This is a genomic window from Streptomyces sp. NPDC037271, assembly GCF_055603605.1.
In genome coordinates, this window is the sequence record NZ_JBVJVN010000018.1 from 1 (window position 1) to 57,671 (window position 57,671).

Consider the following 57,671-nt stretch of genomic DNA (forward strand, 5'->3'; position numbering starts at 1 on the left):
CCGGGCCCTGCAACCGCCCCACTCAACACGCGCACCAACCGCGCCCCGAACAACTCCACCGTGCCCGCGTCATACAGGTCCGTCGCGTACTCGATGAACCCGGACATCCCCGCCGGGCGGCCGTTCTCGTCGAAGGCTTCCGACAGACTCACGGTCACGTCGAACTTCGCCGTACCCGTGCCCACCGACTCCGTCCGCACACCGAGCCCCGGCAGCTCGAACCGGCCCTCCTCATTGTTCTGCAGCACCAACGCCACCTGGAACAACGGATGCCGGCCACCCGAGCGCACCGGATTCAACCGCTCCACCACCAGCTCGAACGGCACATCCTGATGCGCGAACGCCTCCAGACACCCCTCACGCACCCGCCCCAACAACTCACCGAACGACGGATCACCCGACACATCCGTCCGCACCACCAACGTGTTGACGAAGAAGCCGATGAGGTCGTCCAGCCCCTCGTCCATCCGTCCCGCCACCGGCGAACCGACGACGATGTCCGATCCCGCACCCAGCCGCGACAGCAGGCTCGCGAGTCCGGCGTGCAGCACCATGAACAGGGTGACGTCAGCGGACCGCGCGAGGTCCCGCAGCCCGGCGTGCAGGTCGGCGCCGATCTCGAAGCCGATCACTTCGCCCTCGTACGACGCCGAAGCGGGACGCGGCCGGTCCCCCGGCACCGTCACCTCCTCCGGCGCGCCCTCCAACTGGCGGGCCCAGTAAGCGAACTGGCCGCCCACCACGCTCGACGGGTCGTCCACGTCCCCCAGTACCTCGTGCTGCCACACGGTGTAGTCCCCGTACTGCACCGGCAGCGCCGGCCATGCCGGGGCCTCGCCGCCCGAGCGGGCCGCGTACGCCGCCACCAGGTCCCGTGCCAGCGGGCCCGCCGACCACCCGTCCCCCGCGATGTGATGGAGCACCAGCACCAGGACCGCGTCGTCGCTCCCGGTGATGTCGAGCAGGTGGGCGTGGACGGGGACGTCGCGGTCGAGGCGGAAGCCGTGCCGGATGGTCGCGGCGATACGAGGGGTGACGGCCGGCTCCGTGACCGGCTCGACGGTGAGGGGCACCCGGGCCTCGTCCTCCGGCAGCACGCACTGGTACGGCCTGCCCTCCCTCTCGGGAAAGACCGTGCGCAGGGACTCGTGGCGCGCCACGACGTCGTTGATGGCGGCCTCCAGCGCGTCGTGGTCGACGTCGCCGGTGAGGCGGAGGGCGAAGGGCATGTTGTAGGTCGCCGAGGGGCCTTCGAGTTTGTGCAGGAACCACAGCCGCTGCTGGGCGTACGACAACGGCAGCGACTCCGGACGCGGACGTGCCTCCAGCGCCGGACGCACCTGTCCCGAATCCAGATGGCGTACCAGCCTCGCGACGGTCGGCGCCTCGAACAGCACCCTCAGCGGCAGTTCGACACCCATGACACGACGGATCCTGCTCACCAGACGCGTCGCCAGCAGCGAGTGACCACCCAGGTCGAAGAAGCTGTCGTCCACCCCGACCGACGGCACCCCCAGGATGTCCCCGAACAGGCCGCACAGGATCTCCTCCTGCGGTGTGCGGGGCGCTGTCGCGGTGTTCCCGGCGTATTGCGGTGTGGGGAGTGCTGCCCGGTCGATCTTTCCGTTCGGTGTCAGCGGCAGCGCGTCCAGCAGAATGACCGTGGACGGCACGAGGTAGCCCGGCAGTACGCCCTGAAGGTCCGCGCGCAGTGACGCGGGGGTCACCTCGGCGTCCGGCACGGGTACGGGGACCGCGTATGCCGCGAGCCGCAACTCGCCCCCGTGCACGAACGGTGCCACGACCGCCTGGCCCACCGCGGGCAGCCGCCGCAGGGCCTCCTCCACCTCGCCCGGCTCCACCCGGAACCCGCGGATCTTCACCTGGTCGTCCACCCGGCCCAGGTACTCGAGTTGACCGTCCGTGTTCCAGCGGACGACGTCGCCGGTGCGGTACATCCGGCCGCCCGGCGCGTCGAACGGGCACGCCACGAACCGCTCCGCCGTCAGACCCGGCCGGCGGACGTATCCGCGCGCGAGGCCGGGGCCCGCCAGGTACAGCTCGCCGGGTACGCCCGGTGGCACGGGGGCCAGGCCGCCGTCCAGGACGAACACGCGGGCACCGACGACCGGTGTGCCGATGGGGGCGTTCGCCCCGGTGAGCGGCGGGCTGGTGGTGGCGTAGACGGTGGCCTCGGTCGGGCCGTAGGCATTGATCATCAGGCGTCCTGCGGACCAGCGTGCGGCCAGGGCGGGCGGGCAGGCCTCGCCCGCGACCACCAGGGACCTCAGGTCGGGCAGGGCGGACTCGGCGGAGGCCGGGAGGGTGGCCAGGACGGACGGCGGGATGAAGAGGTGGCTGGCCCGGTGGGTGGCGAGCGCGGCGGCGAGCTCGTCGCCGACCAGGTGCTCGGTGCCGGTCTGTAGGAGCGCGGCGCCGACGGTGAAGCCCGTCAGGAGTTCCATCACGGACACGTCGAAGTTGGACGAGGTGAACTGAAGGGTGCGGCTGCCCTCGCCGAGGCCGAAGCGCTCGGCGGTGGCGGTCAGGCCGGCGAAGCCCGCGTGGGTGACGGTCACGCCCTTCGGGGTGCCGGTGGAGCCCGAGGTGTAGATGACGTACGCGGCGTTGGACGGGCACAGGGGTGCCGTGCGGTCACTGTCCCGGGGCGCCCGCGTCGGCTGCCGGTCCCACGCGGCGGCGGTAGCGGGGTCGTCGGTGAGGGAGAGCGGCACCCGCACGTCCACGGGCCGGGTGGCCAGCACCAGTGCGGGCCGGGCGTCGGAGATCAGGTACGCGATCCGCTCGGCGGGATGTCCGGGGTCGATCGGCAGGTAGGCCGCTCCGGCCTTGAGGACGCCGAGGACGACGGCGATCTGGTTTCGGGAGCGGTCGACGGCGACGCCGACCGGTGACTCGGGGCCCGCGCCCCGGGTGATGAGCCAGTGGGCGATCTGGTTGGCGCGCGCGTCGAGCTCGGCGTACGAGACCGTGCCGTCGGCGTCGATCAGCGCGGGTGCGTGCGGGGTGGCGCGCACCTGCCTCTCGAAGAGTTCGGGGAGGGTCGCCTCCGGCTCGGTGCGGGGCGATGTGCTCCACGTGTCCAGGGTGCGCCGTTCGTCGGGGTCGAGGATGTCCAGTGCGCCGACGCGGCGGTGCGGGTCCTCGGCGGCGGCGGCCAGCAGGCGGGTCCAGCGGGCCGCGAATGCGTCCACGGTGGCGGCGTCGTAGAGGTCGGTGGCGTATTCGATCATGCCGGTCAGCCCGGCGGGCCCGCCGTCCTCGTCGAAGCCTTCGACCAGGTTGAGGGTGAGGTCGAACTGTGAGCCGCCGGGGGCCGGGGCGAGGAGCTGGGTGTGCAGGCCGGGCAGGTCGAAGCGCAGGTCCGCGTTGTTCTGGAGGGCCAGCATGACCTGGATGAGGGGGTGGTGGGCGGTGGAGCGCTGCGGGTTGAGCTTCTCCACCAGGTACTCGAAGGGGATGTCCTGGTGGGTGTAGGCGGCCAGGCTGGTCTCCCTGACCTGCGCCAGCAGATCGGCGAACGCGGGGTCGCCGGAGGTGTCGGTGCGCAGGATCAGGGTGTTGACGAAGAAGCCGACCAGCTCGTCCAGGTTCTCGTCGGTGCGTCCGGCGATGGGCGAGCCGACCGCGATGTCCGTGCCGGCGCCCAGCCGTGAGAGCAGGGCCGCGAGGCCGGTGTGCAGGACCATGAACAGGGTGGCGTCCGCCGAGCGGGCCAACTCCCGCAGCGCGGCGTGTGTGGGGGCGTCGAGCGTGAATCGGACCTCGGCGCCGCGCTTGGACGCGACGGGGGGCCGCGGCCGGTCCGTGGGGAGGCTCACGACCTCGGGCAGGCCCGCCAAGTGCTCGGCCCAATAGGCCGCCTGGCCGGCGAAGAGGGCGTCGGGGTCGGTGTCGTCACCGAGCAGTTCCTGTTGCCAGAGGCTGTAGTCGGCGTACTGCACCGGCAGTGCGGACCACCTCGGCCGCCCACCCTCGCGGCGGGCGGTGTAGGCGCTCTTGAGGTCGTCGGCGAGCGGGCCGAGCGACCAGCCGTCGCCGGCGATGTGATGGATGGTCAGCACGAGGATGTGGGCGTCCGGGCCGGTGCTGAGCAGCCTGGGCCGGACGGGGACCTCGCGGTCGAGTTCGAAGCGGTGGCGGACGCACTCCTCCACCCGTGCGTCGAGCCCGTCTCCGGGGACCGGCTCCGGCGTCAGTCGCAGGCGCACGTCCGCGGCGTCCAGTACCCGCTGGTGGGGCTGTCCGTCGGTGTCGGGGAAGATCGTGCGCAGCGGCTCGTGCCGCGCGATGACATCGTTGAGCGCGGCCTCCAGAGCGCCGATGTCCAGCTTCCCGGTGAGCCTGAGGACGAGCGGCATGTTGTACGTCGCCGACGCGCCCTCGAACTTGTACAGGAACCACAGCCTGCGCTGCGCGAACGACAACGGCAGCACCTCCGGCCGCTCCCGCCGCTCCAGCACCGGACGCGAACCCGCGTCAGACAACCGACCCGCGAGCCCCGCCACCGTCGGCGCGTCGAACAACGCCCGCAACGGCAACTCCACCCCCAGCACCGCACGCACCCGACTCACCAACCGGGTCGCCAACAACGAATGACCACCCAGACCGAAGAAGTCGTCGTCCACGCCCACCACCGGAACACCCAGGACGTCCGCGAAGAGGGTGGCGAGGATCTGTTCCTGGGGTGTGCGGGCCGCCCGCCTGGAGGTGCTCGTGAAGTCGGGGGCGGGCAGCGCGGCCCGGTCGAGCTTGCCGCTCGGCGTGCGCGGCACGGCGTCGAGCACGACGAAGGCCGAGGGCACCATGTAGTCGGGCAGCCGGTGGCGCGCCGCGTCCCGTACCGCCGGCACCGACAGTTCGCGCCCCTCCTCCGGCACGAGATAGGCGACGAGCCGGCTCACGCCGTCCTGCTGTTCGTGGGCGGTCACGGCGGCCTGGGCGACGTCCGGGCGGCCGCGCAGCACGGCCTCGATCTCGCCGGGTTCGATCCGGAAGCCGCGGATCTTCACCTGGTCGTCGGCACGGCCGAGGTATTCCAGCCGGCCGTCGGCGTTCCAGCGAGCGAGGTCGCCCGTGCGGTACATCCGCGCGCCGGGGCCGGTGAAGGGGCAGGCGACGAACCGTTCGGCCGTCAGGCCGGGGCGGCCGACATAGCCACGCGCCAGGCCCGCCCCCGACACGTACAGCTCTCCCCACACACCCGCCGGGGCCAGTTCGAGCCGCTCGTCGAGCACCAGCCCGGCCAGTCCGGGCAGGGGCCGCCCGATCGGCACCACTCCGGTCTCCCGGCCGGCCGGCAGCGGGCTCATCGCGGCGCCCACGGTGGACTCGGTGGGCCCGTACGCGTTGATCATCCGGCGTCCCGGGGCCCACCGCGCGGCCACGTCGGGCGGGCATGCCTCGCCCGCGACAGCCAGCGTGGTCAGTCCGGTGAGCCGGTCCGGCCCATGGGTGTCCTCCAGGGTGACCAGGACGGACGGTGGGAGGGTCGCGTTGGTGATCCGCTCGCGGTGGAGCAGCTCGGCGAGCTCCCCTCCGGCGATGCCGGTCTCCTCGGGCACCACCAGGGTCGCCGCGGCGCTGAAGGTGGTCACCATCTCGGAGACCATGGCGTCGAAGCTGGACGGTGAGAACTGGAGCACCCTGTCGCCGGGGCGCAGCGCGAAGGCGGCCCGCTTGGCCGCCGCGAGCCCGGCGATCCCGGCGTGGGTGACCTCGACGCCCTTGGGGCGGCCGGTGGAACCGGACGTGTAGATCACGTACGCGGTGTACGCCGGGTCGACGGTGTTGCCGAGGCCCGTGTCGGGCCAGTCCGTGAGGTCCTGTCGGACCCACTCGTCGTCGAGCACCACCGCCGGTTCCGCGTCGCCGAGCATGTACGCCCGCCGGTCCGCCGGGTAGTCCGGGTCCACGGGCACGTAGGCCGCGCCGGTCTTCAGCACGCCCAGCAGGGCGGCGAGGAGGCCGGGTCCGCGTCGCATCAGCAGCGCCGCCCGCCGGCCCGGACCGAGGCCGCGGTCGGCCAGCAGCCGCGCGATCCGGTTCGACCATGCGTCCAGTTCGGCGTACGTCAGTTCCTCGCCGCCGCGTACGACGGCCGGGGACGTCGGGGCGCGCCGCACGGCCTCGGCGAACAGGCCGGGCAGGGTGAGCGGTTCGGGCCGGGCCGAGCCGTGCGCGCCCGACCAGCCGAGCAGTTGCCGGCGTTCTTCCGGGGCGAGCAGGTCGAGGGTGTCGATCGGCAGGTCCGCGGCGGCCGCGGCGGTGTTCAGGAGCCGTACGTACCGGGCCCCGAACGCCGCGACGGTGTCGGGGTCGTAGATGTCGGTGGCGTACTCGACGAAGCCGGTGATGCCCGCCGGACCGCCGTTCTCGTCGAAGGTCTCGCCGATGTTCAGCAGCAGGTCGAACTGCGAGCTGCCCTGCCCGGGGTTCTCCAGCCGTGCCTGGAGTCCGGGCAGGTCGAAGCGCACCTCCGCGGTGTTCTGGAGGGTGAGCATGACCTGGACGAGCGGGTGGTGGGCGGTGGAGCGCTGCGGGTTGAGCTTCTCCACCAGGTACTCGAAGGGAATGTCCTGGTGGGTGTAGGCGGCCAGGCTGGTCTCCCTGACCTGCGCCAGCAGATCGGCGAAGGACGGCCGCCCCGAGGTGTCGGTCCGCATGACGAGGGTGTTGACGAAGAAGCCCACCAGGTCGTCGAGGCCCTCGTCGGTGCGGCCGGCGATGGGCGAGCCCACCGCGATGTCCGTGCCGGCACCGAGCCGCGACATCAACCCGGCGAGGCCCGCGTGGAGCACCATGAACAGCGTCGCCCCGTGGGCCCGCGCCAGCTCCCGCAGGATGGCATGGGTCGAGGCGTCGATCTCGAACGGCAGCATCTCACTGTTGTGCGACGCCTCGGACGGCCGCGGCCGGTCGGTGGGCGGGCACACGACGTCGGGCAGGCCGCGCAGGTGGTCGGTCCAGTACGCGGCCTGGCGGCGCAGCAGACTGTCGGGGTCGGTGTCCTCGCCGAGCAGTTCGTGCTGCCAGAGGCCGTAGTCGGCGTACTGCACCGGCATCGCGGACCATTGCGGCGACCGGCCGTCACGCCGGGCCGCGTAGGCGGTCACCAGGTCCTCGGCCAGGGGTGCCATCGACCAGCCGTCACCGGCGATGTGATGCAACGCCAGCATCAGCATGGCCTCGCCGGGCTCCGTCGTCAGCAGCATCGCGCGCAACGGCATTTCCCGGTCCAGCTCGAATCCGTGCCGTGCCATGTCGTGCACCAGCCGATCCCGCCGCTCCACCGACCGCGCGTCCTCCACGGTGAGGGTGAGGTGGGCTTCGGTGGGGGTGAGGATGTGCTGGTGGGGCTCACCGTCGAGGTCGGGGAAGACGGTCCGCAACGGCTCGTGCCGCGCGATCACGTCGTTGAGGGCCGCTTCCATGGCGGGCACGTCCAGCTCACCGGTGAGACGCAGCACGAGCGGGATGTTGTACGTCGCCGAAGCACCCTCGAACTTGTACAGGAACCACATGCGGCGCTGCGCGAACGACAACGGCAGGCGCTGCGGCCGCTCACGCCGTTCCAGCACCGGACGCGACCCGGTCGCCGACAGATGCCGCACGACACCGGCCACCGTCGGCCGGTCGAACAACGCGCGCAAGGCCAGATCCACACCCAGCACGGCCCGGATCCGGTTCACCAGCCGCGTCGCCAGCAGCGAATGCCCACCCAGCTCGAAGAAGTCGTCCTCCACCCCGACCGCCGGCAGACCCAACACCTCGGCGAACAGAGCACACACGATCTCTTCCTGCGGCGTCCGTGCCGCCCGCGACGCGGTGAAGGCGTACTCAGGAGCGGGCAACGCGCCCCGGTCCACCTTCCCGCTCACCGTCAACGGCAGAGCCTCCAGCACCACGAACGCAGCCGGCACCAGATGCGACGGAAGCCGCTCCGCCAGACCACGACGCAGCGCGGACACCAGCTCACCCGCCACCCGCGTCCGCACCGGATCACTCGCCAACCCCGCAAGCGACCCCACACCCACCGGAACGAAAACGTCCGACACCACACCCGTACCTCCGGGAACGAACACCACATCCATGGTGTCCGCGCCGTCGGAACCGACGGTGACCACGGCGTCCCAGCCCCGTGCCCGAGCCCAGAGGCACACCTCTTCCGGATCCAGCCCGCTCTCCCCGTCCAGAAGCTCACGGACACGCTCGATGGGCTCGTCGGCGGCCATCGCGCGGGCCGCCGCGACCTCCCCGGTCAGCCGGGCATTCGGCACCCCGGACACTCGAACCGGCAACGAGACGTCACCCAGTGCCTCCCATGTCTCGATGTCCCGGCCCCAGGTGAGGACCGGCACACCGGCCAGCGGGAGCGGGTGGGCAGGGGTTTTGTGCAGGACCACGTCGTAGCGGTGCCGCGTCAGCTCGTTGTGGGCCGCGCCCCGCTTCCACCGCACATCCACGCCCACCGCTTCCGGCCGCCCGGCCGCCCAGGCGGCGAAGAAACCGGGATCCAGCAGCAACTCCTTCTCCGTCACCACGGCCTGTTCCACCGCCGCACGCAACCGGGCCGTGTCCCCGACACCCGGCTGACGAGCCTGCACCGCCGTCTGGAACGCCCGCAACAGACCCCGGTGCCGCACGTCTCCGACGATCAGCCGGCCACCCTCGGCCAGCAGCCCGAACGCCTGGTCCAGCACCCGCTCCAGATACTCCCAACCCGGGAAGTACTGCACCACGGAGTTGATGACAACCGTGTCGAACTCCCCGACAGGAAGCCCGGAAACATCATCGGCGGCCTGACAGCGCACCACCACGTGATCCCAGCCCAGCCCCGCCACCTGACCACGCAACCGCTCCACCACCGACGACGAGAAGTCCGTCGCCCAGTACGACTCCACCCCCGCCGCCACATGCCCCATCAACAAACCGGAACCGACACCGATCTCCAACACCCGGCGGGGTCCGAAGCTACGGATGCGTTCCACGACCGCATGGCGCCATTCCCGCATCTCCGGCAACGGGATCGGCTCACCCGAGTACGAGCTGTTCCACCCCTCGAACCCCTCCCCCAACGCATCCGACTCGGCCTCGCCGTACACCGAGTCATAGATCTCACGCCACTCCTCCACCTGCTCGCCGGTCGCACCGTCCGCCCCTGCCGACGAAGGAACGACATAGGCGACGAGGCGGGTGTCGTCGTGGTGCGGGCGGGCGACGACCACGGCCCGGGAGACACCCGGCTCGGCCTCCAACGCCGCCTGAACCTCGCCCGGCTCGATACGGAAACCACGGATCTTCACCTGGTCATCGGCACGACCCAGGTACTGGAGCTGGCCGTCGGCGTTCCAGCGCACCAGGTCACCCGTGCGGTACATCCGCTCGCCGGGGCCACCGAAAGGACTGGCCACGAAACGGTCGGCGGTCAGACCCGGGCGACCCGCATACCCGCGCGCCAACCCCGCACCCGAGACATACAACTCGCCCGGCACACCCGCCGGGACAAGCCCGAGGCGCTCGTCCAGCACGAACAGACCCGCACCCGGCACCGCACGCCCGATCGGGACGCCCCCACCGGCGGTCAACGGATCACTGATTGCCGCGGCCACGGTGATCTCCGTCGGACCATAGGCATTGACCAGCCGGCGACCGGGTGCCCAGCGGGATACCAGCTCCGGCGGACACGCCTCCGCGCCCACCGCCAGAGCCACCAGACCCTCCAGCCGCTCCCACGCCCCTTCCGGCAGCGTCGCCACCACCGACGGCGGCAAGAACGCATGCGTCACCCGTCCGACGGACAGCGCCGCTTCCAGTTCCTCGCCCGCCAGACCGGACCCGGCCTCCGGGATGACCAGCGCAGACCCGGAACCCCACGCCAGAACCAACTCCAGCACGGACGCGTCGAAACTCAACGACGCCGTACGCAACACACGGCCACCGGCACCGATACCCATCCGACCCACCAGGCCCGCCGCGAACCCCGCCACACCCGCGTGGGTGACCTCCACACCCTTCGGACGCCCCGTCGAACCCGAGGTGTAAATGACATACACCGGGTGCGAGAGCAGCAACGGCACCACCCGCTCGGCATCGGTGATCTCCTCACCCGACAGACCTTCGGTGCCGACCTCGTCCAGCAGTACGACATCCACCGGCAGGTTCTCCGGCAGACTGGCCGCTGCCGCCTGCGTGGTCAGCACCAGTCCGGGCCGCGCGTCCTCCAGCAACCAGCCGATCCGCGCGCCCGGGTACTCCACGTCCACCGGCACATACGCCGCCCCGGCCGACACCACACCCAGCACCGAAACAAGCTGCTCCACACCCGCAGGGACGGCGACCGCCACCACATCCCCGGGACCCACCCCACGGTCGATCAACCACCGGGCCAGCCGGTTCGCACGCTCGGCCAACTCGCCATAGGACCAGGCCTCTTCACCGCACACCACGGCCACCGCGTCCGGACACTCCCGCACCCGCCCGGCAAACAACCCCGGCAACGTCACCGGTACCGGCGTGCCGCCCGTCGCCGACCACCCCAGCAACCGCTCCCGCTCACCACCACCCAGCACATCAAGCTCACCCACCCGCGAGCCGGGCCCGGCGACCGCCCCGCTCAGCACCCGCACCAACCGCGCCCCGAACAGCTCCGCGGTGTCCTGGTCGTACAGGTCCGTCGCGTACTCGATGAACCCGACCATCCCCGCCGGCCGGCCGTCCTCGTCGAAGGTTTCCGACAGGCTCACCGTCACGTCGAACTTCGCCGTGCCCGTCCCCACCGACTCCGAACGCACGCCGAGCCCCGGCAACTCGAAGAGAGCCTCCTCGTTGTTCTGCAGCACCAACGCCACCTGGAACAACGGATGCCGGCCACCCGAACGCGCCGGGTTCAGCCGCTCCACCACCAGCTCGAACGGCACATCCTGATGCGCGAACGCCTCCAGGCACCCCTCACGCACCCGCCCCAACAACTCACCGAACGACGGATCACCCGAGACATCCGTCCGCACCACCAACGTATTGACGAACAGGCCGACCAGGTCGTCCAGCCCCTCGTCCATCCGTCCCGCGACCGGCGAACCGACGACGATGTCCGATCCCGCACCCAGCCGCGACAGCAACGCCGCCAGCGCGGCCTGCAACACCATGAACGGTGTCACGTCCGCCGACCGGGCCAGGCCTCGCAGCCCGGCATGCAGGTCGGCGCCGATCTCCAGGGACACCAGTCCGCCCTCGTACGACGCCGAAGCGGGACGCGGCCGGTCCCCCGGCACCGTCACCTCCTCCGGAGCATCCTCCAACTGGCCTGCCCAGTAAGACAGCTGGCTGACCACCTCGCTGTCGGGGTCGTCCACGTCCCCCAGCACCTCGTGCTGCCACACGGTGTAGTCCCCGTACTGCACCGGCAGCGCCGGCCATGCCGGGGCCTCGCCGCCCGAGCGGGCCGCGTACGCCGCCACCAGGTCCCGTGCCAGCGGGCCCGCCGACCACCCGTCCCCCGCGATGTGATGGAGCACGAGAAGCAGGACGGCGGCGTTCGGGTCGTCCTCGGTCCGGAAGAGCCACACCTGGGCCGGGATGTCGGCGGCGAGGTCGAAGGGGTGACGGGCCGCGGCGCGGATCTCCGCTTCGAGGCGGTCCTGGTCGACGGTGGCGGTGCGCAGCGTCAGGTGTGCCCGGTCCGCGGGCAGGACGCGCTGGACGGGCCGGTCGGTGGTTTCGGAGAAGACGGTGCGCAGCGGTTCGTGCCGTACGACCAGATCGTTGATGGCGGCCTCCAGCGCGTCGTGGTCGACGTCGCCGGTGAGGCGGAGGGCGAGCGGCATGTTGTAGGTCGCCGAGGGGCCTTCGAGTTTGTGCAGGAACCACAGCCGCTGCTGGGCGTACGACAACGGCAGCGACTCCGGACGCGGACGCGCCTCCAGCGCCGGACGCACCTGTCCCGAATCCAGATGACGTACCAGCCTCGCGACGGTCGGCGCCTCGAACAGCACCCTCAGCGGCAGTTCGACACCCATGACACGACGGATCCTGCTCACCAGACGCGTCGCCAGCAGCGAGTGACCACCCAGGTCGAAGAAGCTGTCGTCCACCCCGACCGACGGCACCCCCAGAATGTCCCCGAACAGGCCGCACAGCACGGCTTCGGTCTCGGTGCGGGGTGCGCGGGACACGCCGGTGCCGTCGTACTCGGGGGCGGGGAGCGCGGTGCGGTCGATCTTTCCGTTCGGTGTCAGCGGCAGCGTGTCCAGCATGACGGCGGCGGACGGCACGAGGTGGTCGGGGAGCACCTCCTGGAGGTCGGCGCGCAGTGACGCGGGGGTCACCTCGGCGCCGGGGGCGGGGACGGCGTAGGCGACGAGCCGCGTATCGCCCGTGGTGTGCGTGAGGGGCAGCACGACGGCCTGTGCCACCGCGGGGTGCCGCCGCAGCGCTTCCTCCGCCTCGCCCGGTTCCACCCGGAACCCGCGGATCTTCACCTGGTCGTCCACCCGGTGCAGGAACTCGAGTTGACCGTCCGTGTTCCAGCGGACGACGTCGCCGGTGCGGTACATCCGGCCGCCCGGCGCGTCGAACGGGCACGCCACGAACCGCTCCGCCGTGAGGCCCGGCAGCTCCACGTATCCGCGTGCGAGGCCGGGGCCGGTCACGTACAGCTCCCCTGCCGTGCCGGCGGGCACCGGGGCCAGCACGTCGTCCAGGACGAACGCCCGGACCTCCGCCACCGGTGTCCCGATCGGGACCTGTGCGGGGCCGTCGTCGAGGGCGGTGAGCGGTTCGGTCAGGGTGGTGGCGACCGAGCACTCGGTGGTGCCGTAGCCGTTGACCAGCTCGTGGTCGGCGGACCACCGGCGCACGAGGTCGGGCGGGCAGCTCTCGCCGCCGATGTGCACCCGGCGCAGGTCGGGCAGCGTGGACTCGGTGCCGACGGGGAGGGTGGCGAGCACCGGGACCGGCAGGGTGACGTGGGTGATCTGTTCGTCGGCCAGCACGTCGGCGAGTTCCTCGCCGAGCAGACGGCTGTGTTCGGGGACGACGAGGGTGCCGCTTTGGGCGAAGGTGGTGAGCAGCTCCCAGATCGCCACGTCGAAGGTGGGGGGCGCCAGTTGGAGCACGCGGGAGCCGGTGTCGGTGGTCTGGTGCCGGGCGGCCGTGGCGACGAGGGCGGCGAAGCCCGTGTGCGGGACGCCGACCGGTTTCGGGGTGCCGGTGGAGCCCGAGGTGTGGATGACGTAGGCGAGGTCCGTCGGGAGCAGTGGCCGGGTCCGGTCGCCGTCGTGGGGCGTGGTGGCGGGACAGGCGGCGAGCGCGGCGCCGGTGGCGGGGGCGTCGAGCAGGAGCGGCCGGGCGTCACCGGGCGGCAGGCGGCGGGCGAGGTCGGCGTGGAGCAGGACGGCTTCGGGTCCGCTGTCCCGCAGGAGGCGGGCGAGGCGTTCGGTGGGCTGCTCAGGGTCCAGCGGGAGGTAGGCGGCGCCGGCCTTCGTGACGCCGAGGAGAGCGGCGATGTGTTCGGCGCCGCGCGGCAGGGCGACGGCGACCCGGTCGTCGGGTCCCAGGCCCTGGCCGATGAGCCACCAGGCGATGCGGTTGGCGCGCGCGTCGAGTTCGGCGTACGTCCAGGTGGTCGTGCCCGCGCTGACGGCCAGGGCCCGCGGGGTCAGCGCCGCGCGGGCCCCGAAGATGTCCGGCAGCGTGGTGGGGCCGGGTGCCGCCCCCTGGTGCCCGCTTCCGTCCGTGGACCGTCCGCTCGTGTTCGGCTCGTCAACGTATCGCATGATGAATTCTTCTGCCCCTGGGGTCCGAGTGGTGCGCGACGCGGCGGAGTTGTGGTGGCTGTGGATGTGGCGGCGGGCGGGGATGTGGGAGGCGTCGGCGGCGGTGGCCGTCAGCCTCGCGCGACGGCGACGGGGAAGGACCTGAGACCGGCGATGCTCGGGTTCCGGTAGTACTGGAGGGGGCCGTCGGTCCTCTCCAGGACGGGGAACCGCCGCAGCAGCGCCGTCAGCGCGATCCGGATCTCGGTGCGGGCCAGTGGCGCGCCCAGGCAGTAGTGGACGCCTTGTCCGAAGCCGACGTGCTGGTTGTGCTGCCGGTGGATGTCGAAGCGCTCGGGGTCCTCGAACTGCCGCTCGTCGTGGTTGGCCGACAGTGCGGAGAGCGACACGAACTGCCCGGCGGGGATGGCGACTCCGCCGAGTTCGGTGTCACGTGTGGTCAGTCGCAGGCTGTTCGGCACCGCGGGGCGGTAGCGGACCGACTCCTCGACGGCGGCCGGTATCAGGCCCGCGTCCTGTCGTACGGCGGTCAGCGCGTCGGGGTGGCGCAGCAGCTCGAAGACGAGGCTGGCGAGTGAGCAGGCGGTGGTGACGTGCCCGCCGATGAGCAGCAGTTTGCCGATGTTGACCACCTCCTCCTCGGTGAGCCGTTCGCCGTCCACCTCGGCCTGCGCGAGCCTGCTGAAGAGGTCGTCCTCGGGGGCTCCGCGCCGTAGCCGGTAGTGCTCGCGCAGGTAGGCGAGCAGTTCGGCACCCGCCGCGTCGATCGCCTTGACGAGTTCCTCGCCGGCCAGGTCGCCCGCCTCGAAGGAGAGCAGCCGGTCCGCCCAGCCCCGCAGCAACTCCCGGTCCTCGAAGGGGAGACCGATCAGTTCGGCGATCACCATGACCGGCAGGGGGTCGGCCAGATCGCGGGCCACGTCGATCTCGGGGTTGCCGTCCACGGCGTCCAGCAGGCGTTCCACGGTGGCCTCGATCTCCGGGGCGAGGCCGGCGACCGTCCGTTGGTTGAACGCCTTGCCGATCAGTGCTCGCAGCAGCCGGTGCCTCGGCGGGTCCATCTCGGTGAGTCGGCCCTGGCCCCAGGCGTCTCCCTTGCCCCACTCGGCCGGGTAGGCCCGCCACAGTTCGGAGGAGTACGTGGCGTGGTCCAGGCTGGCGGTGACGACGTCGGCGTACCGGAGCACCATCCAGGCGCCGGTCGCGGGGTCCTGGTGGACGGGATGCTCGTCCCGCATGGCGCGGAACCAGTCCTGGAGCGCTTTTCCGTCGTCCTCGGAATAGGGCGGGGCAGGTGTCGCATTCCCCACGGTGGTTTCGGCGTTTGCTTGCTCTGGGCGCACGAAAGACTCCTTCTCCCGGCACGATGAAGGAAACAAGGCAAGTGACATTCGTCCCGAGACTCGATCACGGGCCTCACCGGTGTCAAGATTGCAGAATTTGAACAGCTGCCGCCGGAATACCGGTCGTGGACGTAAAAGCGCGTTCGTTTTCGGATTCCAGCTCCGCTGCTAACGTCGCCCCATGACTCTTCCCGAGAATCGTCCGTTCCGTTTCGGCGTCAATCTCGTCACGCCCGCGCCGCGGCGTGAATGGGCAGAAAAGTCCCGCAAGGTCGAGGACCTGGGATTCGATGTGCTGGGCGTGCCGGACCACCTGGGCGCGCCCGCCCCGTTCCCCGCCCTGGTGGCGGCGGCCGAGGCCACCGAGCGGATCCGGGTGACCACCTTCGTCCTCAACGCCGCGTTCCACAACCCGGTGCTGCTGGCCCGGGAGGCGGCCACGGCCGACCTGCTGACCGACGGCCGCCTGGAGGTGGGGCTGGCGGCCGGCTCCATCCGGCAGGGTACCGGTTCCGACGGGGTGCCCTTCCCGTCCGCCGGTGAGCGCGTCAGCCAACTGGAACGCACGGTCAAGGAGTTGCGCGGGCTGATGGTGAACCCCGATCACACACCGCGGCCGGTGCGGCCCGGCGGCCCGCCGCTGCTGGTGGCCGGTAACGGCGACCGGGTGCTGCGGCTGGCCGCCGAGCACGCCGACATCATCGGCTTCACCGGGATCTTCGCGGGGCGCGGGGAGTTCCCACAGCTGGCGAGCCCGGAAGAGCTGGGCGAGCGGGTGGCCCTGGTCCGCGAGCAGTTGGGCGCCCGGGTCGCGGAGGTGGAACTGAACCTGCTGGTGCAGCAGGTGATCGTCACGGACGATCCGCGGGGCACCGCCGAGGAGTGGGCGCGGCATCCGCTGGCCCACTTCACCCCCGAGCAGCTGCTCGCGACGCCGGCCTGGCTGATCGGGTCGCAGCGGGAGATCGCCGATCGGCTGACGGAGTACCGGGAGCGGTTCGGCCTCAGCTACATCGTGGTCCTGGAACCGTGGTTGGAGGCGTTCGCACCGGTCGTGGAGATGCTGAAGTGACGGTTCGGTCCAGGTGCCGGGCGGGCGGTCTCACCCGCCCGCCCGGCCGTGCTTCACCGCCCGTCCGGCTCCGTACCGTCCGGCTCCGTGCCGTCGCCGCCCGCCGCGAGCGCGTCCGCGGCGCGGCTGATCTTCTCCAGGGCCTCGTCGCGGAGCTCGAGGCCGTGCCGGTAGTAGGCGCCCTGGCTCTCCGGGTGCTCGTGGAGGACGTCGCGGACGGCGAGGAGACCGGCCGGCCGGACCGGTTCGAGACATGGCAGAGGGCCGCCGACGGTGCCGTTCAGCAGGTCGACGGTACGCCAGCCGAAGAAGTAGAAGGCGTCGGTGTACACCGACGCCCAGTCCCATCGCCGAAGGAAATCCTGACGTTCGTCGGCGGCGGTCTGCCGTTCGTCCGCCGATGTCCACGACGGATCCAGAACCGTCACGATGGATTCCATCAGCATGTCAAGCTGCCCGAAACGGGTATGGATTTCCGCCAGCACCCCCGACGGAACACGCCAGGGGCTGCCCGGCCTGTCCACCATTCCCGAATACCGCTTCCACGCGTCGACCACAGGCTCATACACGAGGCCCGATTATGGCACGCTGTCAGCGACGGGCGGCAGTCCTTTCGACGGTCATTCCCGCCCGTCGAGGGCGTACCGCGCCGTCGGGTCCGTGTGCCGCAGTTCGGGCGAGAAGTACGCCTTGAGCCGGGGGCGGCCGGGACCCGGCCGCCAGGCCACGTAATTGTGGATGCCCCGGCCCGCGGCGGGCGGGCGGGACGCCACCTCGCGCAGCGCCCGTTCGTAGAGGCCGGAGGACCGGTCGCAGGCGGCCAGCGCCGCCTTCATCCGGCGGCGCACCGCCTCGTCGTCCGGGGCGTAGGTCCACATGGGGAGGTAGACGGTCGCCCCGCCGACCGTGGCGGGGCGCGCCCCGGTGAACGACAGGCACGTGACCGGGGGCTGGGCGGAGAGGTCGGCGGCCGCCTCGGGCAGCATCGTCTCGCAGAACCGCCGCACGGGGGCGGCCGCGAAGCCCGGGTACGGCGCCATGAGTTCGGCCAGGCCGTCGGCATCGGTGGCGTAGTGCCGGAAGTACAGCTTGACCCGCGCCGCGGGGTCCGCGGAGAGGTCGAGCGAGAACATCACCGGCCGGTCAAGACGCTCGCCCCGCGCCATGTGCGCGGTCACCGCGGGCCAGGCCGCGCCGAGCCCGACGGCGGCAAGACCCCGTTCGCACAGCTCCGCGGCCCGCTCGGGCCCGCCGACGGCCGGGTAGAACCAGACCTTGAACTGGGCGTCCCCCTGCCGTCGCACCTCTGCGCCGAACATCGCGACGTGCTCGGTGGCCGGCTTCTCGGGCAGATACAGGTCGGCGACCTGCGCCCACCGCCGCTCGTCCGTTCCGTACCGGCGGACCAGGCCGGCCATCGTGGCGCGGGCGGAGACGACCCGGTCCACCGGGCAGTCCCCGGGGCGCAGGGCCTCCACCGCGAACTGCAGCGCGGGGTCGTCGTCGAGGCCGATCGCGAACTCCATCGGCGACCCGTCGGACGACACGTCGGACTCGGCCAGTTGCGCGGCCGTGGCCGCGCCCCAGGAGCCCGTCATCGCGCCGAAGGCCTCCACGCACACGCCGCTTCGGTCACCCAGGCCGAGGCCGGACGCCAGTCGGGCCAGGCGTGCCTCGCCCGCGGCCCTGGCCGAGGGGGCCGGCCGGGTGTCCGCCCCGCTGCTCCCGCTCACCATCTCCATCGCCGCCGATACTCCTTCGGGTCAGCCGAGTGCGAGCGGTAGCCGGGAGAGGCCGCGCAGCGTGCCGTTCGGCCGCACCACCGGTTCGCCCGCCGCGTGGACACCGGGGTGCCGCAGCAGGGCCCCGAGCGTCACATGCGCCTCGATCCGGGCGAGGTTGAGGCCGAGACAGGAGTGCGCGCCTCGGCCGAAGCCCAGGTGGTTGTTGGGCTTGCGGTCCAGCCTCAGCGTGTCCGGGTCGGGGAACTGCGCGGGGTCCCGGTTGGCCGCGCCGATCAGCGCGGTCACCACCTGGCCGCTCTTGACGGTGACCCCGCCCAGCTCGGTGTCCTCGGTGCAGGCGCGGGCCAGTGCCTGCACCGGACCGACGTACCGGATCAGTTCCTCGACGGCGGTGTCGAGGCCCACGTCACCGCGCACCAGGGACTCCCACGCGCCGGGCGTGGCCAGCAGGGCCGCCAGGGCGTTGCCGAGGAAGCGGCTGGGCACCTCGAACCCCGCGTGGAAGAAGGCGCGTACGGAATTGACCAGTACGTCGTCGGCCTCGACGCCGGAACCGGGCAGGCGGCGCACCACCTCGGACAGGACACCGTGCGGGCCGGGGTCGGCGAGCCAGGTGCGGACCAGGTCGTTGAAGTGGGCGCGGGCGCGCAGTCCGGGTTCCTCCGCGTCGGGGTCGAGCTGCGCGTCCATGCTGTGGTCGAGGTCGTCGTTGAAGCGGGCGAACGCCTCGTCGGTCTCGGGCGGTTCGACGCCGATGAACCGGGTGATGGCCCGCAGGGTGAACACGTCCGCGTAGTCGTGGATGAAGTCGAAGGACGGCCGGCCTGCCAGCTCGTCGAGCAGCTGGTCGGCGAACGCGCCGAGTTCCTCGCGCAGCGCGTCGAGGTCCTGTGCGCGGACCGCGTCGAGCGCGAGGTGGCGCAGCGGGGTCTGGTCGGGCGGGTCGAGGGTCTGCAGGCTGAGCAGGGTCGGCGGGGTCGGGATGCCGATCTTCCGGAAGTCGGTGCTGAACCGGGCGGAGTCGCGCAGGATCGCCGTGCAGTCGGCGTGCCGGGTCATCAGCCAGGAGTCGATGCCCGCGTGCCAGTAGACCGGCTGGGCTTCGCGCAGCCGCCGGTAGACCGGGTAGGGGTCGGCGAGCACCGCGGGGTCGAGGGGGCTGAACAGGGGGTCGGTGGCCTCAGGGGCGGACGATACGGTCACGGCTGTCTCCGGTGTCGGCGCCGACGCTGACGGGCGGCTGTGGGTCCGGTCCGTGGGCCTCGCCGGCGGTCGTCGGAGCGTGTCCGGTGACCGGGCAGCGGCCGGGGGCCGGTGCTTGCAGGAACGCGGGCGACGACTCGTGGTCGTCGTAGTAGCGGTGGAAGACGGGGGTCACTCCGCCCGAGAGCGGGGGCACGATCCAGGACCAGTCGGCGGGCACGCTGCGGCCGGCCTTCTCCTCGCGGCGCAGGTGGCGCAGGAACCGCTCCGACTCGGTGTGGTGGTCGGTGATGGTGATGCCGTCCCGCTCGAACGACCAGAGCACCGCCACGTTCAGCTCGACCAGCGCCCGGTCCTTCCACAGGGTCCTGTCACTGGTGCGGTCCAGGCCCAGCCGGTCGGCGATCTCGGGCAGCAGGTCGTAGCGCTGGGTGTCGACGAGGTTGCGGGCGCCGATCTCCGTGCCCATGTACCAGCCGTTGAAGGGGGCGGCGCCGTACCGTACGCCGCCGATCTCCAGCACCATGTCGGAGATGACGGGCAGCGCGTGCCAGCGCAGATCGAGGTCGGCGAACCAGTCGTGGTCGGGGTGGCGCAGCGGGACCTCCCGCACGGCGTCGGGCGGGAGGTCGAAGAGCCGGGCCGCCTTGCCCGGCTCCTCGACGAGCAGCGGCAGGACGTCGAAGCGGGTACCCGGGCCGCCGGGCCAGCCGAGGGCGCGGACGCGGTCGGTGAGGTCGGCGGACGCGGGGTCGCCGGCGACGCGGCCGCCGGGGCCGCGGTAGCCGGCGTAGCGGATGAGCTGGGGGTTGTGGATGCGCGGTCCCGTGCCGTCGGGTCCGTCGGCCGCGAAGACGCTGATCGTGGGGCGGATCCGGCCGCCGTTGAAGGCCAGCCGCAGGTGTGCGACGCACTCGCGGTGGATGTCCTCGGCCGTCCGCAGGTGTCGCAGGTCGCGTACGACGAGGCCGGGCCAGTACAGGCGGCCGATGCAGCGCCTGCTGTTGCGCCAGGCGATCTTGGCGCCGAAGGCCAGTTCGCCGGCGGTGTGCACGTAGGTGCCGCTCTGGCGGATCTCGCGGCGGATCTCGGCCATGCGGTCGGCCGGCGGGCGGTCGACGGCGTTCTCCGAGCTGTACAGCCGGATGAACTCATCGGCGCGTGCGATCAAGCCCGGCATGTCGAGATCTGCTGTGTCGGTGTCTGCGGGCCTTGCCATGCGCAACCCCCGTCAACGGAGCCGTAGCCCGGCAGGTCTGACCATGCCGGGCTACGGCCGTACGTTCTCATCTCTGCTTTCAGTGCAGGTAACGCATATCGGTTCACCTCCCCGCATGGTCCGCTTTTCCACGGCACCTCCCCGCACTCTCGAATATCTCGGGAGTGCTGCAATCAATTGCTTTTCGGGAGGCGGGAAATTCGGGCAGTCGTCAATCTATGGTTCGGCCCGACTGCCGTCAACAAAGCACTTGAACACCCGGGCAATGCGTCATGGGCCAAATGCTTCGTCGAGTGATTTCGCAAGCCGATTTCCGCGGAGGACTCGGAGGCGGAGGGCTCAGAGGGTGACCGGGAGCGCGGTGAGGTGCCAGCTGCCGGGGTTGGGCAGCCGCGGCACCTCCTCGGGCGGGACGGCGAGCGCGAGGTCGGGGAAGCGGCTCAGCAGGGCCTCGAGCGCCACCTCCGCCTCGACGGCGGCCAGGGAGGCGCCGATGCAGTAGTGCGCGCCGTGGCCGAAGCCGAACTGGACCGCGGCGCCGGCGGGCCGGGTGATGTCGAGCGTGTCGGGGTCGTCGAAGACGCGGGGGTCGCGGTTGGCGGAGGCGATCACCGCCACCACGGAGTCCCCGGCGCGCAGCTGCGCGCCGCACAGCTCGAAGTCCTCCAGGACGTAGCGGATGGCGGTCAGCAGCAGCGGGGGCCGCCACCGCATCAGCTCCTCCACGGCCCGGGGCATCAGGGACGGGTCGGCGCGCAGGGCGGCGAGCTGTTCCGGATGTGAGAGGAGGGCCACCACGGAGTTGGCGATGAAGTTCGCGAGATTGTCCTGACCTGCGAAGACGGTATGCCACACCATGGTGACCAGCTCGGTGTCGCTGATCCGGTCCGCGTCCTCGGCCTGGGCCCGCAGAAGGTCGGAGACCAGGTCGTCGCCGGGCTCTTCACGTCGTAGTCCGATGACCCGTTTGGCGCCCTCGATGGCATCGCGCAGGGCCTCGTCGTACGTCTGGCCTCCGGAGCTGATCCGGGCGACGTAGGCGCGCCACAGGGACCGGTCCGCCTCGGGGATGCCCATGACGTCGCCGACCACGAAGGTGGGCAGCGGCTGGGCGAAGTGTTTCAGGAGGTCGACGGTGCCCTCTTCGGCGAGGCCGGGCAGGGTGTCGAGCAGCCGGTCGGCGCTCTGCCGGATCATGTCGCGGCGGGCGGCGGCACGACGGGCGGTGAAGGCCCGTACGGCGAGCTTGCGCAGCCGGCCGTGGTCGACTCCGTCCATGTGCGACATGGTCAGCATGTAGGGACGTACGTCGTCCGGGATCCGCTGGTTCCAGCTGTCGGCGGTCATGGCGAGGCGCGGGTCGCTCAGCATGGCCTTGGCGTCGCTGTGGCGGGTGACCGCCCATATCGATCCGAATCCCGGCGCCATGAGGCGCACTATGGGGGTCTGTTCCCTTGCCCTCCCATAGGCGGAAATCGGATCGCTGAGTACCTCGGGGTCGACCATCGCGATCTCGGGGACGTCGACCCGGGAATTCTCACTGTTGAGCACGGCGCTCCCCCAATAAAATTCGGACGATTTCCGGTGCGGTGGGGACGATGCTATCCACGGTCTCCACCGGCGGCAAACGTTCAAAAATTACGAGGGGAACGCCGTTTTGACGGGCCGAATCGAAGCCCGCTCCCTTTATTCGCTCTTGTTGTAGCGCAGCAGGCTGAGCGGTACGAACACGATCAGCAGCACCGCGCAGGAGATGAGGGCGGGAGTGAGGTCGGCCGTGCCGTCACCGTTCATGAGGGAGCGGCTCGCGGTGACCACGTACCCGATGGGGTTGATGTCGACGAACGCCTCCAGCCAGCCGGGCATGGTGGTCGGCTCGGCGAAGATGTTGCTGGCGAAGGTCAGGAGCGACAGCAACAGCATGCCGAGCGCGGAGACAGCCTGCGGGGTGCGCAGCACCAGGCCGAGGAACGTCCAGATCCATGAGACGCAGAAGCCGAAGAGGACGGCGAGGAGCACGCCGCCGATGACGCCGAGCAGTCCGCCGTCGGGCCGGAAGCCCAGTGCGAGCCCGACGGCGACCACGACGGCCGACGAGATCAGATAGCGCACCACGTCGCCGATCAGGGCGCCGGTCAGCGGGGACGGCCGCCAGATCGGCATCGACTTGAAGCGGTCGAAGATGCCCTGTTGGAGGTCGCTGGTGAGGGCCACACCGGTCTGTGTGGAGATGAACAGCACGCCCTGCACGAGGATGCCGGGCAGCAGGAACTGGAGGTACTCGCGGCTGCTGCCGGAGATCGCGCCGCCGAAGAGGTAGGTGAAGATCAGCGTGAACATCACCGGGGTGATGGTCGCGTTGAACAGCTGTCCCGGTGAGCGCTTGATCTTCACCAGCGCCCGCCAGCCCATCGTGAGCGACGTGGACAGCGCCCCGGGGCGCTGCTGGGGGCGGGTGTCCTCGCCTAGGACCCGCAGCAGCCTCTCCTCCGCCTCGATCGGGCGCGCGGCGGTCGTCATCGGCTCTCCTCGTTCGTGGCGGGCTTGCGGCCGGACTTGCGGCCCGGCTTGCGGGCGGCGGGCACCTGCACCTCGGAGGTGGGGGGCCGCCCGGTCAGCGCGAGGAACACCTCGTCGAGGCTCGGGCGGTCCATGGCGAAGTCGTCGACCTCGACGGTGCGGGTGAGTTCGCCCAGGGCGCGCGCCACGCTTCGGGGATCGGTGCCCCGCGCGGTGAGCTGGGCCGGGCCGGTGGTCTCGGCGGGGACACCCAGGGCGCCGACGAGGATGCGGCTCGCCTCCGGCAGATCGTCGGGGTCCGTCAGTTCGACGCGCAGTGAGCCGCGGCCCACCGAGGACTTCAGCTCGCCGGGAGTGCCCTCGGCGACCAGCTTGCCGTGGTCGATGACCGCGACGCGCTGCGCGAGCTGGTCGGCCTCTTCCAGGTACTGGGTGGTGAGCAGGACGGTCGTGCCTCGCTCGACGGTCGCCCGGATGATGGCCCAGACCTCGTTGCGGCTGCGGGGGTCGAGTCCCGTGGTCGGCTCGTCGAGGAACATCAGCTGAGGCCGGACGATGAGCCCGGCGGCCACGTCCAGCCGGCGGCGCATTCCGCCGGAGTAGCCGCGGGCCGGGCGGTCGGCGGCTTCGACCAGGTCGAATGCCTCCAGCAGGTCGCGTGCGCGCTCCCGGGCGGCCGTGGAGCGGTATCCGTGCAGCCGGGCGAGCAGCAGCAGGTTCTCCATGCCCGTGAGGTCGTTGTCGACGCTGGCGAACTGGCCGGTGAGGCTGACTCGTTCCCGTACGCGGTTCGCTTCGCGGACGACGTCGTGACCGAAGACCCGGGCGCTGCCCGCGTCGGGCGCGAGCAGTGTCGCCAGGATGCGCAGGGTCGTGGTCTTGCCCGCGCCGTTGGGTCCGAGGACTCCGTAGACGGCGCCGGCCGGGACGGACAGGTCGAGGCCGTCGACGGCCTTGGTGGTCCCGAAGGACTTCACCATGCCGACGGTCTCGACCGCGAGTTCAGTGCTCACATTCACCCTTGGGGTCGCTTGCGGCTGGGGTCTGGGGCCGTGACGGTGGGGTCGGGCCCGGGCTCTGGGTGCCGCGTCCGGCCCGCTTCTGCGCCGCCTGGGGGGACCGGAGGCCGAGGCCGTAGGCGATGTCCTGCCAGGTCAGGCCGATGTCCCTGGCGACGAACAGCAGGCTCGCCTCCAGTACGTCCAAGTCGGCGCGGGCGCGCGGGAGCAACGTCAGGGCCGCCATGATGTCGGTCCTGTCCACCTCGGGCGCGTCGGCGGAACGCCCGCCGCCGGCGGCCCGGGAGGCGATGAGATGGACGGCCTCCTGAGCGGTGAGACGGGCCGGCGGGTCGGTCGGCCCCGGCCGCTCGGCGTCGGCCAGGCGCTCGACCACGTGCCGCAGCGCCACATGCTCCCGGCGGGCACGGGCATGGTCGGGATCTTCGGCACGGTCCAGGGCGTTCTGCCCCTCCGCATGATCGGTCATGGAAGGAGCCTGGCAATTTCAACCAGCGGTTGTCAACCAGAAGTTGAAAACCGGCGGGTGAAGTCACCGGAACGGAGGACACGTACCGCATGGGGGCCGGACGGCTTCGTCCCTCGGATCCGCAGCGTGCCTCCTCAACCGAGCGGCGTCGGCCGGACGGCGCCGCCCGCGTCGATGGGGGCGAACCGTGCCGCCGCGGCCAGGAAGGCGTCGTTCTCGGTGGCCGTGCCGACCGTCACCCGTACCCCCTCCCCGGGGAAGGCCTTGACCAGGATCCGCTGCTCGCGGCAGTGCGCGGCGAAGGTCTCCGCGGCCGGACCGGCGGGCAGCCACAGGAAGTTCGCGCCGCTGACCGGCACGTCCCAGCCCGTGTCGAGCAGAGCGGCCCGGACCCGCTCCCGCTCCTCGGTGAGGTGCCGGCAGCGTTCCCGTACTTCCCGCTCGCAGTCCAGCGCGGCGACCGCGGCCCGCTGGGCGAGGGTCCCGACCGCGTACGGGACCGCGACCCGGCCCAGCAGTTCGGCCACCGGCGGGGCGGACAGGCAGTAGCCGATCCGCAGCCCGGCCAGCCCGTAGGCTTTGGAGAAGGTACGTAGCGCGACCACGTTGGTACGCCCCTGGCGCAACAGGTCGCGCACCAGGCCGAACCCGTCGAGCGGGTCGGCCTCCTGCTCGGTGAACTCCGCGTACGCCTCGTCGAGGACCACCAGGACGTCCGGCGGCACCTCGGCGAGGAAGCGCTCCACGGCCGACCGGGACACGGACGTCCCGGTCGGGTTGTTGGGCGAGCACACGAAGACCAGCCGTGTGCGGTCGGAGATCGCCGCGGCCATCGCCGGCAGGTCAAGGGCGTGCCCCGCGGTCAGCGGGACCCGGTGCACCACCGCGCCCGCCGTCCCGGCGATGGCCGGATAGACCTCGAACGAGCGCCAGGGTACGACCACTTCGTCGCCCGCCGCACAGGTGATCTGGACCAACTGCGCGCACAGGCCCACCGACCCCGGCCCCAGGCAGAGGGTGGCGGGCGGCACCCCGTGGCGCTCGGCGAGCCGGGCGGTGAGGTCGGCGGACGAGTTGTCGGGGTAGCGGTTCAGCCCGTGGACCGCGCCGGACAGCGCGGCCTGCACGGCGGCGGGCGGCGCGAACGGCGATTCGTTGCAGTCCAGGCCGATCGTTCCGGGTTCGGTGGCCCTTCCCCGGAAGAGCGGCAGGCCGTCCAGATCCGTCCGGACCCGCGGCCGGGCCGCGGGCGGACGGTCCGGGCCGGACGGGGCGGTCATTCGGCGCGGTCCTCGGCACCGGCCGCCGCGCTCATCGCGTCCACCAGGCTCTTGGGACGCATGTCCGTCCAGTGCTGGTCTATGTAGTCCAGGCACTCGGTCCTCGGGGCCTCACCGAACACCGTGTGCCAGCCGTCGGGAATGTCGACGATCACCGGCCACAGCGAATACTGAAGTTCGTCGTTGATCAGTACGACGTACGCGGCGTTTTCGTCCTCGAACGGATTCGACATCGCCTCTCCGATTCTCTTCGTTCTCTTCTTTTGGATGGCGCCCGAAAGACTCTCACGGGTGCTGTGGCGTAACAAGGCTGCACTGCACGAGGTCCAGCAGTTCCGCGGCGTTCTCATCGAGAAAGAAGTGACCGCCGGGAAAGACCCTGAATTCGAAGGCCGCGCCGGTGTGCGGCTGCCAGTCCGCGGCGTGCTCCGGCCCCGCTTTCGGGTCCTCGCGCCCCACGAGCACGGTGAGCGGCACCCTGACGCGCGCGCCGGGAGCGGGCCGGTAGGCGGCCAGCGCGCGGTAGTCGTCGCGCAGGGCCGGCAGGGCCTGCCGCAGCGCCTCCTCGTCGGAGATCAGCCGGTCGCCGGTGCCGCCCAGGACGCCCAGCTCGGCGATGATCCGCTCGTCGGTCCACCGCGCCCGCTGATCCTCCTCGCGGGGGCGGGACGGCGCGCGACTGCCGGAGGCGAAGAGGTGCCCGACGGCGCCCGGCCGCTCCCGCTGCAACAGCCGTACCGTCTCGAAGGCGACCAGCGCGCCCATGCTGTGGCCGAGGACGGCCGTCGGCAGATCCCGCCCGGCCAGCAGCGCGTCCGCCGCGCCGCGTGCCAGGCCGCGGATGTCGGTGACGGCCGGTTCCGTACGGCGCCACTGTCGTCCCGGGTACTGGACGCCGACCACCTCCAGGCCAGGCGGCGCGGCGCGCGCCAGCGGAAAGAAGGAGCCGGCGGAGCCGCCCGCGTGCGGAAAGCAGACCAGGCGGAACCGTGCGTCCCGGCCCGGATTGAAGGACATCGTCCAGCCGCCCGCGTCAGTGCTCATGGCCCGGCCTCCGCATGTCGTCGATTCCCTTTTCGTCGTCGACTCCCTGGTCGTCGTCGACTCCCTGGTCGTCGTCGATTCCCATTCCGTCGTCGGTTCCCGCACCCCTGTCGCTTTCCGTTCCCTTGCGGTTCCCCATTCCGTTCGCGCTTCCCTTTCCGTGAGGGGGACGGTCGCCGTCGGGCCAGTCCGGGCATTCCTCCCGCAGATGGCCTGCCAATGCCTTCGGGGACGGGAAATCGTAGATGAGGGTGGACAGCAGCGGGACGCCGGTCGCGGCGACGATGCGGTTGCGCAGTTCGATCGCTCCGAGCGAGTCGAAGCCGAGCTGGGGGAAGAGCGCTTCGGGCGCGACGGCCTCCGGTGAGTCGTGTCCGAGTACCGAGGCGGCTTCCGCCCGCACCAGTTCGAGCAGCGACCTGCGGCGGACGGCCTCGGGCGGCCCGGCGGGCCCGGCGCCGTTCGTCGCCGCGGTGGTGCTCCCGTTCGTCGCCGCGGTGGTGCTCCCGTTCGCCGGCGCGGCGGTGTCCGGCCGGGCGGCGGGCGGGGGCGTGGTGAGGCGGGCCGCGACCGCGACCGGTGCCGCGGTGGCGACGGCCTCGTCGAAGAGGGCCAGCCCCCGGTCCGCGGACAGTGCGCGGATGCCGTGACGGGCGAGCCGGTCGTGGTCCTCGGCGCGCAGCCGCCCGGTGATGCCGCTCGCCGGCTCCCACAGCCCCCAGGCGATGGACAGCGCGGGCAGTGACCGGGCGCGGCGGTGCTCGGCCAGGGCGTCCAGGAAGGCGTTGGCCGCGGCGTAGTTGCCCTGTCCGGCCGAGCCGGTCACTCCGGCCACCGAGGAGAACAGGACGAAGGACGAGAGGCCGAGGGACGCGGTCAGCTCGTGCAGGTTCAGGGCGGCGACCGCCTTGGCCCGGAGTACTTGGGCCATCGCGTCCGAGGTCAGCGAGCCGATCGCCGCGTCCCGCGTCGTGCCCGCCGCGTGCACCACCGATCCGATGCGGATGCCTCGCCCGGGCAGCTCGCCCAGGAGCGCCGCCAGGGCTTCCCGGTCGCCCGCGTCGCACGCGGCGACGGTGACGCGGGCCCCCGATCCGCGCAGCTCTTCGGCCAGTTCGGCGCTGCCGGGGGTCGCCTCGCCGCGTCGGCCGATCAGTACGAGGTCCCGTACCGCGTGCCGCGTCACGAGATGCCGGGCGACGAGCGCGCCCAGTGTGCCGAGACCGCCGGTGATCAGCACCGCGCGGTCGGTGTCGAAGTCCCGGACGGTGAGGACCACTTTGCCCACGTGTCGTGCTTCGGCGACGTACCGGTAAGCGGCCGGGGCGTCGCGCACGTGGCGCAGGGTGAGCGGTGGAGGCGTCAGCGTGCCGTCCTCGAAGAGCGGCAGGAGGTCGGCCAGCATCCGCTGGACGCCGTCGGGCCCCGTCTGCCGGATGTCGAAGACGGTGTACGCGGCGCCGTCGTACGCGGCGGCCACCTCCTCGGGGTCGCGCGGGTCCGTCTTGCCCATCTCCAGGAACCGGCCGCCCGGCGCGAGGAGCCGCAGGGACGCGTCGGTGAGCGGTCCGGCGAGCGAGTTGAGCACCACGTCCATGCCCGCCCCGTCGGACGCGGCACGGAAGGACGCCTCGAAGGCGTCGTCGCGGGAGGAGGCGATGTGGTCGCAGCCGATGCCCGCGTCCCGCAGTACGGGCCACTTCGCCGGGCTCGCGGTGGCGAAGATCTCCGCCCCCGCGTGCAGGGCGAGTTGGCGGGCCGCGAAGCCGACCGCACCGGTCGCCGTGTGGATGAGCACGCGTTCTCCGCCACGGAGCCCGCCGAGCTCGACGAGGCCGTAGTACGCGGTGAGGAACGCCACCGGCACGGCGGCCGCCTCGGCGAACGACCAGTGCGCCGGGACGGGCGCGAGCAGCCGCTCGTCGGTGACCGAGACCGGTCCGATCCCGTCGAAGAGGCCCATCACCCGGTCCCCCGGACGCAGTCGGCCCGCTCCGGGGCCGACCTCGACGACCACGCCCGCGCCCTCCACGCTCTGCCGCCCCTCGCCCTCGAGCACGCCGGCCCCCGGCTCGACGACGCCCAGCGTGAGCAGCACGTCGCGGAAGTTGACCCCGGCCGCGTGCAGCGCCACGCGCACCTGGCCCTCGCCGAGGGGCGCGTCGGCGTCCGGCCACTCCACGAGGGTCAGGTCGTCGGGGGTCCCGCGTCCGACGAAGTCCAGCCGCCAGCTTCCGTCGCCGGACGGCGCGTCGAGCAGCCGGCCGGTGGTGGGGGTCAGCTCCGGGGTGAGCCACTCGCCCTTCCTGAGGGCGACCTGGGGGAGGCCGGACCGGAGGGCCCGGACGAGCGACTCCGCCGACTCCTCGCCGGCGTCGACGTCCACCAGCTGGATCCGTCCCGGCTCCTCCTGCTGCGCACACCGGCCGAGCCCCCATACGGCGGCGGCCGCGGCGTCCGTCGCCGGGTCGTCGTCGGCGGTGCCGACCGCTCCGCTCGTCACCAGGGCGATCCCCCACCGGGCGAGCGCCGGTTCGGCCAGTACCTCCTGTACGACGGCCAGCACACCGGCGGTCACTTCGCGGACCTCGTCCATGGTGCCCGCCGGGCAGGGGATCACGACCGTGCCGGGTACTCCTCCGGGTGCGCGTCGGACCAGTTCGGCGACGTCGGCACAGCGCTCGGCGTCCAGGGTGGACAAGGCGTCGTGCGGCTTACGGATGGTGGCGCCGCCGGGAACGATCAGCGCGAGCCGGTCGGGCCGCTCGGAGCCGTCGGCCCGTTCCCCGGTTTCGTCCCCGGCGCGTCGGTGGGCCGTCGTCCAGCTCAGGCGTCGCAGCCGGCTGTCGTCCGCCGTCGACGGCGGGCGCAGGGACAGGCCTCCGACCGACAGGACCGGGTTGCCGTCCATGTCGGACAGCTCCAACGCGACCTCGTCCCGGCGCACGGCCGTCAGCCGAACCCTCACGCCAGGGGTGCTCGGGCGTGCGTGGTGGGTCAGGTCGCGCCAGGTGAAGGGGACGCGGACACCGGGAGCGCGGACGCCGGACGCGGAGGTCCCGCCCGCGAGGCCGAAGAGTTCGATCGGGTGCAGGGCGGCGTCCAGCAGAGCGGGGTGCAGGCCGAAGAGCGTGGTCTGCGAGGCGATGGGCACCGGCGGTGCGAGTTCGGCGCAGATGCCGTCGGCCGTGCGCCACAGGCCGCGCAGTCCCCGGAAGGCCGGCCCGTACGCGAGGCCTCGGGCGGCGAGGCGGGCGTAGTCGCCCTCCTGGTGCAGCGGCAGGGGTTCGGCGTCGGGCGGCGGCCAGGTCACCGGCGGGACCGGGGCGGCGGCGGAGCCGTCCGGGGCGCCGGCCAGCACGCCGGTGGCCGTGGGCCGCCATTCGGGGTCGGGGTCGGCGGACGTGCGCGCGTGGACGGTGAAGGGCCGACGTCCGGAGCCGTCCGCGGCACGTGCCACCACGCGGAGTTCGAGCGCCGCCCGGTCGGGCACGACGAGGGGGCTGGCGAGGACCAGTTCCTCCACCCGGGCGCACCCCGCCTCGCGCGCCACCCGGCAGGCCAGTTCGGCGAGCACGGCGCCCGGCACCAGGGCCCGGCCGGCCACCGAATGATCGGCCAGCCAGGGGAGTTCGGCCGGGTCCAGCCGCCCGGACCACACCAGTTCACGGCTGTCCGGCAGGTCCAGCGGCCGGTCCAGCACGGGGTGGTCCGTGGCGCGCGGAGCGCCCGCTCCCGCCGGCTCCGTCGGGTTGAGCCAGTACCGCCGGCGTTCGAAGGGGTAGGTCGGCAGGGTGGTCAGTTCGCCGCCCCAGGCGGCGGCCACGGCCGGCCAGTCCACGTCGAGGCCGGAGGTGAAACCGGCCGCGAGTCCGTCCGCCGCCGTCCGCGCCTCGTGGCGGGCACCGCGCAGCAGCGGCACCACGACGGCAGGGCCGTGCGCCTCGTCCCGCTCGGGATCCTCGGCGAGGCCGGTGAGGATCGCCGACGCCATGGACGACAGTGTGCCGTCGGGGCCGATGTCCACGAAGTGCCGCCCGCCTTCCGCACGGGCGGTGGCGATCCCGTCGGCGAAGCGGACCGGGCGCCGTATGTGGTCCGCCCAGTAGTCGGGCGACATGAGCTCCGCCGCTTGCGCCATCCGGCCGGTCACGTTCGAGACGAGCGGCAGGACCGGCCGCCGGTACGTCAGCCTCGCCGCGATCTCCCGGAACTCGGCGAGGATCGGCGTCATGAGAGGTGAGTGGAAGGCGTGGCTGACCGTGAGCGCCGTGGTCCGGTGCCCGGCGGCCTTCAACTGGGTGACCACGGTCGACACCGCGTCGCTCGCGCCGGAGACCACGACCGCCCGGCGGCCGTTGACGGCGGCGATTCCCACCGCGTCTTCCAGGCCGGCGAGCAGCGGTTCGACGTCCGCGAGGCCCGCCCGTACCGCGACCATCGCGCCGCCCGGCGGCAGCGACTGCATCAGCCGGCCGCGCGCCGCGACGAGTTCGGCGGCGTCCGCCAGGGAAAGGACGCCCGCGACGTGCGCGGCGACCAGTTCACCGACGGAGTGTCCCAGCACGATGTCCGGCCGCACGCCCCAGGACCGCAGCAGCTCGGACAGTGCGTACTCGGTGGCGAAGAGCGCGGGCTGGGTGAAGGCGGTCCGGTGCAGTGCCGCCGCCTCGACGGTCGCGTGCTCCGCGAAGACGACGGAGGCCAGCGGCCGTTCCAGGTGCGGGTCGAAGGCGGCACACGCCTCGTCGAAGGCCTCCGCGTACGCCGGGAACCGCTGGTGCAGCTGCTTGCCCATGCCGGGCCGCTGGGTGCCCTGACCGGCGAACATGAGGACCCGGCGTCCGTCTGCGGGGCCTGCCACGCCTCGTGACACAGGGGCTGCCGGGCGGTCCTCGGCCAGTGCGGCGAGGCCGTCGAGGAGAGCGCTCCCGTCCTCGTGGACGATCGCCGCGCGGTGGTCGAAGCCGGACTGGACGCGGGCGGTGGTGTAGGTGACCGCGGCGAGATCGGGGACGGCCGGGGTGTCGTCCGGCAGGTGCCGCGACCCGGACGGCCCGCTCAGCAGGTCGTGGAGGCGACGGGCCTGGGCGCGCAGGGCCGTCGGTGTCTTCGCGGACAGCACCAGCGGCAGCGCGTCACCTCGGTGGCCGGCTGAGGAGTGGTCACGTACGTCCGTGCCCGCGGGAGCATTCCGTACGTCCGTGCCCGCGGGAGCCGACGTATCGGCAGGGGGTTCTTCGAGGATGACGTGCGCGTTGGTCCCCGAGATCCCGAACGAGGACACCCCCGCCCGCCGCGGCCTGCCCTCCACCGCCTCCCACGCCACCTCCCGCGTCAACAACCGCACCGAACCCCACTCCACCCCACCCACCGGCTCCGCCACATGCAACGTCCGCGGCAACACCCCATGCCGCAACGCCTCCACCATCTTGATCACACCACCCACACCCGCAGCCGCCTGCGCATGCCCGATATTCGACTTCAACGACCCCAACCACAACGGCCGCCCCACCGGCCGCCCCCCACCGAACACACCCACCAACGCCCCCGCCTCCACCGGATCCCCCAACACCGTCCCCGTCCCATGCCCCTCCACCACATCCACCTCCGACGCCGACACCCCCGCATCCGCCAACGCCCGACGAATCACCCGCTGCTGCGCCACACCCGACGGCGCCGTCAACCCATTCGACGCACCATCCGAATTCACCCCACTCCCCGCCACCACCGCCAACACCCGATGCCCCAACCGCCGCGCCACCGACAACCGCTCCACCAACAACATCCCCACACCCTCCGACCACCCCGTCCCCGAAGCATCCGAAGAAAACGAACGACACCGCCCATCCCCCGACAACCCACCCTGCCGAGAAAACTCCACAAAAGCACCCGGCGTCCCCATCACCGTCGCCCCACCCACCAACGCCACATCACACTCACCCGACCGCAAAGAACCCACAGCCAAATGCAAAGCAACCAACGACGACGAACACGCCGTATCCACCGTCAACGCAGGACCCTCCACCCCCAGCACATACGCCAAACGCCCCGACAACATCCCCCCAGCAGAACCCGTCAACAAATAACCAGCCGACCCCCCACCCCCCTCCCACAAACGCGGCCCATACTCATAACCCATCCCCCCCACAAAAACCCCCACCCCACCACGCCCACGCAACGAACCCGGCGCCACCCCAGCCCGCTCCAACACCTCCCACGACACCTCCAACAACAACCGCTGCGCAGGATCCATCCCCGCCGCCTCCCGAGGCGACACACCAAAAAACCCCGCATCAAACAAACCCACACCCTCAACAAAACCCCCCTCCCGCACCCCACACACCTCACCCGACAACACCCCAGCACCCCACCCCCGATCCACCGGAAAACCAGACACCACATCCCCACCCGACACCACCACATCCCACAAACCCTCCGGCGAAACCACCCCACCAGGAAAACGACAAGCCATCCCCACAATCACCACAGGATCACCGGAGGAAGCCGAATTCCCGGTCGTCGGGCGCTCCGGTGAAACAGCCGGAACCGTTTTCTCGGCCGACGGGGTCTCGGAAGGCGGATCCGCGAGCAGAGAACCCAGGAACGTGCCCAGGGCGAGCGGTGTCGGATGGTCGAACACCACGGTCGGCGGCAGCCTCAGTCCCGTCACTTCGCAGAGCCGGTTGCGCAGTTCCACCGCCAGCAGCGAATCGAAACCGGCGTCCCGGAACGCGAGCCCGCCGTCGAAGCCGCTCCCGCCCAGCACCTCGCCCGCGATCGACATGACGAGGCGACGGCTCTCCGTCGTCCGTTCGCCCTCCGGCAGTTCGGCCAGCCGTCGTGACCACGGGGTTCCCGTCCGATCAGCGGCGGCGGGGGCAGAAGGGGTGATGGCGGGAGCCGCGGCCGGGACGAACGCCCGGACGGACTCCGGGTCGAGTGCCGCCGCCACCACGGTCGGCAGGTCCAGGGCGCGGGCGGCGTCGTACATGCGCAGACCGCGGGCCGCGTCGAGCGGCCGCAGCCCGGTGCGGCGTCCGAGGCGTTCGACGTCGTGCGCCGTCAGCCGTCCCGCCATCCCGTCCGGAAGGTCCCACAGGCCCCACGCCAGCGAGCGCGCCGGGAGCCCGAGGCCGGCGCGGTGCTGGGCGAGGGCGTCGAGGAAGGTGTTGGCCAGGGCGTAGTTCCCCTGTCCGGCGGCGCCGAGCGCGCCGGTGGCGGAGGAGAAGAGGTCGAAGAAGGCGAGCGGGGCGGAGCGGGTCAGCTCGTGCAGGTTCCAGGCGGCCTCGGCCTTCGGACCGAGCACGGCGTCGAGTTGCTCGAAGGTCAGCGCACGGATGGTCGCGTCCTGGACGACGCCCGCGGCGTGGACGATGCCGGTCAGCGGGTGGTCTGCGGGGACGGCTTCGAGCACCGCGGCGAGCGCCTCCCGGTCGGCGCAGTCACAGGCCGCGATCCGCACCTGGGCGCCCATGCCCCGCAGCTCCCGTGCCAGGGCGTCCGCTCCCGCGGCACGGGTTCCGCTGCGGCTGGTCAGCAGCAGGTGCCGTACGCCGTGGTGGGCCACCAGGTGCCGGGCGATGCGCGCGCCGAGCGCACCCGTGCCGCCGGTCACCAGGACGGTGCCGTGCGGACGCACCGGTGAGGCGGCGGCCTCGACGGGGTCCGGCGTCCCGGCCGGCCGGGACTCGGGCGTCGGCCGGGGTACGGACGACAGCCGGGGTACGAGCAGCGCACCGTCGCGCAGGGCGAGTTCGGGCGCTTCGCCGGCCGCCACGGCGGTCAGCACCTCGCGCGTCAGACGGGTCTCGTCGAAGTCCCCGTCAAGGTCGAGGAGGACGAAACGGCCCGGATGCTCCGATCGCGCGGTGCGGACCAGCCCCCACAGCGGTGCGTGGACCAGATCCACCGGTGCCTCGTCGGGTCCCGCGCCCGTGCGTACCGCCCCCTGGGTCACGAACACCAGCCGGGTGCCGGCGAATCGGCTGTCGTCCAGCCAGCTCTGGAGCAGCGTCAGCGTGGCGCGGGCCGCGCGGCGCACGCCGTCGGGCACGCGGGCTCCCCCGCCCGCGACGGCCGACGGCGGGCAGGGCACCAGCACGGCGGCGGGCGGTGGGGCGCCGGCGTCGAGACGCGCACCCGCCTCCGCCATGTCGAGAACGGCGGTGAGGCCCGCACGCGGGTCGGACCCGAGCACCCAGCAGGCGTCGGCGTCGAAGGCCGGTTCCGACAGGGTGTCGTCGGCCCGTGGGCCCCACGTCACGTGGAAGAGTCCATCGTCCGCGGGACCGTCCGAAGCCGCCCGCAGCACCAGCGAGTCCACGGCGGCCATCGGCGTGCCGTGCCGGTCCGTGATCCGCAGCGCCACCGCGTCCGGGCCGACCGGTGACACCCGTACGCGCAGCTCCCTCGCGTCACCGCCGTACACCCGCACACCGCTCCACGAGAAGGGCAGCCGTACACGGCCGTCGGCCGCGCCCTGCCATACGGTCGCGTGCAGCGTCGCGTCCAGCAGCGCCGGGTGCAGGCCGTACCCGGACGTGTCGGTTCCGGCGGGCAGCCGTACGTCGAGGCACATGTCCTCGCCCAGCCGCCAGGCGGCCTCAAGGCCACGGAAGGTGGGGCCGTACGCGTATCCGGCCTCGGCCAGCTCCTCGTACATGCCGCTCAGTTCCACGGGTTCGGCGCCTCGCGGCGGCCAGGCCGCCTGGTCGAAGTCCGCCGGTGTCCGGGGAGCGCGCGCCGCGAGGATCCCGGTGGCGTGACGGGTCCAGTCGGCGGCCCGGCTCTCCTCGGCGGCCCGCGCCGACTCCTGGGCCCGGCCGGGACGCGCGTACACGGTGAAGGGCCGTTCCCCTGTCTCGCCGACCGCGCCGACGACGAACTGGACCTCGACCGTCCTGCCGTCGTCGGGGAGGCGGACCGGTGCCTCCTGGGTCAGTTCGGTGACCGTAGCGGCGCCGTCGAGGGCGGCGATGTGCGCGGCCAGTTCGACCAGAACTGTTCCCGGCAGCACGGTGTGCCCGTCGATCCTGTGGTCGGCCAGCCAGGGGTGCGTGAGGGTGGACAGGGTGCCGGTGAGCGCCCGCGCGTCGCGGTCCGCGAGGGTGACGGCGGTGTCGAGCAGCGCATGCTCCCCGCTGTGCGGCGGCCGCGGCGCGTCGGCGTTCAGCCAGTACCGGCGCCTCTCGAACGGGTAGGTCGGCAGGACGGCCAGGGGCCGCCTGGGAATGACGGCCTGCCAGTCCACCGGCAGGCCGCGCGCGTAGGCGGCGGCCAGCGCCGGCAGGAGCCCGCCGGCTCCGTCGCCGCCGGGGCGGAGCGCGTCCAGCAGCCCCAGGTCGTCGGTTGCGTTCGGGGGGTCGACTGCCTCGGCATGGCCGGGCGCACCCGGGTGGCCGGGTACCCGCGGATGGTCGGGCGCATCCGTGGGGTCGGCCGTGTCCGGGCGACCGGCGCCCCGGCTGTGCGGTGTCGACACGAGCGAAGAGGCGGCCGGCATCGCCACGAGGGTGCGGCGGCCGCGGTCCGCCAGGTGGCGCAGCGCCGCGTCGAGGTCGGCGGGTTCCCGTACGGCGCGCAGCCAGTACTCGGCGGTCAGTTCCCGTTCGGTGTCGAGCGGCATGCCGGTTCGCGGCGAGCAGAAGTCGGTCTTCGTGCGGCGCGGGGTCACTCCGGCCATGACCGCTCGCAGTTCCTCGTCGGAGCCCGCGCGCACGCGGGCCGCGCAGAGGCGTGCCGCCTCGTCCAACGTCAGCGCCCCGGTGACATGGGCCGCGACGATCTCTCCCACCCCTTGCCCGAGTGCCGCGTCGGGCCGCACACCGCACTGCTCCCACAGCCGCGCGAGACCGGCTCCCACCACGAACGCCACGGCCTCCGGCGGGTCGGCAGGGGCCAGCTCGCCCACATGACGGCCGAGATGGACCGCCAGGGCGTCGGCGCACTCGTGCACGTGCTCGGCGAACGCGGGGGACACGGCCAGCAACTCCCTCACTGCGGCCGTGAAGTCCGGGCCACCACCGGCCGTACCGGCACCGGCACCGAAGACGAACACGGCCCGGGCGCGCCCGCTCACGCTCCCGGTCGACACCAGGGCGTCCGACCGCCCGGCGGCCAGAGCGTCCAGTGCCCCTCGGTAGTCGCCGTCCGCACCGGGCAGCACGGCGGCGCGGTGGTCGAACCCGGACTGGACGCAGGCGGCGGTGTACGCGACGGCGGACGGGTCGACAGGGCCGTCGTGCGCGGACCGGTGCTCAGCGCCGCCGGAGAGGAAGTCCCGGAGGCGGCGGGCCTGGGCGCGCAGGGCCGTCGGTGTCTTCGCGGACAGCACCAGCGGCAGCGCCACGGGCCCGGTGGCCTCGTCGGCAGCGCTGCTCCGGTCGGCGCCGGCGGCGTCGGGCCGGGCGCCCGGGAGGCCGGCGGTGGCCTGCGGGTCCCGCAGGATCGGCGCCGGGTGCCCGGCGGTCCCGTCCACTCCCCCGGTCCCCGTCCCGGAGTCGCTGAACTCAGGGGGTTCTTCGAGGATGACGTGCGCGTTGGTCCCCGAGATCCCGAACGAGGACACCCCCGCCCGCCGCGGCCTGCCCTCCACCGCCTCCCACGCCACCTCCCGCGTCAACAACCGCACCGAACCCCACTCCACCCCACCCACCGGCTCCGCCACATGCAACGTCCGCGGCAACACCCCATGCCGCAACGCCTCCACCATCTTGATCACACCACCCACACCCGCAGCCGCCTGCGCATGCCCGATATTCGACTTCAACGACCCCAACCACAACGGCCGCCCCACCGGCCGCCCCCCACCGAACACACCCACCAACGCCCCCGCCTCCACCGGATCCCCCAACACCGTCCCCGTCCCATGCCCCTCCACCACATCCACCTCCGACGCCGACACCCCCGCATCCGCCAACGCCCGACGAATCACCCGCTGCTGCGCCACACCCGACGGCGCCGTCAACCCATTCGACGCACCATCCGAATTCACCCCACTCCCCGCCACCACCGCCAACACCCGATGCCCCAACCGCCGCGCCACCGACAACCGCTCCACCAACAACATCCCCACACCCTCCGACCACCCCGTCCCCGAAGCATCCGAAGAAAACGAACGACACCGCCCATCCCCCGACAACCCACCCTGCCGAGAAAACTCCACAAAAGCACCCGGCGTCCCCATCACCGTCGCCCCACCCACCAACGCCACATCACACTCACCCGACCGCAAAGAACCCACAGCCAAATGCAAAGCAACCAACGACGACGAACACGCCGTATCCACCGTCAACGCAGGACCCTCCACCCCCAGCACATACGCCAAACGCCCCGACAACATCCCCCCAGCAGAACCCGTCAACAAATAAACAGCCGACCCCCCACCCCCCTCCCACAAACGCGGCCCATACTCATAACCCATCCCCCCCACAAAAACCCCCACCCCACCACGCCCACGCAACGAACCCGGCGCCACCCCAGCCCGCTCCAACACCTCCCACGACACCTCCAACAACAACCGCTGCGCAGGATCCATCCCCGCCGCCTCCCGAGGCGACACACCAAAAAACCCCGCATCAAACAAACCCACACCCTCAACAAAACCCCCCTCCCGCACCCCACACACCTCACCCGACAACACCCCAGCACCCCACCCCCGATCCACCGGAAAACCAGACACCACATCCCCACCCGACACCACCACATCCCACAAACCCTCCGGCGAAACCACCCCACCAGGAAAACGACAAGCCATCCCCACAATCACCACAGGATCACCGGAGGTGGATGCGCGTGACGTCTTTTCGAAGGCCCGCACGGGAGCGGGTTCGGCGGAATCCTCCCGAAGGGTGGCCAGGAAATCGCTGAGGGCCAGTGGGGTCGGGTGGTCGAACACCGCTGTCGACGGGACGTCCAGGCCGGTCACCTCGGACAGCCGGTCCCGCAGTTCGGCCAGCATCATCGAATCGAAGCCCGCGTCCCTGAACGCCGCTCCGCCGTCGAACGCGCCGCCGCCCAGCACGTCGCGGACCACCGAGAAGACGGTCTCCTCGGCAGAGATCCCCGAGCGGGGCGTGGGTCCGGACACCGGGCCGTCGACCGCTTCCGTGCCGGCCTCGGGCCACCAGTACGACTCCCGCTGGAAGGCGTACGAGGGCAGTTCGACGACCGTGGGCCGTGTGCCGGCGAAAGCGGGGCTCCAGTCGACCTGCACGCCCCGCACGTACAACTGCCCGAGGGACGCGACGAAGTCCGGCTCGGACGGCGAACCGTTCGGGGTGCTCCAGGATCCCGTGTCCGGCGTACGCACGCCGAGCCGTCCCGTAGCGTCCAGCCACAGGGCGTCGGCGGCCGCAGGGCCGGCGAACTCGGCGCATTCGGGGGCCGCTTGGCCCGTGGCGACGAGGCGAGCGCCCTCCTTGGGCGTCAGCAGGCCCCGGACGACCGCTGCGGCCACCGTGCCCGGCCCCACCGGGACACTCACCGCGTCCGGCCGGACCCCGTACGCGCGCCAGACCGCCGCGAGTGCGAGCGTGACCGCGAACACGCACGCCGCGGAGGCCTCCGGCCCGGGCGCGTCGGCCTCAGTGCCGCGCAGTACGTCGGTGGCGGACGGCAGCCCGTAGGGCGCGAACTCCTCGTCGTACGCGGCAAGGGCCGCCTCGAACTCGGCCGAGCGGGGCAGCAGTGCACGCCCGGCGTCAAGGCACGCGTCGGCCGTACCCGGGAACACGAGGGTCAGCGGCTCCCCCGACTCCGTGACACTGCCGGTCGTGACCGCGTCCGCTGCCGTGCCGAGGGCCAGGGCATCGAGAGCCGCCACGAAATCCTCACGGGACGCCGCGATGACAACTGCCCGGTGGGTGAAGGCGGTTCGGGTGGTGGCCAGTGAGTAACCGAGGTCCTCGATCCGGCCGGCGGGGTTCGCCGTCACGTGGTCGCGCAGCTTCCGGGCCTGGTCCCGCAGGGCCTGTGCGCTGCGTCCCGAGAGCACCCACGGCATGGACGCCGGGAGCTGCGCGACGGCGTCGTCGGCCGGTCGGTCCGGAGCGGTCGGCGCGGGGGACACGTCGGGCACCGCCGACACGACGACATGGCAGTTCGTGCCTCCCATGCTGAAGGAGGAGACCCCTGCCACCCGCTCCGCGCCCTCGTGCGCGGGCCACTGCTCGGCCCGCGTCTGCACGCACAGGCCGAGCGCGTCGAGGTCGATCCCGGGGTTGGCCGACTCGAAGTTGAGGCTCGCGGGGATGACGCCGTGGGCCAGCGCCAGGGTGACCTTCAGCAGGCCGGCGATGCCCGCCGCCGCCTCCAGATGGCCGATGTTGGTCTTGACCGAGCCCACCCGGAGCGGATCGCGGCCGCTTCGTCGTGCGCCGAACACCGTGCCGAGGGCGTCCGCCTCGATCGGGTCGCCCACCTTCGTGCCGGTGCCGTGGAGTTCGACGTACTGCACGTCTTCGGGGGCGATCCGGGCCTGGCGGTGGGCCGCGCGCAAGGCGTCGGCCTGCGCCGCCGCGCTGGGCACGGTCAGTCCCGCGCCGCTGCCGTCGTGGTTGACGGCGCTGCCCCTGATCACCGCGTGAACGCGGTCGCCGTCGGCCAGCGCCCGGGCCAGCGGCTTGAGCACGACGAGGCCGGCGCCCTCACCCCGTACGAACCCGTTGGCGCGCGCGTCGAAGGCACGGCTGCTGCCGTCCGGAGACAGCCCGCCGAAGGCCTCCGCCAGTTCCGCGCCGTCCTCGGTGAGGTTCAGCTGCACACCGCCGGCCAGGGCCAGGGACGACTCGTTGCCCCGCAGACTGGCGCAGGCCAGGTGCACGGCCACCAGGGACGAGGCCTGGCCCGCGTCGACGGTGAGGCTCGGACCGTGCAGATCCAGTACGTACGAGACGCGGTTGGCGATGACGCTGCGGTGGGTGCCCGCCATGGCGTGGTGCGAGAGCGGCGCCGCTCCGTCGCGCCGGACGACACCGGCGTAGTCGTTGGCCGAGACGCCGAGGAAGATGCCGGTGTCGCCGCCGCGCAGCTCGGCGGGGAGCAGTCCCGTCGACTCAAGGGCCTCCCAGCTCAGTTCGAGCGCCAGCCGCTGCTGCGGGTCCATGGCATTCGCCTCACGCGGCGATATGCCGAAGAAGCCGGCGTCGAACCGGTCCCGGTCGGGCAGCCTCCCCTCGTACCTGCCGGTCTCGGACGAGCGGCTGATGGCCGAGCGGCCGTCGTGCAGCAGGTGCCAGTAGTCGCCCGGCGCGGGGGCCTCGGGGAAGCGGCATGCCATGCCGATGATCGCGATCGGCTCGTCCTGCGCCGTCTCCGGCTCCGCCATGCCGTCCGCCACGTGTGCAGCCACTGTCGGTTCCCTGCCCCTTCTGATCCCACTGGTTTCCGCCGGTACTTCTGGTTCTGTCGGTCTTTGTGGCTCCGTGTCCTACGGGTGCCGACGACGGCTCACCACGTCACCCGCAACGAGCTGAGGCCCCGGGTGATCAGTCCGTCCTTCCACACGACGGCGGGCGCCGCGGGCCCGTCCTCGGCCAGCCGCAGTGCGGGAAAGAACTCGAACAGTTCAAGGAGCGCCGTCCGCACCTGGAGCCGCGCCAGGGGCGCTCCGAGACAGCGGTGTATTCCGTGTCCGAAGGTGAGATGGGTCGATGGCCTGTCGTCCCGCAGGAGTTCCGGTTCGGTGAATACCTTGTCGTCGCGATTTCCGTGCAGCAAGGAGACGACCACCGCTTCACCCGCGCGTACCCGGATATCACCGAGTTCGATGTCCTCGAGAGCCACTCGCGGGAAACTGATCGCTGTCGACGGGGTGACACGGAGCAATTCTTCGACCAGCGCGTCCGCCCGCGCGTCGTCCTTGACGAATTCCCGGGGAATATCCTCCTGGAGCACGGCGAGTGCGGCGAGGCCGATCTGTCCGACCGTCGTCTCATAACCGGCGGTGAGCAGCGCGAGGCCGAGGCTGACGAGTTCGGCCTGGGAGAGGGCGTCACCGTCGTGGGCCCGGATGAGGTCGGTGAGGAGGTCGCCGTCGTCCCGCAGCCGCTTGCGGTCGATCAGGGTGGACATGTAGTCGACCAGCTGGAGCCGCTGCCGGCTCTTCTCCAGATCGCTGCTGGCGGTGATGTCGAAGAGCACCTCCACCCAGGAACCGAAGATCTCCCGGTCCTCGACGGGCACTCCGAGCAGGGTGCCCAACACGGCCACCGGCAGTGGTTCGGCGAAGGAGGACACCAGGTCGGCGGGGCTGTCGAGGCGGCTCATGCCGGCCAGCAGATCGGCTGCCGTCCGCCGCACCAGCGGGGCCATGCCGGTCATCTTGCCCGTGGTGAAGGCGGCCGCGACGATCCTGCGCAGCCGGGCGTGGTCGGTACCGTCCAGGCTCATCATCGATGCGGGGGACGGCGCCGCCGAGTTCAGCCGTGGGGCGCCCGGTGCCACCGCGGCGGCCCTGCTGAACCGCCGGTCGGACAGCACCCGGCGTCCCAGGGCGTAGTCGCTCACCAACCACATCTCGTCACCGGGCGGCGTTCGTATTCGCTTTACCGGAACGACGTCGGCACCGGTCATGAATTCCGGTAACGGACCCAGGTGTTGTGGACGCAGTACGGCGGACAATATGACACCTCGCCTCTTCTTCCGAGACCGGCTCGACGACCAACCCGCCTGTTCCGTGCGATATTTGGTGGCCCCGGTCCGGACGTCAGCGTAGCCGCGCACACGCGATGTGACCACGAACGCTCGCACATCCTGATCGAGTACGACGAGTACGAGAGGTGACCCATGGATATCGCGACCAAGCAGGGCACGTTCAGCACCGGCCTGCCCCATCTCGCCTTCGGTTCCGGAAAGCCGCTGGTGTGCCTGTCCGGATTCACGATGACGCATACGGTGCCGCCGCCCGGTGCGCAGCGGCGCCGAGCGGCCCGACTGGTGGCGCCATTCGTCGCCGCCGGGTACGAGGTCTTCTGGACCAACCGTCGCCCCGGCATGCCGGTCGGCACGACGATCGGTGAGCTGGCCACCGAACACGCCGAGGCACTGCGCGCGCGGTTCCCCGGCCCCGTGCCCGTACTCGGACACGGGACCGGCGGCTCGATCGCCCTGCAACTGGCGGTCGACCACCCCGACGTGGTCGACCGGCTGGTCCTGGCCTGCGCCGCGTACACCCTGGGGCCGGTCGGCAGGCGCTTTCACCGGGATCTGATCGCGGCGGCCGCACGGGGCCGCTCCGGCATGCATCGAGCGGCCCCCGCCCTCACCCCCAACCCGGTGCTGCAACGCCTGCTGATGGTGCCGCTGTGGCTGGCGGGACGCCTGAATCCGCCGCCACGCGACCCCTCGGACATGAGGGCGACACTGCTGGCCGAGGACGGCTTCGATGTCCGGGACCGGCTGGCCGAGGTCGGTGCGCCCACCCTTGTGCTGTGCGGTGGACGCGACTACTTGTGGCCTCAGGAGATGTTCGACGAGACCGCGGCGGGGATACCGGGCGCCCGGCTGGTGCGGTACCCCCGCCGTGGTCACAACGTCCTGGGGACGCCGGAGTTCGCCCGCGACGTCCGCGCGTTCCTCGACGCGTCCTGAGCGCGGCGACCACCTACGAGCCGTACGCACAAGCCGTATGCACGACCCGTACGCACGCCGGGACACGGCCGCACCGCGCGGCCGTGTCCCGGCGCCGCTCCCCACTCGCCGTCCGGTTCTCGGACAGGGATCCGGGGAAACGGTTCACCCCGCCTCGGTCGAGGTCTCGGCCGTCCGTTCCGACAGCCGGTCCGCAAGGCACTGCCACGCGGTGGCGCACTCCCGGGCGAGGCGGGCCACCACCTCCTGGCGGTGGGGCGGCACCGCCTCCACGATGCGGGCCCATCCGTCCGCGTCGACCGAGCAGACCCGCAGCGCGCGCAGCAGGATCTTGCCGGCCATGGTGAGCCGCAATGAGGGGTCTTTGCTGAGGCTCACCAACAGGACGTCGCTGGCCGGGCCGTCGGGCCGGAAGGAGCGCCGGGGCATCGCTCCCGAAGGGTTCTCCCGTGCCACGGCCTGCCGTTGTTGCGGCGTGACCAGCGGCTCCCCCCGGTTGAGCCGGGCCCGGACATCGCTGGCGGTGGCCGCGGAGATCCCCGCGAGCCTGGCTATCTCGCGCAGCGAGGCCTCCGGGTTGGCTCTCATCAACTCCCCCGCGCGCAGCCGTCCCTCGGCTCCGTTGCGGGGGCGCACCCGTCCGTCCCGGCCGATGCTGGCGTTCGGCTGCTCATTTTGCGCAGTCGAACGCTGCCGTACGGCCCCCACCGTGTTCGCGGCCAGCCCGACGACCTCGGCGATCCTGCGGTCGGACCACTGGGGGTGCGAGGCGACGATCCGGGCTGCGGCGGCCTTGCGGTCGGAGAGCGAAAGCGGCAGCCCGTGTTCGCTGTTGAGCTGGACCGCGAGGACGAAGGCGTCGGCCTCCGCGCCGTCGAAGTAGCGGACCATGATGTGGTCGTCGCCGCGCAGGAGTGCGGCGCGCAGTCGGTGGGCGCCGTCGATGACGCGCATCGTAGGGCGATGCACCACGATGGGCGGGAGCGGTGTGTGCAGCGCCGCCAGCAGGCGGACGTGCTCCGCGTCCTCCCCGCCGGTGCGGGGACCGCCCGACGTCTGCAGGGCTTCGACGGGCACGCTCTCGCCGGCCGGTGGCGGTGCGCTCCCGGCGGCCGAAGCCGTGCCCCTCCCGCCGCCCCGTCCCTGGACGTCAACACCGGTCACCTCCGCCGTCCGAACGGCATGGGCTTTTAACCTACCGATCATTGATTAATCACCTCGGGGTGCGTGGTTGGGGGCCGGAAGGCGATCGTGCGTCGGTGGAAATGGGCAGCCTGGTAGGGCCGCTTCTGCTGTGACGGGTGCTTCCGGTGTGGCTCAGCGGCGCGTCATGCCGAGCGGGCGGAGGCGATAAGTCGATAGAGCGTTCACGGTTCGGCGGCGGGCCGGGGCGCCGTGAAGGCGCACCGCTTCATTTTCCCTCAGGCCGTTTCGGCGTCATTTCGCCGCGATAACTGCCCATACAGGAAGAAGACTGGGGTCATCTCGTGACGGTAGAAATAAATCGCAGTCCGCAGAGCCTTCGCATACGAACACCGCCCCCCGTTGCAGAATATCCCCGTCCATCGGATTCCTTGTTCACCCTTCGATCAGGGAGCACCGTGACGCTGCGCAAATTTGATCGCTTTCGGCCGATGCCTGTCAAGACGAAGCGTCTGTACAGAGCATTCGGCAGACCCCTCGCAGACTGATGGTTTGAACCGGCGCGGATGCCTCGGAAGCCTGATACCGCACGGATGGAGCGGCATCGACGGGGAGTGAACCGGACGCGTCGTCCCGATGGTCCGGGACGGCGAAACATACGGTCATCACGTACGGAAGCTGATGTTCCGATCTCGGCGGCGCATCTCGGCGAGCAGATCCGGCCAGTCGAAGCGGGCGCCGCCGTGGGACCGCCGGAGGCGGCGCAGCAAACGCCGACGCGCCAGCCGGAATGCCATTGCGCACACCAGCAGGGTAATTCCTGGCACGACCGCCATGAACGAGAGCCCGAAAACGTAACGGGGGTGCGGTCTGTACGCGCCGAGGACGGCGCAGCGGGCAATGTCCTCGATGTCGTCGCGGCTGAGGCATTCATAAGATGCTCGTTCACCCATCGCTCGAGCATCCCAACCCGCGAGAAATCGGGCAAGAATTCATCAGAACCATTCGGCGGGCGGCCGCTCCGCGAGCCACGGAAACCAGTGACCGAGAAATAAACATCCGATTTTCCGGCCGGGTCCCGGGGTGTCCCGGGGTCGCTCTGTCGACTTCGCCCGTCGGCCCGCGCCGCACCATCCGGCACTCGGATGGTCTCATCATCGGGATGTTCGGTGTATCTTCTGTCGTGAGCGGAGACGCTTGACAGCCGAACCGACGGCGCACACGACGGCAACGTACGAACGGAAGGGGTTGCGGATGGTCCGGTTGACACGGGCTCAACAGCAGGAACGCACCCGCGCCGCCGTGCTGACCGCGGCGAAGGCCGAGTTCACCGAGCGCGGATACGCCACGGCGAAGGTGGACCGCATCGCCGAGCGGGCCGAACTGACGCGTGGCGCGGTGTACTCGAACTTCCCGAGCAAACGCGCCCTCTATCTGGCCGTGCTGATCGACATGGTCGAGCGCGCCGCCGCGGAGGACGGCACCGTCGGCGGGATCCGCCCCCCGGCGGCGTCACAGGCGGGCGGGCGGCCGCACGCACGGACCTCCACCGCCGAGGCCCTGGGGACCTTCGCCCGCATCTGGCTCGAACGGCTGCCGCTGGCCGACCGAAGCCCCTCCGCCGGCCGGGCGCACCTGGGCTCACTGACCGAGGTGCTCGACGAGGAACCGATCCGTGCCGCGTTCGGCCAAGTGAACCGCCTGGAGGCGCTGTTGCTGGCGCTCGCGCTGGAGTCACTGGACTCACGCGCCTGTACCGAGACGCCGCCCGCGCGACAGGTACGGCGGGCTCAGCTGGTCCTGCGGCTGCTGGACGGTCCGGGCGCCTCCGCGGATCCGGCCCTCGGATTCGGCGACCCCTTCGACATCGCACAGGCCTGCGCACACCTGGACGGGCTCGCCCTCGCCGACACCTGGGACCCCCCGCACCTGCCCTACGTCCCGCCCGCGCGAGCCTGCCGGGACCGCTGGGAGCCGCCGTGTGAGCTGCCGGACCTGCTCAGCCGGCGCATGGTCGGATTCACCGAGGGCGGTGTGATCACGGTCCTCGGCACCCACCGTCTCGAAGCCGCGGAAGAGGCCGTCCGCAGCGCACGGGCCGGTGATCTGATCACCGTGGCCGTCACCACGGCCGATCCCGCCGAGATCGGACGCCTCGTCCAACTGAGGATCGGCGACTTCGCCCGCTGCCTGTGGCGCGCGTTCGACCCCGACAGCCGGCCGCGCCTGCGCCTCGTCCTCGACGAGCGCGGCCTGCTGGCGTCGGCCGTCGGCGTACCGGACGCCGACGACACCACCGAGTACGCGGTCCGCGTACGGCACGACACGATCGTCACCCGAGCCCAAGGACCAGGTGCCGCGCATGCCGCGGCGACCCACGACCTCACCACCGCAGACGTTTCCCACACCACACCCGATGGGGCCGCACCATGACCCAACCCGTTTCGTCCCACGCCACCAGCACCGATCTGCTGGTGCTCCACGCCCTTCGCTGCATCGGCTTCTCGGGCCTGTCCGCAGTGGCCGGGGCGACAGGACTGCCCGAGTCCGACGTCGAGTCGGAACTGATCGACCTCGCCGTCGCCGGACTCGTCACGCGCACCGCGGGCGACTTCGGCGGCTGGGGTCTCACGGACGCGGGCCGCGCCGCGGACGCCGAGCGGATCGCCGACGAGGTGGCGACGGCCGGTGTACGACCCGCTCTGACCGCGGCCTTCGACCGGTTCCTCGTCCTCAACCCCGAACTCCTCGACCTCTGCACGGCATGGCAGACCCGCACCGTCAACGGCGCCATGACGATGAACGACCACAGCGACTCCTCCTACGACGCCCGTGTACTCGACCGGTTCACGGAGTTCCACCAGCGTGCCGAGCCCCTGTGCGCGGAGCTGTCCGCGGCCCTGCTCCGGTTCCGGCGCTATCCGGTCCGGCTCGCGGACGCGCTCGCCCGCGCGAGGTCCGGCGCGCTGGAGTACGTGACGGACAGCACCGCCTCGTACCACACCGTGTGGTTCCAGCTGCACGAGGACCTGCTGGCCACGCTCGGCATCCCACGCCACTGAACCCACCGGCCGCCGCCGGTGGCACCCCCTCTCCCCCGCAGCCGAAGCAGCAGAGGCGACGCAGAGATGACAACGCGATGACCTTTATTCACCCGCTCTCGGCAGAGGTCGAGGAGACAGTGGACGTCCTCGGCGGAAAGGCGCACGGGCTCATCGTGCTCCGACGTCTGGGGCTGCCCGTGCCACCGGGGTTCGTCATCGGTACGGAGGCATGCCGGGCCTACCTCCGTACCGGGCGGCTGCCCCACGGTCTCGTCGCCGAACTCGCGGCCGCCGTGGCCGAGTTGGAGGCCGCCACGCACCGCGAGCTCGGCGGCGCGGAGCGTCCGCTGGCGGTGTCGGTCCGCTCCGGCGGCAAGGTGTCGATGCCCGGCATGATGAGCACCGTCCTCAACCTCGGGCTCACCTCCGGGGCGACGGCCGCGCTGGCCGAGGAGATGGGCGACCCGCGTTTCGCGCTGGACTCGCGGCTGCGGTTCCTGACCAGCTTCGCCTCCCAGGTCGTCGGCGTGGGCCAGGAGAGCCTGGCCGGCGTGGACCGGGCGATCGCCGGGCGCGACGGTGACCCGAGCGCCTTCGAGACGGCGATCCGCGAGGTCGAGCGGCTCGTCCGCGAGCACAGCGGCGAGCCCGTTCCCGACGACGCGGCCCGGCAGTTGGAGCTCGCCGTCGAGGCGGTGTTCTCGTCCTGGGACACTCCGCGCGCCAAGACCTACCGGGCCCTGCACGACATCCCCGGCGACCTCGGCACGGCCGTGACCGTCCAGGCGATGGTGTTCGGCAACCGCGATGAGCACAGCGGTACGGGTGTCGCCTTCAGCCGCGACCCCAATACCGGTGAGCAAGTACCGTTCGGTGAGGTCCTGTTCGGCCGCCAGGGCGAGGACGTCGTCTCCGGTACCTCGTTGACCGGCCCCCTGCGCGAGCTGGCCGACCGGGAACCCGCCGTATGGGCCCGTCTGTTGACCGCCCTGGACCAGCTGGAGGCGCACTACCGCGACGCCTGCTATGTCGAATTCACCTTCGAGGCAGGCGAGTTGTGGATCCTCCAGGTGCGTCCCGGGCGGTTCGTCGGGCGTGCCGCGGTACGGGTCGCGGTCGACCTCGCCGAGGCGGGAGCGATCGGGCGTGACGAGGCGCTGTTGCGCGTCTCACCGCAGCACCTGGCCCAGGTGCGGACGCCGCGGATCACGGCGATCGACTCCCGGGACGTCTTCACCCGGGGGCTCGGAGCCTCTCCGGGAGTCGCCGTCGGCCGGGTGGCGACCACCGCCGACAGCGCGGCACGGCTGGCCGCGGGCGGACCGGTCGTCCTGCTGCGCCCGGAGACCTCTCCGCTCGACATGCACGGCCTGGCGGCCGCGACCGGGGTCGTCACCGCACGCGGCGGGCCGACCAGCCACGCGGCCGTGGTGGCGCGGGCGATGGGAAAGCCCGCCGTCGTGGGAGCCACGGGCCTCACCGTCGACGCCGCCGACGGCTGCGTCCGGGCGGGTGGGCGCACCCTGCCCGAGGGCACGCTCATCGCCGTCGACGGAACGGGCGGCGAAGTCGTCGTGGGTGAGCCTCGCATCGTCGCGGGCGCGACCGACCCCCACCTCCACCAGCTGCTCGGCTGGGCGGACGACGTCGCGAGCGGCGCCGACGGCGACCGTGACGAGATGGAACGCCTGTCCTCGGCGCAGGCCGTCCTGCGTGCTGCCGGCCGTGGGACGCCCAGCTGACCCCGCGGGCTCCCGTTGGAGGTCCGCGACGTCTTCCGGCCGGAGAAGGCTGTCTGTGGCCAGTGACCTGGGTTCGAACAGAGTGGACAGGTACGTGACGGTTTTCTTTAGTCGGGTGCTGTTTCCACTCGATCGGGAGTCCGTGGGGTTCCGTTGTGCGCCACGGCAGGCATCGCCGGTTGCCGCGCCGACCGGCTAGCCAGTCCGGTCTTCGCCGAGTAGCCGTGTGCAGGTGTCCCGTACATGGGAGAGGCGTGGGGCGGCGAGTCCGGGTTCGTGCTGAGAGACGCCGCGCCACAGGGTGAGAGCCTCCGCCACGGTCTCGCGGGCCTCGTCGTGGTGAACGTCCGCCAGGAGCCGGGCCTCGGCATGCGCGGAGAGCGCGTCGGCGAGGCGGATGTGGTGGGCAGTGGGGTCCCCGTCGGCCAGGCGGCGGCTGAGGTCAACGGCCTCCGTAGTGATGCGAAGAGCCTCGGCATACCGTCCCGCTACGGCCGAGCGAAGGCCGTGGACGGCCAGCGCGTCGGCGAGCAGGGGTTCGTGCGCGGTGGCGTCCGCCCGCACCAGGCTGTCACAGATCTCCACCGCCTCCGCGGTCGCGCCGAGCGCTGCACGACTGCCCTCCTCGTCCCGGGGGGCGTAGCGGCCGAGACTCCAGAGGGCGGACGCGAGGGCGGCCTTCTGGGCGGGATTCTCAGGGGTGGACCGGGCGGCAGCGACCGCCTGCGCGAGGTGGGACACGGCCTCGGCGGTCTGCCCTTGTTCCCCGGCCCAGGTGCCCAGACCCAGAAGGGCTCGGGTGAGGACGGGGCCCTGGACGGCAGGGGCGAGGGACTGTGCCGTGTCGACGGCCTGCTGGAGGGCATGGCGTGCCTCCGCATGTCCCACGCAGTGCCTGAGCACACCGAGGAGGAGCAGCGCGTCGGCGAAGACCGGCCGCTGCGCCGGATCGTCCCGGTGGAGATCGCGCAGCAGCGTGACCGCTTCTTCGGCCGTCGGCAGCGCTTCCCGGCGCCGGCCGGCCTGTGTCATGACGGCGGTGAGGACGGCCATGGACGCGGCCAGCTGGGAGCGGTGCTGGGCCGGGTCGGGGTAGGCGAGCTTGCGGCAGGTGGCCACGGCTTGCCTCAGAGCGGCCACCGCGGCGTCGTGACGGCCTGACGCGGAGCGAAGGGTGCCCACCATGAGCAGTCCGTTGACGTAGTGGGGCCCATGGGCTGCGCTGTCGCGCGCCGCGAGGGTCTTCCGGACCTTGACCAGCGCCTCCCAGCTGTCCAGCGCCTCGGCTCTGTGCCCGGCGACGGTGAGCAGGGACGCGAGGATGGACAAGTCGGTGGCGAGCTGTGGCTTGTACGTGTCCGGGTTGCTCCGCGACAGGCGGCGGCGGAACAGCTTCACCGCTTCTGTCGCCGGTTGGACGGCCGCGTCCGTCTGCCCCATGGCGAGGAGACAAGTGGCCTTGTTCGCCAGGGCCATGGCCAGCGCTGTGTGGGCCGGGCCCGTCCGGCCGGCCGCGATGAGGCGACGTTGGATGCCGATCGCCTCATCGATGAGCATGAGGGCCTTGTCGAGCCTGCCCATGGCCTTCCAACGGAGGGAGAGGTTGCTGAGGCTCGTCCCCAGGCCCGGGCGGAAGGCGTCGGATCGCCACTCGTCCAGCCTGCGGTGAAGGGCAACCGCCTTCCGGGCGCTTGCGAGGGCTTCCTCGTGCTGCCCGGTGGCGTCCTGCTGGCTGGACAACGTGGTCAGGCTCATGGCGAGATCCGCCGTGAAGACACCCGGTTCCTTCCGGGCCAGGGACCGGTAGTGGTCGACCGCCTTTCCGGCGGCTTCGCATGCTTCCCGGGTCCTTCCCGCGGTGTGGAGCTGGTTGGCGTACGTGTTCAGGCTCGCCGCGAGCTCAGGGGTGTACACCGACGGTTCCCTGTCCGCCAGTTGCTGGTAGAGGTCCACGGTCTCGGCCGCCGCCGGAAGGGCGTCGTCGTGCTGTCCTTCGTCGTCCAGATTGATCGCCAGGGAGTTGAGGCTGAGTGCGAGGTCGGCGAGGTGGGCATCGGGGTTTTCGTCGGCCAGGCGGCGGCGGATGCGTACCGCTTCCTCGTTCGCCGCGAGGGCCTCGGTGTACCGGCCGGTGGCCGAGAGGCAGTTGGCGTGTGTTCCCAGAGTCATGGCGAGCCTGGGGCGGAAGGCGTCCGGTCGCTCTTCGGCCAGCGCCTTGTACAGCGCCACGGCCTCTTGGCTCCTCCGCACGGCTTTCTCGGGGCGTCCCGCGTCCTTCAACCAGATGGCCTGGTTGTTCAGCGCGTCGGCGAGTGCGGGCTTGTAGGTCTCGCCGTGCTGCTCCAGCAGGTCGCGGCGGAGGCCGACGGCCTTGCCGATGCTCTCGAGTGCTTCCTGGAAGTGCCCCAGTTCACCTTCGGCGGTGGAGACGGCGCTGAGTGCGTGGGACAGTTCGCTCATGTGGACGGCGGAGGGGGTCGCGTCCGTCTCATCGGTGAGCTGCTCGTACGCGCGCACCGCTTCGCGGGCGCGGCGGAGTGCTTCCTCCCGTCTCCCGAGGCGGCTGAGCATGACCGACACGTTGATGAGACTGGCCGCGTATTGAGGAAGGTAGGTATGGCCGTCCCTGGCGGCGAGTCGCGCGGCCAGTGCGCTGCTTTCCTCCGCGGCCGCCAGGGCTTCTCTGCGCCGTCCCAGGTCGCCGAGGCGGCCGGTGAGCCGCCGCAGCGAGGTGGCAAGGTTCGCCAGGTGGGCCGGGTCCGCCTCGGCCTGCTCGCGGTGGACGGCCGCGAGCCGTTGCGTCACCTGGACGGCCAGCGGCCCCAGGCTGTGGGTGGGCCGTGGCAGGCGGTCGGCGAGGTCCGCGAGGTCCTGAGGAGTCGCGTCCGCGCGCTCGGCCAGCTCCTTCAGGGCGCGCACGAGCGGTTCCGGGCGCTCCACCCGCGTGGCGACGTCCACGGTCACCGGGAGCAGGATGTCCTTGCGGCGTACGCACAAGGCGGTGAGCTCGGCGTCGAGCAGTCCGCGGTGGGCGGGGTGAGCGGCGGCGCGGGCGTAGACGGTGAGCAGACGAGTGGTCTGTGTCGTGGTCAGTCCGCTGTCGGCGAGCAGATCGTCCACGAAGCCCGGATCGTCGAGCAACTGCCGGCCGACGAAGTACTCGGCCAACCGGTCCGGCCGGAGCTCCGCCCAGGCTGCGCTGCCCCGGGGCGGGTAGAGAGCGCTGATCCAGTCCCTGACCGCGTAACGGTGCCTGGTGCTGAGGTCGGACAGCACCGGTATCCCCCGCAGCAGGGTGTCCGCCTGCCGGCGGTCGTCCGCGCCGCACAGGAACGCCGCGGCCAGCGGCTGCGGGAGGTCCTCCCGTCTCAGCCCCGTTCCCGAGCGATCGGCGGCGCTCTCCCAGTAGGCGATCTCGTGGTCCAGCAGCCGCTCGTCCAGCACTGGGCCGGGGTCGTCGGCGTCTTGGGCCGGGTCCGGCCTCGCGGCGTCCAGCAGATCAACGAGCGCCGTCATGTGCAGGGTGAGCGCCCCTTGAAGGTCCTCGGCGGAACGGAGGCGCTCCCGGCAGGACTTCTTGAGATCTCTGGCGATGGTGGACCAGTCGTCGTCCTGCCGGCCCTCCACTCCGTGCAGGGCGCGGGAGAGGCTGTCCACTGCCTGGCAGTACGCCTTGCGGATGTCGATGTCGTGCGGCTGCAGCGGGGGCAGGGCGGTCACAGGCGCCGCCTCGACCACGTTCTGGACCGGAGGATGCGCGCGACGGGCGGCGCTCCACCAGTCTCCGCGAGTACGGGCGAGCAGGAGCATTTTGAACGGCGTGCCCGCTCGGTGTGCGGCGAGGGCCCGCAGCAGAACGGTGAGCCGGCCGAGGCGGGTCTCGGCGTGGTCCAGGATCACCAGGAGCGGCACGGCCGCGTCCGCCAGCTCCTGCACGGTGGCGTCGTCGGCATGGTCGGTGGGCCACACGACGGTCCAGCGTTTCGCTTCCAGCCGATCGGCCAGCTCCAGAGCCAATCGCGTCTTGCCCTGCCCTCCGGGCGCGTGCACCAGGCGCACCCCGAGACCGGGTTGCTCGCACCAGCTGCCCAGTTCGTGCAGCAGTCGGGCCCGGCCACGGAAGGGCACCACCGCCCTGTGGGCGTCCAGCAGCGCCGCGGGGGAGGTGAGCAGACCTCCGGGGAGCGGCGGCGCGGGCGGGTCGTACAGCCGCTGCCACTCCGCCGGCTCCATCCGTGTCGGCAGACGGTCCTCGGCCAGAACGTCCTGGAACGCCGGATCGTTCAGCAGGACGTATGCGGGTGAGATCTCCAGCCGGGTGTGCCCGAATCCGGCGAAGTCGACGGCCACGACACCGACGAGTACGTCGTCGCAGAAGACCGCGGCTCCGGACAGGCCGCCCCAGGGGGAGCGCGTACGGTCCGGAGTGCCGCCGCCGTCGAGGCGCTCCTCGACCCGCATCAGGTGGCGGTTGTTGGCGGAGCGGTCCGTACGGTTGACCGTGCCCCTCACGCGGTACAGGTCGGCCGCCTGCGGCTCGCGCTGGACGATGTTCGGCAGCCCCACGGTCTGGCACTCGACTGCGGGCCGGTGCGTGACCAGCCGGCCCCAGCGGACCGGTCTCCAGGACGACGCGGCCCCGCCCGGTCCCCGGTAGGCGTTCTCGGCCCGGAGAAGAGCCGCGTCGTCCCTGCCCTTCGGTGTGCCGCGCCAGACGACCGTGGCGGTGTACCGCTCCTTCTCCCCGGGGTGGAAGAAAGTCACCTTCCCGCCTACGTGCGGTACGACGTGGGCCGAGGTCAGCACAAGGCTGCAGCTGATCACAAAGCCCGACCCGGGGCCCCGCGGCCCGTCCACCCCCACCACACGGCCGTCGTCCACGCTCTACCCCCGAGTCCACCGTGTCCGCCCGTCCGGGCAGTGCTGTCAGTTCCTGATGCGCCCGGACACGTCGCCCGGCCCTTCAGGCCGGTCGCGGTCGCCATGGATCAAGAGGTCCTCGCCGTCCGCCCTCCGCGGGTTGAGCGTCACCGAGATCCGGTGCGTGCGGGTCCGCCCGGCACTGGCCTCCCCGTCGGCGGTGACCACCCATGCCTTGAAGCCGCCCTTGGCCTTGGCGTCGTACCGCAGCTCAACCGCGAACTCCATCTCGATCGGCCCCACCTGGAACGCGACATCAGTCCCGGTCCCGCGTGCGGCAGCCGCCAAGAGTTCATCGCGCAAGGCCGCGACCGCGTCCGCCAGCTCGATCTCCACGGACCCCACCGGTGTCCTCCCTCCCACCGCGCCACAGTGCGCGTCTGTTCATCGCAGAGTACAGATGGCCGGTACGGCGTGGTGGTGGATTCGTCGAGTACCGCCCGCATCGCATCGCAATCCCGGGCGTCACCCGCCGAGGCGAGCGACAGGCGTTCCCTTCACCCCGGCCGGGCCGGGCCTCACTCGGCGGGCGGGGCGGTGAGCTGCTCGGAGATACTGGCTTCCAGTGCGGCGATACGCCGGTCGGTGGAGCGAGCGTTGCCTCGGGCGGCCGTGAGGCGTTCGTTGAGGCGTTCGTTGGTGTTCGCTGGTGTTCGTGAGCACGGCGACGTCACGGCGCAGGGCAACGTTGGCGGTGGTGATGCGCACGGCGTCGGCGTCCGTCGTCCCGTCCTGTTGCAGCTCAGCGATGTGGCCCAGTGGTGCGGCGATGCGCTCGCGCTGGTTGGTGACCCCGGCATGGGCGGCTTCGAGGGCGTCCTCGGTGTTCGGCGCGCGTTCGCGCCGGGAAGCCTCGACCGCTCGGCGCTGGGCTTCGTCGGCGTCGACCCGGAGGCCGCGAGCACGGGCTGCGGCGTCGGTGACCCACTGGTCCCCAGAAATGATCCAGGGCCGACTTCGGATACCTCCGAAACCGGCCCTGGACCTGCGACTTCGTAAAGTCGGGACGACAGGATTTGAACCTGCGACCCCTTGACCCCCAGTCAAGTGCGCTACCAAGCTGCGCCACGTCCCGGTGCGCGTCCCACGTTCCGTGCGATCGCGCAGGTCAACCTTACCTCATCCGCGCGGTGGGGCGGAGTCGCCGGCCGTCTCCTCCCGCGGCGACCGGTGACATACCCGTGGCGTCGTCCGCGGGCTCGAGCGGCGTGATCCCGAACTCGGCCGCCCGCTCCGCGAGTTCCCGCCACACGTCCGGCGCCACAGGTGCCGTTCGCACCGGGGCGGGACACTCCGTCGGTGACGTCCGGGACGGGCAGCCGCTTCGGGGTGCCGAGGGTCTCGTCCGCGGCCTCCGTGAAATCCTCCGTGCTGCCCGGAAGGCGGGGTCGACAGCGATGAGCAGGGTGTTCGGGCGGTGCGGCGCTTGCGCCCGGATGGGTCGCCGGGGTGGACGGCGGAGAAGACGTGAGCGCCGGCGAGCACGCTGGTCAGCAGCTCGAAGTCGAGTGACATGCCGGAGCCCTCGGTGCCGCCCGGCGGCAGCGGCGTGATCGCCCACGCCGGGTGTCTCGAGAGCGCGGCACCCAGCTCTCCGGAAAGCCTCTCCAATCGTCCCGGCATTCCGGCGGTGGCCTTGTCCGGGTCCTGCCGGCTCCCGAAGCAGCCCGCCAGGACCGTCACCGTTGGCGCAGCCGTTTCTGAGGTCGCCGGACCTGAGGCACCAGGAGGCCGGGGGAGACCTGACTCTGTTCTCACCCGCCCGACTGTCCTGACCTGCGCCGGGGATGTCGCGCGTCGTCCGTTCCACAGGAACGCCCGGCCGGGGAGCCGGCCGGGCGTTTCCGCACGGACGGTCCCTCAGAAGGCATTCACGCTGCCGATGTGCGGTTTCGGCAGTTCTGTCGGCTGTCCGGATCACCTCGGCGCCGGGCGCGGCCTCGTGTTCCACGGTCAGGGCGGCTGCCCGAGGTGCTCGCCGCGCACGGCGCGGCAGTGGTTCAGTCGCCCACGAACTCCCGCGCCAGCCGCTCCCCCGTCTCCTCGGCGGCCTCCCCGTCCTCGATGGGCTCCACCTCACTGTCCTTGAAGACGATGTACGTCACGCCGGATGCGGCACCGCCGCCGTGCGGGTCGGCCGGGATGCCGAGCGACTGCGCGGCGGCGTAGGAGGCCTCGCCGATGAGGTCGCGGGGGCCGATGTCGCCGACGACCGCGTACCGCACCCGGTCCCCGTGGACGACGGCCGCGACCGATCCGCCGTGGACGTCGTGCTCGCGGTGGTCCCAGATGCCGCTGGGCTGGGGCAGGACCACGTAGGGCAGGCGTTCGGCGTCCAGTGGGCGGCCGTCCGATCCGGTGTAGGCGGTGGCGGGGGTGAAGTGCGGGTCGGTGCCGCTGTTGCAGCGGTCGCCGGGCCGGCCGTCGCAGTCGACGTCCAGGTCGGCCTTCCAGTACACGGCGTCGTCCGTACCGCAGACCGGGATGTCCGCCGGCGCTCCGGCGTCGGTGCGGTAGCGCCCGTGCGAGACGGGTTCGCAGCCCCGCACCTTGGCCAGCAGCTCCTCGGCGCGGACGGGCCCCTCACGCCCGCTCTCCCGCTGCCGGGTCCCGGGCCCGGTCCGGTCCGGCGGTACGGGACCGGCCTGGGACCGCGGAACCGGTCCGATCCGGTGACCGGACCTGCCCGCCCGGACCGGGTCGGGCTGGGGCTGGGGGCCGGACCGGAGCTGGGCCTGGGAGCCGGGGCGGGGCTGGGGCGAGGCGCCGGGGAAGGTCGTGGGGGCGAGCAGGGCGGCGCTGGCCGCGACCAGTGTCAGCGACTGGACACGCACGTTGTGGCCTCTCCTGGGGGACATGGACGGTCACTCGGCCTCATCTGTCCCCGAATCGCTCCCACGGCCACCTTTTGTGGGCCAGACGGTGCACGCCCGGATGGCGTCCGGCGCGGTGCGGGCGGTGCGCGTCCGGTCACCGCGACCGGGGGCGGGCAGGCCGGGCCTGTACCGGCTCCGGCCCGCCCGGCCGCCCACGCCGGCGCGGCTTCAGCGACGACAGCGGTCCGCGCCACCGGCTCGAACTCCCCGGCGCCTCCGGGGATTCGGCCGTGAGGGGAGTCAGCATACGTAACGCTCCCGGGTGGCCACCAACGACCACCCTCTTGATGTGATCGCGTCACCAGCGTCATATTGGTCCGGACCATTCCCGTCACATCCCGAGCCGCCCCGGAGGCAGCGCCGTGCGACACGTTCCCGCCCCCGCCGCCCCCGCCGCTCCCACCGTTCCCTCCCTCGCCTCCCTTGCCTCCGTCGTGCGCCGCTGCGTCCTGGCCTGCGGAGCACTCGCCCTGGTCACGTCCTGCGGCTGGGGCGTGGGCGACGACGGCAGCGACGGGGGCGGGCTGCCCGGGGCGCCGACGGGTGTGACCGCGGAGGCGGGCAGCGCCACGACCGTGCACGTGATGTGGAACGCGGTCGACGAGGTCAAGACGTACGAGGTCTATCGCGACGGCACGTTGGT

The 57,671-nt window shown here is 71.9% G+C and carries 27 protein-coding genes and 1 tRNA gene (1 of these 28 running past the window's edge); 7 read left to right on the plus strand and 21 right to left on the minus strand.

Annotated elements, in window-relative coordinates; translation table 11 throughout:
- Together ACZ7G3_RS25750 and ACZ7G3_RS25755 are read right to left on the minus strand one after the other, a co-directional pair.
- Positions 1-13,796 (minus strand): non-ribosomal peptide synthetase (locus ACZ7G3_RS25750; protein WP_470928411.1); only part of this gene is annotated, 13,796 nt, incomplete at its 3' end.
- 110 nt (positions 13,797-13,906) lie between these two features.
- Positions 13,907-15,139 (minus strand): cytochrome P450, encoded by a 1,233-nt coding sequence (locus ACZ7G3_RS25755; protein WP_426601543.1) that lies wholly within the window; start codon positions 15,137-15,139, stop codon positions 13,907-13,909.
- Between the two features lie 181 nt (positions 15,140-15,320).
- Between ACZ7G3_RS25755 and ACZ7G3_RS25760 the strand changes: the two genes are divergently transcribed.
- Entirely contained in the window at positions 15,321-16,211 is an 891-nt protein-coding gene (locus ACZ7G3_RS25760; protein ID WP_426556431.1) for a TIGR03621 family F420-dependent LLM class oxidoreductase, read from the plus strand.
- A 53-nt stretch (positions 16,212-16,264) separates the two neighbouring features.
- Here the strand turns inward: ACZ7G3_RS25760 and ACZ7G3_RS25765 are convergent, their stop codons facing one another.
- The 13 genes from ACZ7G3_RS25765 to ACZ7G3_RS25825 all read right to left on the minus strand — a co-directional run bounded on the left by ACZ7G3_RS25765 (position 16,265) and on the right by ACZ7G3_RS25825 (position 42,229).
- Complete coding sequence (locus ACZ7G3_RS25765) at positions 16,265-16,639, minus strand: hypothetical protein (protein ID WP_426601545.1); 375 nt, start codon at positions 16,637-16,639, stop codon at positions 16,265-16,267.
- Positions 16,640-16,831: 192 nt separating this feature from the next.
- Positions 16,832-17,953 carry a tryptophan dimethylallyltransferase family protein gene (locus ACZ7G3_RS25770; RefSeq protein WP_426601546.1) on the minus strand — a complete coding sequence of 374 codons (1,122 nt, stop codon included), beginning with the start codon at positions 17,951-17,953 and terminating at the stop codon, positions 16,832-16,834.
- A 21-nt stretch (positions 17,954-17,974) separates the two neighbouring features.
- Positions 17,975-19,159: a cytochrome P450 gene (locus tag ACZ7G3_RS25775; protein ID WP_470928412.1), complete on the minus strand. Its 1,185-nt coding sequence runs from the start codon at positions 19,157-19,159 to the stop codon at positions 17,975-17,977.
- Positions 19,137-20,378, minus strand: a complete 1,242-nt coding sequence (locus tag ACZ7G3_RS25780; protein WP_470928413.1) for a nitric oxide synthase oxygenase — start codon at positions 20,376-20,378, stop codon at positions 19,137-19,139. Before ACZ7G3_RS25780 ends, ACZ7G3_RS25775 begins: the two co-directional genes overlap by 23 nt.
- 339 nt (positions 20,379-20,717) lie before the next feature.
- Positions 20,718-21,806 carry a cytochrome P450 gene (locus tag ACZ7G3_RS25785; RefSeq protein WP_470928414.1) on the minus strand — a complete coding sequence of 363 codons (1,089 nt, stop codon included), beginning with the start codon at positions 21,804-21,806 and terminating at the stop codon, positions 20,718-20,720.
- 258 nt (positions 21,807-22,064) lie between these two features.
- Positions 22,065-22,898, minus strand: coding sequence for an ABC transporter permease (locus tag ACZ7G3_RS25790; RefSeq protein WP_426601550.1), 834 nt, complete (start codon positions 22,896-22,898; stop codon positions 22,065-22,067).
- Positions 22,895-23,911, minus strand: a complete 1,017-nt coding sequence (locus tag ACZ7G3_RS25795) for an ATP-binding cassette domain-containing protein (RefSeq protein ID WP_470928415.1) — start codon at positions 23,909-23,911, stop codon at positions 22,895-22,897. The genes ACZ7G3_RS25790 and ACZ7G3_RS25795 overlap by 4 nt, the downstream gene beginning before the upstream one ends.
- Positions 23,901-24,386: a DNA-binding protein gene (locus ACZ7G3_RS25800; RefSeq protein ID WP_426601552.1), complete on the minus strand. Its 486-nt coding sequence runs from the start codon at positions 24,384-24,386 to the stop codon at positions 23,901-23,903. Before ACZ7G3_RS25800 ends, ACZ7G3_RS25795 begins: the two co-directional genes overlap by 11 nt.
- Positions 24,387-24,520: 134 nt before the next feature.
- Positions 24,521-25,666: a histidinol-phosphate transaminase gene (locus tag ACZ7G3_RS25805; protein WP_470928416.1), complete on the minus strand. Its 1,146-nt coding sequence runs from the start codon at positions 25,664-25,666 to the stop codon at positions 24,521-24,523.
- Positions 25,663-25,899: an MbtH family protein gene (locus ACZ7G3_RS25810; RefSeq protein ID WP_470928417.1), complete on the minus strand. Its 237-nt coding sequence runs from the start codon at positions 25,897-25,899 to the stop codon at positions 25,663-25,665. Before ACZ7G3_RS25810 ends, ACZ7G3_RS25805 begins: the two co-directional genes overlap by 4 nt.
- 52 nt (positions 25,900-25,951) lie before the next feature.
- Positions 25,952-26,710 (minus strand): thioesterase II family protein, encoded by a 759-nt coding sequence (locus tag ACZ7G3_RS25815; RefSeq protein ID WP_470928418.1) that lies wholly within the window; start codon positions 26,708-26,710, stop codon positions 25,952-25,954.
- Positions 26,700-41,039, minus strand: a complete 14,340-nt coding sequence (locus tag ACZ7G3_RS25820) for an SDR family NAD(P)-dependent oxidoreductase (RefSeq protein ID WP_470928471.1) — start codon at positions 41,037-41,039, stop codon at positions 26,700-26,702. The genes ACZ7G3_RS25815 and ACZ7G3_RS25820 overlap by 11 nt, the downstream gene beginning before the upstream one ends.
- Positions 41,040-41,161: 122 nt before the next feature.
- Positions 41,162-42,229: a cytochrome P450 gene (locus tag ACZ7G3_RS25825; protein ID WP_470928419.1), complete on the minus strand. Its 1,068-nt coding sequence runs from the start codon at positions 42,227-42,229 to the stop codon at positions 41,162-41,164.
- A gap of 270 nt (positions 42,230-42,499) precedes the next feature.
- Here ACZ7G3_RS25825 and ACZ7G3_RS25830 point away from each other — a divergent pair, with 270 nt between their 5' ends.
- The gene (locus tag ACZ7G3_RS25830) at positions 42,500-43,303 is read left to right on the plus strand and encodes an alpha/beta fold hydrolase (protein ID WP_470928420.1); all 804 of its coding nucleotides are present in this window, start codon (positions 42,500-42,502) and stop codon (positions 43,301-43,303) included.
- A gap of 144 nt (positions 43,304-43,447) precedes the next feature.
- Here ACZ7G3_RS25830 and ACZ7G3_RS25835 read toward each other — a convergent pair whose 3' ends face one another.
- Positions 43,448-44,380, minus strand: a complete 933-nt coding sequence (locus ACZ7G3_RS25835; protein ID WP_426601558.1) for a streptomycin biosynthesis protein — start codon at positions 44,378-44,380, stop codon at positions 43,448-43,450.
- Between the two features lie 731 nt (positions 44,381-45,111).
- Positions 45,112-45,399 carry a hypothetical protein gene (locus tag ACZ7G3_RS25840; protein WP_470928421.1) on the minus strand — a complete coding sequence of 96 codons (288 nt, stop codon included), beginning with the start codon at positions 45,397-45,399 and terminating at the stop codon, positions 45,112-45,114.
- 301 nt (positions 45,400-45,700) lie between these two features.
- Between ACZ7G3_RS25840 and ACZ7G3_RS25845 the strand changes: the two genes are divergently transcribed.
- From ACZ7G3_RS25845 to ACZ7G3_RS25855, 3 genes are all read left to right on the plus strand, one after another.
- Positions 45,701-46,879, plus strand: a complete 1,179-nt coding sequence (locus ACZ7G3_RS25845; RefSeq protein WP_470928422.1) for a TetR family transcriptional regulator — start codon at positions 45,701-45,703, stop codon at positions 46,877-46,879.
- Positions 46,876-47,508, plus strand: coding sequence for a transcriptional regulator (locus ACZ7G3_RS25850; protein WP_426601561.1), 633 nt, complete (start codon positions 46,876-46,878; stop codon positions 47,506-47,508). The genes ACZ7G3_RS25845 and ACZ7G3_RS25850 overlap by 4 nt, the downstream gene beginning before the upstream one ends.
- 77 nt (positions 47,509-47,585) lie before the next feature.
- Entirely contained in the window at positions 47,586-49,232 is a 1,647-nt protein-coding gene (locus ACZ7G3_RS25855) for a pyruvate, phosphate dikinase (RefSeq protein WP_470928423.1), read from the plus strand.
- Between the two features lie 195 nt (positions 49,233-49,427).
- On the opposite strand, the gene ACZ7G3_RS25860 is transcribed toward ACZ7G3_RS25855, so the two are convergent.
- Positions 49,428-54,113 (minus strand): tetratricopeptide repeat protein, encoded by a 4,686-nt coding sequence (locus ACZ7G3_RS25860; RefSeq protein ID WP_470928424.1) that lies wholly within the window; start codon positions 54,111-54,113, stop codon positions 49,428-49,430.
- Between the two features lie 45 nt (positions 54,114-54,158).
- A complete protein-coding gene (locus tag ACZ7G3_RS25865; protein WP_426601564.1) occupies positions 54,159-54,488 on the minus strand; it encodes a trypco2 family protein in 330 nt (109 codons plus the stop codon).
- A gap of 303 nt (positions 54,489-54,791) precedes the next feature.
- Between ACZ7G3_RS25865 and ACZ7G3_RS25870 the strand changes: the two genes are divergently transcribed.
- Complete coding sequence (locus ACZ7G3_RS25870; protein ID WP_470928425.1) at positions 54,792-55,151, plus strand: hypothetical protein; 360 nt, start codon at positions 54,792-54,794, stop codon at positions 55,149-55,151.
- A gap of 2 nt (positions 55,152-55,153) precedes the next feature.
- Here the strand turns inward: ACZ7G3_RS25870 and ACZ7G3_RS25875 are convergent.
- Positions 55,154-55,227 (minus strand) — tRNA-Pro (locus tag ACZ7G3_RS25875).
- Between the two features lie 925 nt (positions 55,228-56,152).
- A complete protein-coding gene (locus ACZ7G3_RS25880) occupies positions 56,153-56,986 on the minus strand; it encodes a glycoside hydrolase family 75 protein (RefSeq protein WP_470928426.1) in 834 nt (277 codons plus the stop codon).
- 404 nt (positions 56,987-57,390) lie between these two features.
- Between ACZ7G3_RS25880 and ACZ7G3_RS25885 the strand changes: the two genes are divergently transcribed.
- A protein-coding gene (locus ACZ7G3_RS25885) for a fibronectin type III domain-containing protein (protein ID WP_470928427.1) crosses the window boundary here: on the plus strand, positions 57,391-57,671 show its start. 751 nt of this gene lie beyond the right edge of the window; 281 of the gene's 1,032 nt are visible here — the first part of the coding sequence; the start codon lies at positions 57,391-57,393; its stop codon lies beyond the right edge, outside the window.

Excerpts from the sequence above, each read along its gene's own strand:
- ACZ7G3_RS25760 (WP_426556431.1), top strand. The coding sequence starts at position 15,321 with ATGACTCTTCCCGAGAATCGTCCGTTCCGTTTCGGCGTCAATCTCGTC.
- ACZ7G3_RS25770 (WP_426601546.1), bottom strand. The coding sequence starts at position 17,953 with ATGGAGATGGTGAGCGGGAGCAGCGGGGCGGACACCCGGCCGGCCCCC.
- ACZ7G3_RS25780 (WP_470928413.1), bottom strand. The coding sequence starts at position 20,378 with ATGGCAAGGCCCGCAGACACCGACACAGCAGATCTCGACATGCCGGGC.
- ACZ7G3_RS25785 (WP_470928414.1), bottom strand. The coding sequence starts at position 21,806 with ATGGCGCCGGGATTCGGATCGATATGGGCGGTCACCCGCCACAGCGAC.
- ACZ7G3_RS25790 (WP_426601550.1), bottom strand. The coding sequence starts at position 22,898 with ATGACGACCGCCGCGCGCCCGATCGAGGCGGAGGAGAGGCTGCTGCGG.
- ACZ7G3_RS25800 (WP_426601552.1), bottom strand. The coding sequence starts at position 24,386 with ATGACCGATCATGCGGAGGGGCAGAACGCCCTGGACCGTGCCGAAGAT.
- ACZ7G3_RS25805 (WP_470928416.1), bottom strand. The coding sequence starts at position 25,666 with ATGACCGCCCCGTCCGGCCCGGACCGTCCGCCCGCGGCCCGGCCGCGG.
- ACZ7G3_RS25810 (WP_470928417.1), bottom strand. The coding sequence starts at position 25,899 with ATGTCGAATCCGTTCGAGGACGAAAACGCCGCGTACGTCGTACTGATC.
- ACZ7G3_RS25815 (WP_470928418.1), bottom strand. The coding sequence starts at position 26,710 with ATGAGCACTGACGCGGGCGGCTGGACGATGTCCTTCAATCCGGGCCGG.
- ACZ7G3_RS25820 (WP_470928471.1), bottom strand. The coding sequence starts at position 41,039 with ATGGCGGAGCCGGAGACGGCGCAGGACGAGCCGATCGCGATCATCGGC.
- ACZ7G3_RS25825 (WP_470928419.1), bottom strand. The coding sequence starts at position 42,229 with ATGTGGTTGGTGAGCGACTACGCCCTGGGACGCCGGGTGCTGTCCGAC.
- ACZ7G3_RS25830 (WP_470928420.1), top strand. The coding sequence starts at position 42,500 with ATGGATATCGCGACCAAGCAGGGCACGTTCAGCACCGGCCTGCCCCAT.
- ACZ7G3_RS25840 (WP_470928421.1), bottom strand. The coding sequence starts at position 45,399 with ATGGGTGAACGAGCATCTTATGAATGCCTCAGCCGCGACGACATCGAG.
- ACZ7G3_RS25845 (WP_470928422.1), top strand. The coding sequence starts at position 45,701 with ATGGTCCGGTTGACACGGGCTCAACAGCAGGAACGCACCCGCGCCGCC.
- ACZ7G3_RS25850 (WP_426601561.1), top strand. The coding sequence starts at position 46,876 with ATGACCCAACCCGTTTCGTCCCACGCCACCAGCACCGATCTGCTGGTG.
- ACZ7G3_RS25855 (WP_470928423.1), top strand. The coding sequence starts at position 47,586 with ATGACCTTTATTCACCCGCTCTCGGCAGAGGTCGAGGAGACAGTGGAC.